Raw genomic sequence first — 40,600 nt, 5'->3', positions numbered from 1 at the left:
CGTGCACATCTGAGGTGGGTTCGACTCTGCGCGGACGCCCCGGGACCTCGCGGTCCCGGGGCGTCGTCGCGTCCGGGGCTGCCTGGCCGGCGCGCCGCGTGCGCTCGTCAGCCGCCCTGGTGCTGATGGCGGCCCTGGTCACCGGCTGCACGAGCATCTCGGCCGACGGCCCAGGCCTGGACGCGGATGACGCGCGCGCCTGCCGGGGACTCGTCGACGACCTCCCCCAGACGCTGGTGGACCAGGAGCGCCGCGACGTGGAGCAGGAGGAGCGGGGCGCAGCCTGGGGCGACCCGGCGATCGTCCTGGTCTGCGGCGTGGACACCCCGGACTCCTTCGACGAGTTCGCCAGCTGCGTGGAGACCGACGGGATCGGCTGGTTCATCCCCGACGACGAGGTTGACGACCAGTCCTCGGCGGTGACCATGACCACCGTCGGGCACCGACCCAGGGTCTCGGTGACGCTGCCGGCGACGTACCGGCCGGCCGGCCCTGCCGCCGCGATGGCCCAGCTCGCCACCGTGATCCGCGACCACACCGAAGAGGTCGACCCCTGCGCCTGATCCCTGCGGGACGTCCCTGCGCGTGAGGTCTGGCGCTGACCTGGCTGTCAGCGCAGGCCGGTACCGCGCTGCAGCGCCAGGGCGATCAGGCGGTCGACCAGCTCGGCGTAGCCCAGCCCGGTGGCGGCCCACATCTGCGGGTACATCGAGGTCGGGGTGAACCCCGGCATCGTGTTGAGCTCGTTGACCACGAGCGAGTGGTCGGGCATCACGAAGAAGTCCACGCGGGCCAGGCCCTCGGCGGAGACGGCCTCGAAGGCCTGGGCCGCCAGCTTCCGGAGCCGTGCGGTGACGTCGGCAGGCAGGTCCGCCGGTACGTCGACCTCGGTGTGCTGGCCGGGCAGGTACTTGGCGGCGAAGTCGTAGAACTCGTGCTCGCCGCCGACGTGGATCTCCGCCGGGACCGAGGTCTCCACGCTGCCGTCCAGGGACTCCAGGACACCGCACTCGACCTCGCGGGCACCGATGGCCGCCGACTCCACCAGCACCTTGGGGTCGTGCGCCTGGGCGGCGACGATGGCCGCGTCCAGGCCCGCCAGGTCGGAGACCTTGCTGATGCCGATGCTCGACCCGCCCCGGGCCGGCTTGCAGAACACCGGGAAGCCCAGCGCGGCAACCTCGTCGCGGCACGCCTGCGCGTCGTTCTCCCAGCGTCGGCGGGTGATCACCACCCCCGGCAGGACCGGCAGGCCCGCGGCCTGGAGCACGACCTTCATGTAGGCCTTGTCCATGCTGACCGCCGAGGCCAGCACCCCGGCCCCGACGTAGCGCACGCCGGCCATCTCGAACATCCCCTGGATGGTGCCGTCCTCGCCCCAGGGTCCGTGCAGCAGCGGGAAGACGACGTCGACCTCGCCCAGGCTGCGCGGTTGCGCCGGCGCCTCGGTGACCACCAGGTCGGCGTGCGCCTCCTCGCGCAGCAGCGCCAGCGCGGCCCGGTTGCCGTCCACGCTCGGCAGCTCACCGGCAGCCGTCAGCCGCAGCCGTGCGGTCTCGTCGGACTCCAGCACCCAGCGCCCGTCCCTGGCGATCCCGACCGGGACCACCTCGTACTTCTCCGGGTCGATGACGTCCATCACCGCGCCCGCGGTGATGCAGGAGATGGCGTGCTCGGAGGAGCGCCCGCCGAACACGACGGCGACTCGAGGCTTGCGTGACTGATCACGTGGCGGCTGGCTTGGCGTGGGCTCACTCATCGGGCCAGACCCTAGCGGCCTAGGCTCGTGGCATGTCATCCGACGTCCCTGCCGAGACCCCCGTCACGCCCCCCGTCCCCTCCACCCACCCGGCTGCGGCGCGAGGCTCCGCGCTCCGCCCCAGCACCCTCGCGGTGACCGTGGGCCGCCCCGCGCACGAGCCGGACGCGCCGCTCAACACCCCCATCACCATGGCCGCGACGTACGTCGCGGGCGGGGACGTGGAGTACGGGCGGTACGGCAACCCGACCTGGACCGCGCTGGAGGACGCCTTGGGCGCGCTCGAAGGCGGACGGTGCCTGACCTTCGCCTCGGGCCTGGCTGCGGTGGCCTGCGTGCTGGACCTGGTCGGCACCGGCGCCAAGGTGGTCGCACCCCGGCACGCCTACAACGGCACCGTGATGCAGCTGGCCGACCTCGAGGCCCGGGGACGACTGACCTGCGAGCTGGTCGACATCACCGACACCGCCGCGGTGGCGGCCGCCTGCGACGGGGCGGCCCTGGTGTGGCTGGAGTCGCCGACCAACCCGGCCCTGGAGATCGCCGACATCGCGACGATCACCCGAGCCGCCCACGAGGCCGGGGCGTACGTGGTCGTGGACAACACCTTCGCCACGCCCCTGCTGCAGACGCCGCTCGAGGACCAGGTCGACCTGGTGGTGCACTCGGCCACCAAGTACCTCGCGGGCCACAGCGACGTGCTGATGGGCGCCGTGGTGACACGCGATGACGAGCTGTACGCCGTGCTGAAGGGTCGCCGCGACCTCGTCGGTGCCGTGCCGGGCCCGTTCGAGGCCTGGCTGACGCTGCGCGGTCTCCGCACCCTGCACCTCCGGGTCGAGCGCGCGCAGGCCAACGCCCAGGAGCTGGTGTCCAGGCTGCGCGAGCACCCGGCGATCTCAGAGGTCCGCTACCCCGGCTTCGGCGGCATCGTCTCGGTGGTGCTCGCCCAGGGTCCCCTGGCCGCTGACCTGCTGACCCGCAAGACGAGCCTGTGGGTGCACGCCACGTCTCTGGGCGGGGTGGAGTCGAGCTTCGAGCGCCGTCGCCGGTGGAAGTCGGAGCCGGCGACGATCCCCGACGCCCTGGTGCGGATGTCGGTCGGCATCGAGGACGTCGAGGACCTGTGGGACGACCTGCGGGGGGCGCTGGACGACCTGGTCGTCTAGCTGGGTGGGTCCCATCTCGGCGAGGTCCTGCGACGACAGCCGACAGGGGCCGCGGGCTCGCGCTCAGGCGGGTGCCAGTGCCTGACCCTCGAGGCGGTGGAGGTCGGACAGCCGGCGACGCAGCACCATGTGCACGGTGACCAGCGCGGAGGTCAGCGCCGCGTAGACGCACCACAGCGACGCGAACGCCTCGACGTAGACGATGGCGACGACCGTGAGCCCGACGAGGTTGAGCAGCCCGAAGGCGACGATCGAGGGATAGCCCGACAGCACCGACGGGCCGATCACCGCCACGATGTAAAGCACGGCCCACATCGGCCCGTACGTCAGGTCGACGTCGTAGACAAGTGCGTGCGGCTTCTCCCTGACCACGAGCGGGCCGTCGAGCACCGCCCAGAGCAGGTACGCCGCGACCACCGCGCCGAGCACGACGAACGGCGCCACCCGCTGGCGCCTTCCGTGAGGCTCGAGCAGCAGCACGGCGAGCGGCACCAGTACTGGGAGGACCGGGAAGGCGAAGAGGACGTAGATCAGCGCGGCGGCGTGCTGGACACCGGCCGAGACGTAGTCGGACGCGCCGTGCCAGACGAGGGCCTCGGTCAGCTGGTGGAGGGCGAAGAGCAACGGCAGCGAGGCGAACGGCAGCTCCCGGGCCGTGCGCACCTCGCGCAGGCAGACCACAGCGACGGGCAGCAGGGCCACGCCGGCGGTCAGATCGGCGCTCATCGAGAAGCACATATTGGAAAGGTAGAGCCAACTAGCGGCCCGATGTCACGCCCGCAGGTGCCAGATGCGCCACTCAGCATTCCGTCGCCGGGCGATGACCACGGAAGACGGCTAGTCGGTCTCGGCCTTGGTGTCGCGCATGATGAAGGCGTTCATCATGTCCATGGCCGTGATCCGGCCGGCGACCACGTCCTCGACGTGTGAGGCGATCGGTGCGTCCACCCCGTGCTGCTGGGCCAGGGCACGCAGCGAGGAGCAGGACTTCGCGCCCTCGGCCACCTGACGGGTCGACGCCAGGATCTCCGCCACCGTCATGCCCTGCCCGAGCTTCTCACCGAAGGAGCGGTTGCGTGACAGGGGCGAGGAGCAGGTGGCGACCAGGTCACCCAGCCCCGCCAGGCCCATCAGGGTCAGCGGGTTGGCGCCCAGGGCGGAGGCCAGGCGCGCGGTCTCGGCCAGGCCGCGGGTGATCAGGGAGGCCGTGGTGTTGTCACCGAAGCCCAGTCCCACCGCCATGCCGACGACCAGGCCCACCACGTTCTTGTAGGCCCCTCCCAGCTCGCAGCCGAGCACGTCGACGGAGGTGTAGGGCCGGAACGCCGGGGAGTGGCACAGGTGCTGCAGACGCTTGGCGACCTCGGCGTCCGCGCACGCCACGACGGAGGCAGCGGGCTCGCGCATCGCGATCTCCTTGGCCAGGTTGGGGCCGCTGACCACGGCGATGCGCTCGGGGCCCGCGCCGGTGACCTCGGCGATGACCTCGCTCATCCTCTTCAGGGTCCCCAGCTCGACGCCTTTCATCAGGCTGACCATCACCGCGTCGGGCGGGATCAGCGGCGCCCAGCTGGTGAGGTTCTCCCGGAAGGTCTGCGACGGCGTGGCGAACACGACGACCTCGGCTCCCTCCAGTGCCTCGGCGGCGTCGCTGGTGGCCGTCACCGACTCCGGGAGCTCGATGCCGGGCAGGTAGTCGAGATTCTCGTGCTTGGTGCGGATCGCGGATGCCAGCTCCTCACGCCGCGCCCAGAGGACCACCTCGTTCCCGGCGTCGGCCAGCACGATGGAGAAGGCGGTGCCCCACGACCCGGCACTGAGGACTGCGACCTTGCTCATCAGTTGTTGTCCCTCTTCCTTCGACTGCGCTTCTGGTCTGGCTTCGCGTTGGGGTTTCCGACGGCCCTGACCCCGGCCTTCCGGGGGTCGAACCTCTCAGCGGGAGCCCGCTCGCCCCGCAACTCTTCCAGCAGCGCGACGATCGCGGCCATGATCCTGTCAGTCATCTCAGCGACCACGGCTGGGGTCGGCTCCTGGCCCACCAGGTCGGACAGGTCCACAGGCTCGCCCACGGACATGGTCACCCGCGTGCGGTGCCACAGGCGCAGCCGCTTCGAGTACTGCGGGAGCAGCTGCTGGGCCCCCCATTGGGCAGCGGGGACGACCGGGGCGCCGGTGGCCAGGGCGATACGGGCGGCACCGGACTTGCCACGCATGGGCCACAGGTCCGGGTCCCGGGTCAGCGTGCCCTCGGGATACACCACCAGGCACTCCCCCGCTTCCACCGCCTGCACCGCTGCGTCGTAGGCACCGACGGCGTCGGGCGTCAGCCGCTCGACGGGGATCTGCCCGGCAGAGTTGAGGACCCAGGACACGAACCGGTTGACCTGGAAGAGGTTGGACTTGGCCAGGTAGCGCGGCAGCCGACCGTGTGCCATCACGAACTCCGCGGTGACCACGGGGTCAGCATGGGAGACGTGGTTGACGGCGAGGACGCAGCCGCCGGTGCTGGGAATCCGCTCGCCACCGCGCCAGGTCTGCCTGGTGAGGAGGAGCAGTCCGGGGCGCAGGATCGCGTTGCCCACGAGGAAGCCCCATCCCCAGTTCCGCCGCGACGTACCACCACGCACGCTTCGCTCCACCTCCTACCCACGGTGCCGGAGGGCAGGCGACCAACGAGCCCGAGGATGGGACGAGGTTACTCGCTTCGGGCCCGGGGGCGATGGGAGGATCGACTCGATGTCTTCCTCTCGCTTCGTCGTCCTGGTGCCAGTGAAACCACCCCGGGTCGGCAAGTCCCGCCTCACGGGCCTTCCCGACGGGCTCCGGCGCGATCTCGCCGAAGCCTTCGCCCGGGACACGGTCGAGGCAGCCCTGGCTGCCCCGTCGGTCTCCGCTGTGCTGGTGGTCACCGACGACTCCGCGCTCGCGGCCAGCCTGGGCGCGAGTGGTTGCCACGTGATCCCGGACGGGGTCTCCGGCGACCTCAACGCCAGTCTCGTCCAGGCCGAGGCGGAGGCGGCTCGACGCTGGCCCGACCTGCGCCCCGCGGTGCTCTGCGCCGACCTGCCCGCGCTGGATCCGGAGAACCTCTCGGCTGTGCTGGGGTCGGCGCCGCCGGGCCCGGCCTTCGTGGCTGATCGCAGCGGCACCGGCACCACCCTCTACACCGCCCCGCACGAGGCGTTCACGCCGCACTTCGGTCCCGACTCACGTCGTCTGCACGTGGCAGCGGGCGCGATCGAGCTGGCCGGAGCAGGGCAGGGACTGCGCCAGGACGTCGACGAGACCGCGGACCTGGGCAGGGTGATGCTGCTGGGTGTGGGCGCCCACACCCGACGCGTGATGGGCCACGGGGCAGGCACAGACGCAGACAGACCCGCCCGGTGAACCGGGCGGGTCTGCTCTCGAGGCCGAGACTGCCGGGCTAGGCCTTCTTCGCGGCGGTCTTCTTGGCAGGCGCCTTCTTGGCCGGAGCCGTGGTCTTGCTGGTCGTCGACGTGCTGGCCGCCACCTTGGCGGGCGTGCTCGGGGTGGCGGTCTTCTTGGCGGCCGTGCTCTTGGTCGCCGTCTTCTTGGCGGCCGTGCTCTTGGTCGCCGTCTTCTTCGCGGCCGTGCTCTTGGTCGCCGTCTTCTTCGCGGGCGTGCTCTTGGTCGCCGTCTTCTTCGCGGGCGTGCTCTTGGTCGCCGTCTTCTTCGCGGCCGTGCCCTTGGCCGCCGTCTTCTTCGCGGCCGCGCTCTTGGTCGCCGTCTTCTTGGTAGGCGTGCTCGTGGCCGTGGCCGACTTCGACGCCGCCTTCTTGGCGGGGGCGGCCTTCTTGGCCGGTGCGGCCTGCTTGGCGGTGGCCTTGGCCGGGGCAGCCCTCTTGGCAGCGGATCCCGCGACCGAGGTCGCAGCGGCGGCAGCGGCCCGGGCGGGAGCCAGGGCCACGGCGGGAGCGAGCTTGGGCAGCTTCTTGGCGCCGGAGACGATGTTCTTCAGGTCCTGCCCCGGCTTGAAGGCAGGCACCGCCTTCTTCTTGGCCTTCATCCGTTCGCCCGTCTGGGGGTTGCGGACCCACCGGGCGTCTCGGATGCGCTTCTCAAAGGAACCGAACCCGGTGATCGCGACCTTCTCACCCTTGGCCACCTCCCGGGTGATCGTGTCCAGGACGGACTCGAGAGCGTGGGACGCGGCCTTGCGATTGCCCTCGTAGCGTGCGGCGAGGGCATCGATGAGCTGTGACTTGTTCACTAGCTTCCCTTCCAATGAACTGGCGGCCGAGCCCGTGCTCGACTATCTGCGGCTCACGCTAAGTAGTTGTGGCCCCTGCCACAATCACCGCGCCGTGTTGGGAGGAAGTTTTTCCTTACTGGGTTGCGGGTTTCCAGCTCGGCCGGCTCGACTCGAACGCGGTGATGGCGTCCTCGAAGCCCAACGTGATGCCGATGTCGTCGAGTCCCTCGAGCAACCGCCAGCGGGTGTAGTCGTCGATGTCGAAGGTCGCGACCACGGCCTCGTCCCCCTCGCCGGCACGCACCGTGCGGGACTCCAGGTCGACGGTGACCTCGGCTCCGGGAGTTGCCTCGAGGATCTGCCACAGCCGCTCCACGACAGGCTCGTCCACCTGGGCGGCCAGCAGTCCGGCCTTGCCCGAGTTGCCTCGGAAGATGTCGGCGAAGCGCGGCGAGATCACAGCCTTGAAGCCGTAGTTCTGCAGCGCCCACACGGCGTGCTCGCGCGAGGAGCCGGTCCCGAAGTCCGGTCCCGCCACCAGTACCGAGCCGGCGGCGTACGCCGGCTGGTTGAGGATGAAGTCGGGGTCGTTGCGCCAGGCCGCGAAGAGGCCGTCCTCGAACCCGTCGCGAGTGACCCGCTTGAGGTAGACGGCCGGGATGATCTGGTCGGTATCGACGTTGGTGCGCCGCAGCGGTACGCCGACGCCGGTGTGGGTGCTGAACTTCTCCACGTCAGTACTCCTTGCTCGAGGTCGACGGCTCCAGGTCGGCCGGCGAGGAGAGGGTGCCGCGCACGGCGGTGGCCGCCGCGACCGGGACCGAGACCAGGTGGGTGCGTCCCCCCTTGCCCTGCCGTCCCTCGAAGTTGCGGTTGGACGTCGAGGCGCTGCGCTCCTGCGGAGCCAGCTGGTCGGGGTTCATGCCCAGGCACATCGAGCACCCGGCGCCTCGCCACTCCGCGCCGGCGTCGAGGAAGATCTTGTCCAGCCCCTCCGCCTCGGCCTGCAGACGCACCCGCACCGAGCCGGGGACGACCAGCAGCCGGGTGTCGGGGTCCACCCGGTGGCCCTCGAGGATGGAGGCGGCGAGCCGCAGGTCCTCGATCCGTCCGTTGGTGCAGGAGCCGACGAAGACGGTGTCGACCTTGATCTCGCGCATCGGGGTGCCGGCCTCGAGACCCATGTACTCCAGGGCCCTGCGGGTGGTGAGCTGGTCGCCGGCGTCGGCGAAGTCCTCGGGCCGCGGCACCGTGGCACCCAGCGGCACGCCCTGGCCGGGGTTGGTCCCCCAGGTGACGAACGGGGTCATGGTCGAGGCGTCGAGCACGATCTCCTTGTCGAAGACCGCGTCGGTGTCGCTCACCAGCGTCCGCCAGTTCTCGACCGCGGCGTCCCAGTCGGCCCCCTTGGGCGCCTCGGGCTTGCCCTCGATGTAGTCGAAGGTGGTCTGGTCGGGAGCGATCAGGCCTGCCTTGGCGCCCCACTCGATCGACATGTTGCACACCGTCATGCGGCCCTCCATGGAGAGCTCCTCGATGGCGGTGCCGCGGTACTCGACGATGTAGCCCTGTCCGCCGCCGGTCCCGGTGTGGGCGATCAGCGTGAGCACCATGTCCTTGGCCGTGACGCCCTCGGGCAGGTGGCCGTTGATGGTGACGGCCATGTTCTTGGGCTTGGCCTGTGTCAACGTCTGGGTGGCCAGCACGTGCTCGACCTCGGAGGTGCCGATGCCGAAGGCGATCGAGCCGAAGGCTCCGTGGGTCGAGGTGTGGCTGTCGCCGCAGACGATGGTCATCCCGGGCTGGGTCAGGCCCAGCTGCGGTCCGACGACGTGGACGATGCCCTGCTCGATGTCGCCCAGCGGGTGCAGGCGAACGCCGAACTCGGCGGCGTTCTTGCGCAGGGTCTCGACCTGCGTGCGGCTCACCGGGTCGACGATCGGCTGGTCCCAGTTCAGGGTGGGGACGTTGTGGTCCTCGGTCGCCAAGGTGAGGTCCGGACGCCGGACCTGACGACCGGCGAGACGCAGCCCGTCGAAGGCCTGCGGGCTGGTCACCTCATGGATGAGGTGGAGATCGATGTAGAGAAGGTCGGGTTCACCCTCCGCGCTCCGGACGACGTGTGCGTCCCACACCTTCTCGGCCAGGGTTTTGCCCACGACCTGCTCCTCTCGGTTCTGGCGGCCCGGTCTGGACCATCGCGAACACTACCTCTTGCATCCCATCCAATGAGACGGCAGTATTGCCATATGGACAACTCTAGTGGAGTCGGCGTTCTCGACAAGGCCGCCCTGGTGCTCGCCGCCCTCGAGGCGGGCCCGGCCACCCTGGCGGGACTGGTCGCCGGCACAGGCCTGGCTCGACCCACCGCCCATCGGCTCGCCGTCGCGCTGGAGCACCACCGCCTGGTGGCCCGCGACATGCAGGGACGCTTCGTGCTGGGTCCCCGGCTCGCCGAGCTGTCGGCAGCGGCGGGCGAGGACCGGCTGCTGGCCGCCGCCGGGCCCGTGCTGGCCCGGCTGCGCGACATCACCGGCGAGTCCGCCCAGCTGTGGCGCCGCCAGGGCGAGCACCGGGTCTGCGTCGCGGCGGCGGAGCGTCCCAGCGGACTGCGCGACACCATCCCGGTCGGCTCCCAGCTGACCATGCGTGCCGGTTCCGCGGCCCAGGTGCTGCTCGCCTGGGAAGACCCCGAGCGCATGCACCGGGGCCTGCAGAACGCGGCGTACTCCGCCACCGCGCTGTCCGGCATCCGCCGACGGGGCTGGGCCCAGAGCGTCGGCGAGCGCGAGCAGGGAGTGGCCTCCGTATCGGCGCCCGTGCGCTCCCCTGGGGGCAAGATCATCGCCGCGGTCTCGGTCTCGGGCCCGCTGGAGCGACTCTCCCGGCAGCCGGGTCGCATGCATGCTCCCGCAGTGCTCGCCGCGGCCGAGCGGCTCTCGGAGTCGCTGCGCCGAGCGGCCGCGGAATGACCTGAGCCGTCGCCACGGTCGTGAGACTGCTGGCTGCCGGGTACGGCGTGGCGCTGCTGCGCCGCCGGTCCTCTGCCGCCCCCCAGGTCTGACCGGCGGCCCTCAGAAGAGCCCGTCGGTCTCCAGCCCGAGCAGCAGCTGCTTGCGCTCCAGGCCGCCCGCATAGCCGGTCAGGGTCCCGTTGGCACCGATCACCCGGTGGCACGGAATGACGATCGGAATCGGGTTGCGGCCGTTGGCCAGGCCCACGGCGCGGGAGGCGGCGTTGGTGTGTCCCAGCCGTACCGCGATCTGGCCGTAGGTGCAGGTCTCCCCGTAGCCGATCAGCTGCAGCTCCTTCCAGACGCGCTGCTGGAAGTCGCTGCCGCGCGGCGCCAGCGGCAGGTCGAAGGCGGTGAGGTCACGGGCGAAGTACGCCCGGAGCTGTCGTACCGTCTCGGCCAGCACCGGGTGGCCGTCGTCGCGCTCCCCCAGGGCGCGCTCCCCCAGGGCGCGCTCCCCCGGAGGCCGGAACGGCGAGAACTCGATGGCGACGATCGCGTCGTGCTGCTCGGCGATGCGCAGCTCTCCGGTTGGTGAGTCCATCAGGGTCCACATCTCAGGTCTCCTCGTGCGGTCGCGGTGCCGGGCTCAGGGAGTGCCACAGGTACATCTGCGCGTAGGAGCGCCACGGTCGCCAGCGCTCCGCGATCACCCGGGCCTGCCCGGGGTCCTGACCGAGGCGCCGCAGTGCGTCCCGGGTCCCGGTGTCGGTGGGCAGGAAGAGGTCGGGATGCCCCAGCGCCCTCATCCCCACGTAGTCGCTGGTCCACGGGCCGATGCCCGGTACCGCCAGCAGGGCGGCGCGCGCGGCGTCCCGGTCCACGCCACGCTCGAGCCGCAGGTCGCCGGCCTCCAGGGCGGCACCGAGCGCGGCCAGGGCCCGGCCGCGCGCCCGTGGCATCGGCAGCTGCGCCGGGTCCAGCCTCGACAATGCGGCAGGGTCAGGGAAGAGATGGGTCAGGCCCTCGACACCGGTTTCCACCTCCTGGCCGTACTCGCGCACCAGACGGGCGGTGGTCGTGCGCGCCCCGGCGACGCTGACCTGCTGCCCCAGCACGGCCCGGGCCGCCAGCTCGCTGCCGTCCACGTGGCCTGGAACCCTCAGCCCGAGCTGCTGTTCCACGAGCGGACCGAGCACCGGGTCGGGGGCGAAGGCCTCGGCTACGGCCGTCGGGTCGCAGTCCGCGTCGAGGATCCTGCGCGTCCGCTCGACCGCCGCAGTCGTGTCCCGCAGGTCGAGGAGCGCGAAGGTGGCGGGCACGAACGCGGTGCCCGAGGAGGTCTGGTCGGTCAGGACGAGGCTGACCACGCCATGGCCGTGCGGGAGCCGCAAGGTGCGTGAGTACGTCGTTCCGCAGACCATCTCGACCCCCGGCACGGCTCGTCTGGCGAGGAACTCCAGGAGTGCGCTGCCGGCGAACGGCGTCCGGACCGCCAGCCGCATGGTGATCCCCCCCGTGGCGTCGCGGCCCGTCCCGCGGCGACCCCGCAGCTCGCTCGGAGAGGCGGCGTACACCTCACGCACGGTCTCGTTGAACTGACGGACGCTGGCGAACCCGGCCGCGAAGGCGACGTCGGAGAAGCCCATCTGAGTGCTCTCGATGAGGATGCGGGCGGTCTGGGCCCGCCGAGCGCGGGCCAGGGCCAGCGGGCCGGCACCCAGCCGGTGCACGAGCAACCGGTTGAGCTGCCGAGAGCTGTAGCCCAGGAAGTCGGCCAGGCCTTCGACGCCGGTGCGATCCACCACGCCGTCGGCGATCAGGCGCATCGCCCGTCCGGCAACGTCGGCAGCGACGTCCCACTCCGGGCTACCGGGGGTGGCATCGGGGATACATCGCTTGCACGCGCGGTATCCCGCGGCCTGCGCAGACGCGGCAGTCGGGTGGAAGCTCACGTTCGCCGACGCTGGGGTGCGCGCAGGGCAGGAGGGGCGGCAATAGATCCCGGTGGTCGCCACGGCGGTGTAGAAGACCCCGTCGAAGCGGCGGTCCCGACTGCGCACGGCGCGGTAGCAGACTTCGTGGTCGAGCCCTTGCCCTGTCGGCGCGAGGTGCGTGGAGGTCGCCATGTCCCCATCCTGCCTCGGCAGAGGGTCCTGCACGAGCGGGATTCGGACATGCCAGTTGACGCCGGCAGAGTCAGAGCCGCAACTCGTAGAGCGCGTAGTCGCCGTCGTCGCCCGAGTGGCGGAACCCGGCAGCCTCGTAGAGCCGGCGGGCGGGATTGGAGGCGTGCACCCCGAGCGATGCCGTCCGGTGGCCGGCAGCCCCGGCATCCACCAGGTAGCGCTGCAGCAGCACGTTGCCGACGCCGCGGCGCCGGGCGTGGGCGAGCACCTGGATGGTGACCAGGAGCGCGGCGCCGTCGTGGGGCATCCACATGGCGAACCCGGCGGTCCCCTCAGCATCCTCCGCGACGATCGCACGGTCGAGGCAGCCGACCCAGAGCTCGAGGTTCTTGTCCAGGGCCCGCGTCCACCCGGCCTCCGCGGCAGGCTCGACGTCGCGGATGTAGTCCCGTTCGGCACGGAAGACCATGGGCAGGTCGGCGGCAAGACCGGGCCGGATGCTCACGCTGGCGCTCACGGCGTCGACGCTATCAACCTGGCTGGTTGCCTGGGCTCGCCCTCGGCCGTGCCTGCCTCGTGGGGGAATGCCGAAAGGGGCCCTGCCCAGCGTCTCCGCTGGCCAGAGCCCCTTCCGAATGCTGTACCCCCGACCGGATTCGAACCGGCGCTACCGCCGTGAGAGGGCGGCGTGCTAGGCCGCTACACAACGGGGGCTTGCACGTTTGTCACCAGCAATTTCTTGCCGGTGACAGTGAGAAACTTTAGTCGAACTGCTGGTTCTCACACAAATCCCGGTCAGACCGGGATTTCGCTGGGATACAAGGACTCGAACCTTGACTAACTGAACCAGAATCAGTCGTGCTGCCAATTACACCATATCCCATGGTTTAGGCGCCTTTCGGAACCGAGGCGAAACGATACACGCGGCCGGGCGGAGCCGCCAAAACGCCCCCCTCCACCGTGGTCCTCAGCCCCATCCGACGGGCCACCCACAGGGCCAGCGCGAGGTAGACCAGCGACTGGGTCAGGGTGCTCGGCAGGCTCCACCAGGACCCTCCGGTGGGGGTCAGCGCGGTGCCGATGTCGCTGAAGGCCAGCGCCAGCCCGAACGCCACGAAGTTGTTCAGCACGTGCATGGCGATCGCCGCCTCCAGCCCGCCCGTGGCGATCACCAGGATCCCGGCCACGACCCCGAAGGCGAACCTGTCGAAGAAGACCGGCGGGTCCTGGCCGCCGTGTGCCAGGGCGAACAGCAGGGCGGGCAGCAGCACCGCCAGCGCCCGGGAGGCGAACAGCCCGCCGAAGGCCTGGGTCAGGTAGCCCCGGAACAGGTACTCCTCGCCGGCGGCCTGCAACGGGGTGAGGAAGAGCACCACGAGCAGGAAGTCCCGCGTGGTGGTGGTGAAGTCGTTCACGGTCTCGCTGACCTCGCTCGAGGCGTCGGGCGTGGGCAGCGCCGCGGCGACGACCAGGGTGGCCACCAGGGCCAGGAACGCCAGGCCCAAGCAGGCGAGGAAGTACCGCATGCGCAGTCCCGGGCCGACCGAGGAGAGCCAGCGGGGACGGAGCCCGTGCAGCGTCCGGCTCACCAGCCACACCAGCGGGATGGCGCTGGCCAGCGTCAGGTTGAGGAACGCCAAGGTGGCCGGGGTGGCGTGATCGGTGTCGGTGAGGGCCTCCATCGACTCCGCCACCGGCTCACCGGCCAGCGCATAGCCCACCGCGAAGGCGATCGACCAGAACAGCGGTGCCAGCACGAAGGTGCCCAGGGCGACGACCAGGACCCCCAGGATCGGCCGCCACACCGCCCTGGGGCCGCCCCGGTGGAGCTGGTGGTACCCGAGCTCACCGGGCCCCTGTGGCGCCTGCGTGGACCCCGTTGCGCTCGTGGTGCTCATCAACGTCCGGCTCAGGCCAGGGCGTCGTTCAGCCGGGCCATGGAGCGGTCCCGGCCCAGCAGCTCCATCGACTCGAACAGCGGGGGCGAGATCTTGCGACCGGAGATCGCGATCCGCACCGGACCGAATGCCAGTCGTGGCTTGAGGCCTCGCTCCTCCACCAGCGCGGTGCGCAGCGCCTGCTCGATCTCCTCGGTCGACCAGGTGCCCACCTCGCCCAGCGCGGCGACGGCAGCCCGGACCACCTCGCGCCCCGCCTCGTCGATCACGTCCGTGCGGACCAGGTCGGCCTCGTCCACGAACAGGAACCCGAGCATGTCGACGGCCTCGGTCAGCTTGTTCATCCGCTCGGAGACCAGCGGCATCGCCAGCTCCAGCATCCGCGCGTCCAGGTCGGTGACCGGGTCGGAGACCACCCCGGCGGCCTTCAGGAACGGCAGCACCCGGTGGGTGAGGTCCTCGATGGTGAGCAGGCGCATGTGGGAGGCGTTGATGGCATCGGCCTTCTTCAGGTCGAAGCGGGCCGGGTTGGGGTTGACGTCGCCCAGCTCGAACTTCTCGACCATCTCCTCCAGGGTGAAGATGTCGCGGTCTGCCGCGATCGACCACCCGAGCAGGGCGAGGTAGTTGAGCAGGCCCTCGGGCAGGAACCCCTTGTCCCGGTAGGCCAGCAGGTCCGCCTCCGGGTCGCGCTTGGAGAGCTTCTTGTTGCCCTCCCCCATGACGTAGGGGAGGTGGCCGAAGGCCGGCGTCTGCTTGGCGACGCCGATCTCCTTCAACGCCTCGAACAGGGCGATCTGGCGGGGGGTGCTGGAGAGCAGGTCCTCGCCACGCAGCACGTGGGTGATCTCCATCAGCGCGTCGTCCACGGGGGCCACCAACGTGTACAGCGGGTCGCCGTTGGCACGCGCCAGCGCGTAGTCGGGGACGAACTCGGTCTGGAACGAGATGGTGCCGCGCACCAGGTCGTCGAAGGCGATCTCCCCGTCGGGCATCCGGAAGCGGACCACGCTGGGACGCCCGGCGAAGGCGGCGAGCTGCTCGGGGCTCAGGTCGCGGCAGAAGCCGTCGTACCCCATCACCTTGGAGCCGCTGGCCTTGCGGCGCGCCTCGACCTCGGAGTTCTCGCAGTAGCAGTCGTAGGTGTAGCCGGTCTCGGCCAGCCGGGCCAGGACGTCGCGGTAGATGTGGCCGCGCTCGCTCTGCAGGTAGGGGCCGTAGGGGCCGCCGACCTCGGGACCCTCGTCCCAGTCCAGCCCGAGCCAGCGCATCACCTCCAGCAGGGAGCGGTAGGACTCCTCGGTGTTCCGCTCCTTGTCGGTGTCCTCGATCCGGAACACGAAGGTGCCCCCGTGGTGCCGGGCGAAGGCCCAGTTGAACAGCGCGGTGCGCGCCAGCCCCACGTGCGGGGATCCGGTCGGGGAAGGGGCCATCCGGACCCGTACCCGCGAGCCCGTGCCGGTGCTGCCGTCGTCCGTCGTTCCTGCCGAGACCGTCATCGCTGAGCCACCTTGTTCGTGAGAGTGCCGATGCCGGCGACCGAGACCTCGACCTCGTCACCGACCTGCATGGGACCGACCCCGGCCGGGGTGCCGGTGAGGATGACGTCCCCGGGGAGGAGCGTCATGACGCTGGACACGTAGGCGACCAGCGTCGGGATGTCGAAGACCAGGTCGGCGGTCGTGCCGTCCTGGACGAGGTCGCCGTTGAGGTAGGTCTGGATCTTGACCCCGTCGGCGAAGGTCGCAGGGTCCAGGTCGGTCTCGATCCAGGGACCCAGCGGGCAGAAGGAGTCGAAGCTCTTGGCCCGGGTGAACTGCACGTCGGACTTCTGCAGGTCGCGGGCCGTGACGTCGTTGCCGATGGTGTAGCCGTGGATCACGTCCGTGGCCTTCTCCACCGGGACGTCGCGGCAGATGCGGCCGATGACCACCGCCAGCTCGCCCTCGTAGTCCACGCGCTGCGACTGCGCGGGATAGAAGATCGGGTCACCGGGACCGACGACCGTGGTGTTGGGCTTGAGGAACAGCAGCGGCTCGCTGGGCAGCTCGTTGCCCATCTCGGCCGCGTGGTCGGCGTAGTTGCGACCGATCCCCACCACCTTGCTGCGCGGCAGCACCGGCGCGAGCAGCCGCACGTCGGAGAGCTTGTGCTCCTCCGCGAGCAGCTTGATCCCGACGTAGAGCGGATCTCCCGCCAACGCCACGATCGTGGTGTCCTCAGCGGGCTGGCCGAACTCGTCGACCTCCCCGGTCACGATGCCGTACTGCGGCTCTTCCCCGGTGGTGAATCTGGCGATACGCACCACCCGAGCCTATCCGCCTAGGCTTGGATCCGTGCCCACGGCCACGAGCGACCCCGTTCTCGACGAGCCGACCTGGCGTGCCCGCGCGCAGGCGCACGCCGCCCGGGTCGAGACCTTCGTCGCCCCCCACCTGGCCCGCCGGGACTCCGGGGTCAAGCACCCGGTGCACGACTTCCTCTTCACCTACTACGCCCAGCGGCCCGCCCAGCTGCGGCGCTGGCACCCGGGGTTCGGCGTGGCGCTGCGCGGTGCGGACGAGCACGCGAGCCTGAAGGGCTACCGGCGCGAGGACGACCTCGTCGCGGTCAGCCGGGAGCACGTGGAGGGCCAGCGGGTGCTGCTCGAGACCCTGGCCAGGCTGCTGCGCGCCACCGCGCAGCGGGCCCCGCAGTTCGGCTGCTTCGGGCTGCACGAGTGGGCGATGGTCTACCGGCTCGCCGAGGACGGGACCCGGCACTCCGACTGGCCGCTGCGGCTGGGTCCCGAGGGCACCGACGCGGTCGTCGAGACCCACCGGATCAGCTGCTCGCACTTCGACGCGTTCCGCTTCTTCACCCCGCCGGCGCGCCCCCTGAACCTGCTCCAGCCCGCGCCGCACGACCGCGCCGACCTGGAGCAACCAGGCTGTCTGCACGCCACCATGGACCTCTACAAGCACGCCTTCCGGCTCACCCCGATGATCTGCTCGGACCTGGTGGCCGACTGCTTCGAGCTGGCCCGGGACGTGCGGATCATGGACATGCGCGCAGCGCCGTACGACCTCTCCGGGCTGGAGGTGGACGGCCGGCCGTTCACTCCGGTGCGGATCGAGACGCCCGAGGGCAAGCAGGAGTACGTCGCGGCTCAGCGGTCCTTCAGCGAGCGCGCGGCGCCGCTCCGCGCCCGGCTGCTCGCGGAGTGCGAGCGCCTGCTCGCCGTGGCGTCCGTGCCGGCATGAGTAGTGCGGACTCCCCCGCTGACCACGGGGTCGGGCACTCGGTGCTGCAGGTGCCGGTGCCGGCGCTGGATCCGTGGGTGCGGCGGCGCACGGCGTTCTACGACACTGACTACCTCTCCGACGACCCGGCGTTCACGCACGCGCACATCACCGCGCTGGGACCGTTCCTGCCCCGTCACGACGCCCGGACGGCCGCCCGGGTCGGTGAGGTGGTGGCCCGGTTCGAGCCCTTCGACTTCACCCTGCGCCGACTGGCGACCTTCCCCAACGGCATCGTGCACCTGGTCCCCGAGCCCGCGGAGCCGTTCTCCCGCCTCACCTCGGCGCTCTTCGAGGAGTTCGACCAGTGCCCGCCGTACGGCGGCGCGTTCGGCATCCCGCAGCCGCACCTGACCCTGGACGCGCTGTCCGCAGACGTCACCGAGAACTCCACGCGGAAGTCCCTGGGCGCCGCCCTCCCGGCCCGCTGCCGGGCCGAGCGGCTGGACCTCGCCTGGTACCAGGCGGGCGACTGTCGATTGCTGGACTCCTGGACGCTGGGCTCGGCGCTGGGCCGGACGCTGAGCCAGACGCTGGGCCGGGACCCCGACGCCTCGGCCCCGGCCGCTCAGAACTCGTAGCCGAAGTCCCGGACGGAGGCGGCGAACAGGTCGGCGACCCGCTGCCGGGACTCATCGTCGTAGAGGTCGCGGTAGTCGCGGCGGGGCCGCGCCGATCCCTTGGCCCGGGGCAGCGCCGGCTCCCCGGGCAGCCCCAGGTCCGACCACACCTGGGTCAGCTCCTCGGTGAGCCGCTCGTAGCGCAGCACCCGGTCGACGGCGACTGCGCCGCGGATCCGGTAGATCCGCTGGTTGGCGGCGAGCTTCTCCACCGACTCCTCCCAGACGAACTCCGCGAACGGCGGGGCGGTCCGCGCTCCGGGCCGCTCGCGGAACTTCCAGAAGTAGAGCGAGACCACGGTGTCCCAGGGGTTCCGCTCCACCGCGAACGTGAAGTAGTCGTTCCACACCTGCGCACCAACGACGTTGCGGACCATCTGGGCGCGCATGTGGTTGTAGGCGCGACGCGGCAGCGGCGGTGCGTCGAAGTTCTGCGGCGGTCGTCCACCGGCGGCGGCCCGCAGCTGCTCGTCCTCGGGGCTGATCGCGGTGATCACGTCGTCGGGCCCGCAGATCTTGGACAGCGCGATCTCGACGCTGGTGCCCGCGGTCTTCCGGGTCTTGAGGAAGATGAAGCGGTGCTGGTGCGACACGATCACGGCGGTCACTCTAGCCGCGGCTATCCTGCCCAGGTGCGACGCCGGCCCCCCATCCTCCTGCTGCCCGCCACCGTCCTCGCCCCACGGCCGACTGCCGCGCCGGTGAGGCAACGATGACCGTCGAGGTGCACGAGGACGTCACCTTCCACGGCGACGACTGGTACGGCGACGACCTGGGCGCCACCCGGTTCGTGCGCTGCACCTTCAGCCAGGTGGACCTCAGCGAGGTGCGCACCTCGGGTGCGGTCTTCGAGCACTGCGTCTTCGACGGCTGCCGCTTCAACTCCTCCGTGCACACCGCCTCCGCGTTCGTGGCGTGCGAGCTGCGGCGCTGCAGCCTGTTCGACGTGACTTTCGAGGGGTGCAAGGTGGTCGGCACGACGTTCGCCGAGTGCACCACCCGACCCATGCGGATCCTGGGCGGCCAGTGGCGCGGCTCCTCCTTGCGCGGGGCCAACCTGACCAAGCTGGACCTCTCGGGGCTGGACCTGCGCGAGGCGGATCTCTCCCTGGCCGACCTCAGCGGGACACTGCTGCGCGGCACGCAGCTGGACGGCGCCAACCTGCGTGACGCCAAGCTGGTGGGAGCGGACCTGGTCGGCGCGTCGCTGGACCGGGTCGACCTGGCCGCGGCGCAGCTGCGCGGCACCAGGCTCGACCTCACCGGGGCGGTGCTGCTCGCGGAGCTGCACGGCGCCGTGGTGCACCCGGGCTGACGCGCACCCGGATCCCGTCCAGGAGCAGCGCCAGCGAGTCGGTGAAGTCCGAGCTCTCGCTCGGCGCCAGGTCGATGGCGCCGACGCTGCTGGCCTGGAGCTGGGTCTGCTCCTCGGCCGTGTGGCCGAAGACCAGGTGGAGCAGGGCCCGAGCAGCCGTGGGCACCATCTGGTCCGGCAGCCCGCTGTCGGCCAGCGCCCCGACCATCGCGTCGTACGCCGCACGCGCGCCGAGGCCGAAGGCGTGCACCGTGGCGACCAGCTCCGCGCCGTCACGCCAGGCCAGCATGGCATCGCGCAGCTGCACGCAGACCGCCTGCACCTGGTCGTCCCAGGGCCCCTCGACCGGTGGCCGCAACCCGCGCGCGAGCAGCTCGTCGGCCACGGCGCCCAGCAGCGACTGCTTGTTGGCGAAGTGGTGGTAGAGCGCGCTCGGCTGGACCCCCAGCTCCGAGCCCAGTCGACGCATGGTGAGGTCGGCCAGTCCGTACTGGTCCAGGACCTCGATGGCCCGCTCCACGATGTCGCCGCGGTGGTAGCGCATCTGACCTCCGGTCCGGTGGGGGTGCTCGCCGAGAGCGAGTGTGACGTGGCATACAGCGGTTGACGCACTGTGGGACTCAGCCTAACCTGAACGCCGTTCACCTGACCACCGTTCAGTTCCGCCTGGACGCCCGGCAAGAGAGTCCTCCCATGACCTCCGGCAACCGCCGCTCCAGCACCGACATCGCGCTGATCGCCGGATTCGCGGCGCTCATCTGCGTGTGCGCCATCCTGCCGTCGATCAAGCTGGCGGGACCGGTGCCGATCACCCTCCAGACCTTCGGCGTGCTGCTGGCCGGCGCCGTCCTGGGCGCGCGCCGCGGCTTCCTGGCGGTGTTGCTCTACCTCGCCGTCGGGGCCGCGGGACTGCCGGTGTTCTCCGGTGGCCGAGCGGGCCTGGCCGTCTTCCAGGGCCCGACCGTGGGCTACCTGGTCGGTTTCCCCCTGGCCGCCCTCTGCTGCGGGTTCCTGGTGCAGCGCCTGCCGCGCAAGCAGGTCGCCACCTCCACCCCCCTGCTCTTCGCCGCCGGCCTGGTCAGCAGCGCCCTGTTCATCCACACCCTGGGCATGGCCGGCCTGGTCTGGCGCGCACCGATGAGCTGGTCGGCGGCGTGGGACACCGACAAGATCTTCTGGATCGGCGACGTGCTCAAGAACATCGCGATGGCCCTGGTGGCCACCGCCGTGCACCGCGCGTTCCCCGACCTGCTCGGCACCCGCCGTACCGGCGCCGAGAAGCCACGGGAGACCATCACCGCGTGAGCCGCATCGAGCTGGACCGCGTCGTCGTCACCGCCCCCACCACCGACGGCGACCTGGTCATCGTGCAGGAGACGTCCCTGGTCCTCACCGAGCAGCGCATCGCCCTGATCGGCCCCAACGGGTCGGGCAAGTCGACGCTGGCGCGGCTGCTCAACGGCCTGGTCACCGCCTCGACGGGGCACGTGCGGGTGGGAGACCTCGACGCTGCCACGCAGGGCCGCGAGGTGCGACGCCGCGTGGGCTTCGTGTTCACCGACCCCTCGGCGCAGCTGGTGATGCCCACGGTGCTGGAGGACGTCGCACTGTCGCTGCGCCGTGCCCACAAGGACAAGGACGAGCGCCGCCGCGCCGCGCTGGCCGTGCTGGACTCCTTAGGGATCGCCGAGCTGGCCGACCGCAGCGTGCACGCCCTCTCCGGCGGTCAGCGCCAGCTGCTGGCGATCGCCGGCGTGCTGGCCTGCGACCCCGAGGTCGTCGTCGCCGACGAGCCGACCACCCTGCTGGACCTGGCCAACAGCCGGCTCATCGGGGACCTGCTGCTGGCGCTCCCCCAGCAGCTGGTGCTGCTCACCCACGACCTCGACCTGGCCGCGCGCTGCGACCGGGCCCTGGTGATGTCGCAGGGCCGGGTGGTCTTCGACGGGAGCGCGAGCGACGCGGTGGCGCACTACCGGGCGACAGCATGAGTCAGGGCACCAGCGCCCTGCTGCTGGGCAGCTACCGGCCCGGCCACACCTGGCTGCACCGGCTGCCCGCCGGCGCCAAGCTGGTGGGACTGATGCTGGCCAGCGTCGTGGTGGTGACGCTGCGCGGTCCCGGCACCGCCCTGGGCGCGCTCGCGGTCTCGGTCGCGATCGTCGCCTCCTCCGGCATGGGACTGCGGCTCACGCTCCGCGCCCTGCGCGGCATCGTGCTCGTCGCGCTGCTGCTGGCCGCCTTCGCGGCCTGGCAGCGCAACTGGGCGCTGGCCGTGGAGCAGGTCGCCGACCTCGTCGCGCTGGTCCTGCTCGCCACGGTGCTGACGGCCACCACCGCCGTGGACGCCATCCTGGACGCCATCACCCGCGGCCTGCGCCCCCTGAGCCGCGTCGGGGTGAACCCCGAGCGGGTGGCGCTGGCCTTCAGCCTGGTGCTCCGTGCCATTCCCACCACGATGGAGATCGCCCAGGAGACCAGGGCCGCGGCCCGGGCCCGGGGCCTGGAGCGCGACCCCCGAGCACTGCTGACCCCGATGGTGATCCGCTCCGTCGCCCACGCCCGGCACACCGGGGAGGCACTGCACGCGCGCGGCATCGGCGACGACTGATCCGGACGCCTCACCAGCCCGGAGGCCGACGGTGCGCCCACGGGACGGCGGCCTCGACCTGGGCGGAGACCGCCAGCAGGAGCGCCTCCTCGGCCGGCCGGGCCGCCAGCATCACCCCCACCGGAAGTCCCGTCGACGTCCAGTGCAGGGGCAGCGAGATCGCGGGCATCCCAGTCACGTTCCAGGCCGAGGTCCACGGGGTGAAGGCCTTCTGTGCCGCAAAGTCGGCGGCCGGATCCGCGTCGTCGCGCAGCGCCCCGACCGGCAGCGGGGGTGAGGCCAGAGTCGGGGTGAGCACCAGGTCGTACGGCGCGAGCGCGGTCAGGGCCTGGGCCGCAAGCCGCCGCAGCTGCCCGATGGCCAGCCCGAACTCCGGCCCCGTGACCGCCTGGCCCCGACCGCTGAGCCAGCGGGTCAGCGGGCGCAGCTGCTGCTCCCGGCCGGGAGGCGCGCTGGAGAGGGCGGTGAGCACCGCCCAGCAGGTCTCGAAGACGTCGACCGCGGCGCGGTCCAGCGGCACCGGCACGTCCTCGACCACGTGGCCCAGCGACTCCAGCAGCGCCGAGGCGTCCTCCCAGGCCTGCAGGCACTCGATGTCGACCTCGGTCTCGGCGATGATCGGGGCCGAGAACCGCGCCACGCGCAGGCGTCCCGGAGCGGCGTCGCAGGCCGCCAGGAAGGTGGCGCTCGGCTCGGGAGCCCAGCTGGGATCGCCCACCCGGCGCCCGGCCAGCACGTCGAGCAAGGCGGCCGCGTCCCGCACGGTGCGGGCCAGTGATCCCGCCGTGGCCAGGCCCACCGGGTCGCCGTACATCGGGGCGCCACTGATCCGGCCGCGCGAGGGCTTCAGCCCCACGAGCCCACAGCACGACGCGGGGACCCGGATCGAGCCGCCACCGTCGGACCCCTGGGCCACCGGCACCAGCCCGGCGGCCACCGCGGCCGCCGCGCCACCTGAGGAGCCGCCGGCCATGCGGGTGCGGTCCCACGGGGTCACCGCCGCCGGCAGGCCCTCGGGCTCGGTGTAGCAGGGGGAACCGAACTCCGGCGTGCTGGTCTTGCCCAGCCAGACCATGCCGGCGGCCTCGATGGAGCTGGTGACGTCGTCGGAGGTCTCGGGCACGTGGTCGTGGTAGGCCGCGGACCCGAAGGTCGTGCGCACGCCGGCGGTGGGGTTGAGGTCCTTGATCGCCGTGGGCACCCCGTGCAGCGGAGACCCACCACCGTCCGGGAGCGCCCGGGCGCGGGCGATGGCCAGCTCTGGCACCCGGGTGACGAACGCGCCGACGGTGTCGGCCCGGGCCAGGTAGTGCTCCACGAGCTCGAGGGGCGACACCTCCCCGCGTCGTACCGCAGCGCCCTGCTCGAGGGCGGTCAGGTCGTGCAGCTCGGCCATGCCGGCGACCCTATGCGCGCGAACGCCGGACCAGGACCAGGGCCGCCGCAGCCAGGAGCAGCGCCCCCAGGCCGCCGAGGGTCCACCAGACCACCGGGGCAGGGTCGTCGCTCTCCCCGGCGGCCTGGTTCGAGGTCTGGTCGGGTGTCTGGGACGTTCCCCCGTCCTCGGCAGCCGCGGCTCCCTCACCACCAGGCCCCGCCACGTCTTCGGCGTACTCGGGCTGTCCCTCGACTTCCCCCACCAGCTCGGCGGAGATGGTGACGGGTGCGGCGAACTGAGCGTCCTCCGCGCTGACCGCGCGGGCCATGCCGAGGGCGAAGTACTGGTAGCCGTCCTGGATGACCGTGCGGACGCCGGGCTGAGGTGACTCCACGTTGCGCACCCGGATCGGTGGCACCACGGCGGTCAGCAGGCGTGGCTCGCCACCGTTGTAGAACTCCGAGCTCCTGACGCCCTTGTCGGGCTCGTTGACCTGGGTCAGCCGCTGCCCGAGTCCGGAGTAGGAGTGGAGCGTGGCGTGCGGGCCCTGGAGGCCCACCACCGAGGCTGCCTGCGCGTCGGTGCCCAGGCTGGCGCTGAGCCGGACCGCCTGGCCGTAGCCCGCACGCACCTTGTAGACCAGCACCTCCGAGGGACGGAGCGAGTCCGAGTACGTCGTGCCGGGCAGCAGCTCGGGCGCGTCGTCGAAGCTGACTCCGCCCACCACCGGCTCACGCGGACCTGCCGCGGGGATGTCCACGACGTCGACCCACTCGCCCTCCTCCTCCACCGGACCCGGCAGGGCGTCGGCGTTCTGCACCGCAGGCTGGGTGCTCACCTGCAAGCGGAACTCACCGACCCCCGCCTTGCTGGAGACGGCGGCGAGCAGCTGCGGAGCCTCCGTGCACTCCTCGCTGGTGAGCATGGTCTCGGCGAACGGGTTGAAGGTGACAGCGGTGGAGGTCAGCGGCGTCATCCCGAGGATCTGCAGGGACTGGGCGTAGGAATGGGCGCACCGCTGGCCGTCGGGGGTCAGCAGGGAGACGCTGACCACGGTGTTCCAGTTCTCGTCCCCTCCCGGGGGGCGCACCAAGGCCGAGACCGAGACCCCGCCCCCCTCGGGCCGGTCGACCAGGTAGTAGCGCAGACCCTCCTCGGGCAGGGAGGTGTCGACGTAGGTCCCCGGCTCGATCGGCAGGGCGTCCTGGGGGGTGGTGCCGCCCTCGACGCGCTCCCCCGTCAGCCGGAAGCCACGCAGGTCGCGGACGCTGACCTTGATCAGGCTGTTGGCCAGCTCGTCGGCGGACCCGGCGTCGTAGTAGTCCCCGTTGCCCGCGCGGGCGATGCACTGCAGCGCCTCGCGGGCCTTGCCCGACACATCCAGGCCGACGACGTTGATGGCCAGGTCGATCCCCTGCTGGGCGAGCCGCTCCGCCACCTTGCACGGATCGGGCTGACAGGTCGGCTCCCCGTCGGAGAGGAGCACGATCGTGCGACGCTCGCCCTCAGCCCCGGGGCCCAGGTCCTTGGCCGCCTCGCCCAGAGCGTGACCGATGGGGGTCTCGCCGTATGGCTGGTAGTCGGCGACGGCCGCGGTCAGCGCCCCACGGTCCAACGGACCCACCGGCACGACGTTCTGGCTGTCGGTGCACGCGCCGGGCTTGCTGCGGTCGAAGACCTCGGCGCCGAAGACCCTGATCCCGACCTCGGCGTCCTCCGGAAGCTGCGCCACGACCTGGCCGAGGGCGTCCTTGGCGGCCTGGATCTTCGTGGTGCCGCCCGCCTGCTCCTTCATCGATCCCGAGGAGTCGAGCACCAGCACCATCTTGCCCGGGTCGTCCTCGACCGCCTGCGGCTCATCGGAGACGGCGGTGCTGGACGGTGTCGGAGCGACGGGTGCCGCACCGGCGGTCCCCGGAAGGGTGAGCAGGGTGCCGCCCAGACCGATCAGGAGCAGACCGACGAGCAGCAGAGCGCGTCCCGGGACGACGGTGAGGGTGGATCGCATGCCCCCACCCTTCCCCCGTGCGGCGCGGTTGAATCCCCGACCTCAGTCGGGCGCCCGGTTGAGGAACCAGCGATGGCCGAAGGGGTCGTGGAACACCGCGACTCGCCCCGCGGGGCCAGCGTCCTCGGGACCACGGTCGAGCGTGGCTCCCGCCTCGACGACCTGAGCGCACAGGCCGTCCACATCGTCGACCGCCAAGTGCAGGGAGACCGGGGCACCGCGACGCGGATCCGGGGGCGCGACGCCGGCTGCCTCGAACTCCTCGGCCAACATCCACCGGGCCTGGCCACGGGCCAGCTCGACGTGGCCCACCCGGCCCTCGAAGAGGATCGGCTCGGCTGTGACGGTGGCGCCCAGCGCCGCGACGTACCAGTCGATCGCGGCGCGTCCGTCCTGGACGCAGAGGTACGGCGTGAGCTCGTTCATCCTGTCGAGTCAAGCACGCACCGCGCGGGTGCGACAGGGGCGGCGGCCCTGGTGGCCCTGTCAGTCGCGGTGCTGCCGCCGCAGGCCGAAGGTGAGGCCGTCCACGAGAGCACCCCAGGAGGCCTCGATGACGTTGTGACCAACGCCGACCGTCACCCACGAGGACTCGCCGTCGGTGGTCTCGATCAGCACCCGGGTGATGGCATCGGTCCCGTGACCGGCGTCGAGGATGCGGACCTTGTAGTCGATCAGCTCGAACTTGGCGACCTCCGGGTAGGCCTGCGAGATGGCCGAGCGCAGCGCCTCGTCCAGGGCGTTGACCGGTCCGTTGCCCTCCCCGGTGACCACGAACCGCACCCCGGAGGAGACCAGCTTGACCGTTGCCTCCGAGACCGCCTCCTCGCCGTCGGGGAGCGTCTCGGTGATGACCCGCCACGACTCCACCTCGAAGTAGGAGGGGCGGCGACCCTCCACCTCCTCGACCAGCAACAGCTCGAAGGATGCGTCGGCGGCCTCGAAGGTGTAGCCGGACTGCTCCATCGCCTTGACCCGCTCGGTCACCCGGGTGACGAGCTCGCGGTCACCGGAGAGGTCGAACCCGAGCTCGCGGCCCTTGAGCTCGATCGAGGCCCGCCCGGCCATGTCGGAGACGAGGAGGCGCATGCCGTTGCCCACGCCCGCGGGGTCCATGTGCTGGTAGAGGTCCGGGTCGACCTTGATCGCGCTCGCGTGCAGCCCGGCCTTGTGCGTGAACGCCGAGGTGCCCACGTAGGGCTGGCGGCTGGCGGGCGGGAAGTTGGTCACCTCCGCAACGGCGTGCGCGATCCGGGTCGCCTCGCGCAGCAGACCCTCGGGCAGCACGGGCCGGTCCAGCTTGAGCTGGAGGTTGGCGACCACCGAGATCAGGTCGGCGTTGCCGGTCCGCTCGCCGTAGCCGTTGATGGTGCCCTGCACGTGGCTGGCGCCGGCCTCGACGGCGGCCAGGGTGTTGGCCACCGCGCAGCCGGTGTCGTTGTGGCAGTGGATCCCGACGCGGCCCCCCGTGGTCTCGATGACGTCGTGGACCACGTCGGAGACCCACCCGGGCAGCATCCCGCCGTTGGTGTCGCACAAGGCGGCCACCTCGGCACCGGCCTCGTAGGCGGCGCGCAGCACCTCCAGGGCGTAGGACCGGTTGGCGCGGTAGCCGTCGAAGAAGTGCTCGGCGTCCAGGAAGACCGTCTGTCCCTCGGCGCGCAGGTGGGACACGGTGTCGCGGACCATCGCGAGGTTCTCCTCCAGCGTGGTCCGCAGGGCCAGCTCCACGTGCCGGTCGTGCGACTTGGCCACCAGGGTGACCACGGAGGCGCCCGAGTCGCGCAGCGCCGCGACCATCGGGTCGTCGGCGGCCCGGACGCCGGCGCGGCGGGTCGAGCCGAAGGCGGTGAGCCTCGCGTGGCGCAGGTCCAGCTCGGCCGCGGCCCGTCGGAAGAACTCGGTGTCCTTGGGGTTGGCGCCCGGCCATCCCCCCTCGATGTATCCCACGCCGAGCCCGTCGAGCTGTCGCGCGATGGTCAGCTTGTCAGCCACGGAGAGGTTGAGCCCCTCCTGCTGAGCGCCGTCGCGCAGCGTGGTGTCGTACACGTGGAACGAGCCCTGCAGGTCCATCACGACTTCTCTCGTCTGATCTGTGCAACAAAAAAACCTCCCGTGGCACGGAAGGTTGCGCGTCGAATCTGCCCGACGCGCTAGCGAATGATCCCCTGCATCTGCATGCGGCCCATGGTGCCACGAGCCGCTGCCGGCACCGGCACGATCTCGCGATCCGGCCCCGGTGGGCGAGCCCGGATCACAGCAGGTCGGAGAGGCTGATCTCCTGCCACGGTGCACCCGACCACGGCGCCCAGCTCACCTCGTGCTGCCCGGCCAGCGCCCAGAAGCCGGAGGCGGTCGCCAGCACCACGGCCGCCGCCACCAGCCAGACCACGGGGGTGGCCGCCAGCGGGGCCACGACGCGGCGCACCGGCCGCCGTACCCGACCGCCGCCGGGCCCCAGCCACAGTCCCAGGGCGAAGGCGCCGCCGATCACGCCCAGCGAGGTGCCGGTGGACAGTGCCACCGCGAAGCAGAGCAGCGCGGCGGCGGCCCCGACCCCTGCGGCCCAGAGTCCCAGCAGCAGCGTCCCCGGGATGGAGGCGGCCAGGTGCCAGGGGGCGGCGAGGGTGAGCTGCACGCCGTCGTACCAGCGTCGGCCCCGGAGTCGGCGACGCTCGCCGGCCGCGGAGGCCGCCAGCGAGCCGCTGCGCAGCAGCCACACCACCAGCATCGTCACCGCGAGCGTCACGTACGGCGCCGCGGCGCTGGCGCCGGCTGCTGCGGCGCCGAGCCCAGCGAGCAGGGTCAGCCGGCGGGCACGCTCGCCCAGGCCGGTGTGCTCGGCCACCTCGGGCGTCTGGTCCCAGGGCAGCAGGTCCTCGACCGGCTCATCGCCCTCGCGACGATCAGCCGCGTACGCCCGGTCGTCGTACGCCCGGTCGTCGTAGAGGCCGGCTCGCGAGAGGTCGACGAGGGTCGGGGTCTCGAAGCGGGCGGTCGGCTCTCCGGTCGCGGGCGTCGGCTCGGGTGCCGCCTCGGGCCAGGCCGCTGCGACCAGCGGCGCGGTGAAAAGGTCGTCGACGGGGTCCCAGGGCCCGGCCGGGCGCCGACCCTCCAGCCAGTCGAGCACCTCGCCGAGGACCGGGCGCCGTTCGGGTTCAGGGTCAAGGGCTGCCTGCACCACCTCGCGCAGCCGCGCGGGAAGACCGGAGAGGTCGTGCTCGCCGCGCCGCACCCGGTCCATGATGGCCATCGCCGGACCGCGGCCGAAGGGAGCGCGTCCGGTGCCGGCGAAGGCGATCGTGGCCGCCAGGGAGTGGATGTCGGAGGCTGCGGAGGCGTCCTCGCCGTGCAGGATCTCCGGCGCCAGGTATCCCGGAGTGCCGATCAGCCACCCGGTCTGGGTCAGGCGCGGGTCGTCGGCCACCCGGGCGAGACCGAAGTCGATGAGCACCGGGGCCCGGCCCTCCATGAGCACGTTGGAGGGCTTGACGTCCCGGTGCAGCACCCCCGCGCCGTGGACGTCGCCCAGTGCCTCGACCAGGCAGCGCGCGAACCAGTCGAGGTCGATGCCGGTGATCGGCCCCTCCTGCTGCACCGCGTCGTGCAGAGAGAGCCCGGGCACGTACCGGGTGGCGACGTAGGGGATCTCGCCCCACGGGTCGGCGTCCACGATCTCCGCCACCCGCGGGCTGCGGATCCGCGACAGCGAGGCGACCTCGCGTGCGAGCCGTTCGCGTGCCTCGTGGGCACCCACCACGTGAGGTCGCATCACCTTCAGCGCGACCCGCCGGCCACCGGGGCGCTGGGCCAGGTGGACCACCCCCATGCCGCCCTCCCCGAGCCGGGCGAGCAGCCGGTAGCCGCCGACCCGCACCTCGGACGGCGGGGTCGGATGACTGGGCGACGTGGTCACCCGTCGAGGTTAACCCGCTCGTCGCGGCCGGGTGGCCGCGACGCTCAGAGGACCCGGTGCATCCAGCCGAAGGTGTCGTCGGCGCGTCCGTACTGGATGTCGACCAGGGCCTGCCTGATCCGCATCGTCAGCTCGGTGCTCGGCGGTGCCGCGACGTCCCCGCCGGCGGACTTCAGGGCGCCCACCGGGGTGACCACCGCGGCGGTGCCACAGGCGAAGATCTCCGCGATCTCGCCGGAGGCGATCCCCTCGCGCCACTCCTCGATGGCGACCTTGCGCTCCTCCACCCGGTGCCCGAGCTTGCCGGCGAGCTCGATGATCGAGTCGCGGGTGATGCCCTCCAGGATCGTGCCGCTCAGCTCCGGGGTGACGATGTGCCCGTCGGCGTGGACGAAGTAGAGGTTCATCCCGCCGAGCTCCTCGACGTACCTGCCCTCCTGCGCGTCCAGGAACACCACCTGGTCACAGCCCTTGGCCGTGGCCTCCTGCTGGGCGACGAGCGAGCTCGCGTAGTTGCCACCGGTCTTGGCCGCACCCATCCCCCCGCGCCCGGCGCGGGTGTAGTCCTCGGCGAGCCACAGGGTGACGGGCTTGACCCCGCCCTTGAAGTAGGACCCGGCGGGACTGGCGATCACCATGAACGTGACGTGGCGCGCGGGCCGCACCCCGAGGAACTTCTCGGTGGCGATCATGAACGGACGCACGTAGAGGCTCTTCTCCCCCGTGGCGTCCGGCACCCAGCGCTGGTCGATCTCGATGAGGGCGTCCACGGCGGCGACGAAGTCCTCCACCGGCAGCTCGGGCAGGGCCAGCCGGACGCTGGAGCGCGCCATCCGCAGGGCGTTCTCCTCAGGGCGGAAGGTCCAGACGGACCCGTCGGCGTGCCGGTAGGCCTTCATCCCCTCGAAGGTCTCCTGGGCGTAGTGCAGGACCGCGGTCGCCGGGTCCATCGAGATGGGGCCGTACGCCGTGGTCCGGGCACCGTGCCAGCCGTCCTCCGGCGTCCACTCGACGGTGAACATGTGGTCGGTGAAGTGCTCGCCGAAACCGGGGTCACCGAGGATCGCGGCGAGCCGCGAGTCCTCCACGGGTGTGGTCGAGGGCGTGGTGCTGATCTTCATGCTTCGCACGCTACACGCGCTCGGCGATGGCGTCGCCGACGGCTGCGGTGGTCCGGGTGGCACCCTGGGAACGGCCGGCGATGTCGGCCACCACGGCCTTCTCCACCCGGGCCGCGGCGTCGCCGTGCCCGAGGTGGTCCAGCATCAGCGCCACCGACAGGATGGCGGCCGTGGGGTCTGCCTTCTGCTGCCCCGCGATGTCGGGGGCGGAGCCATGCACCGGCTCGAACATCGACGGCGAGGTGCGGTCGGGGTTGACGTTGCCCGAGGCGGCCAGGCCGATGCCACCGGTGATGGCGGCCGCCAGGTCGGTGATGATGTCGCCGAACAGGTTGTCGGTGACGATCACGTCGAACTGCGACGGGTCGGTCGTCATGTGGATCATCGCCGCGTCGATGTGCATGTAGTTGCGGGTGACCTCGGGGAACTCCTGGCCCACCTGCTCGAAGAGCCGCCACCAGGTCGATCCGGCGTGCACCAGCACGTTGGTCTTGTGCAGCAGCGTCAGGGTGCGCCGGGGCCGCTTCTGCGCCCGCGCGAAGGCGTCGCGGAGCACCCGCTCGACGCCGTAGGCGGTGTTGACGCTGACCTCGGTCGCGACCTCCGCGGGGGTGCCGACCCGGAGCGCGCCCCCGTTGCCGGTGTAGGGACCCTCGGTGCCCTCGCGCACCACGACGAAGTCGACCTCGCCGGGGGCGGCGAGCGGGGAGGGGACGCCGGGGAAGATCCGGGAGGGACGGAGGTTGACGTAGTGGTCCAGCTCGAAGCGCAGCCGCAGCAGCAGCCCGCGCTCCAGGATCCCCGGGGGAAGGTTGGGGTCGTTGGGCTTGCCGCCGACAGCGCCCAGCAGGATCGCGTCGTGGCCCCGGATCTCCTCGAGCACCGAGTCGGGGAGCACCTCGCCGGTCGCGAGGTAGCGCTCGGCGCCCAGGTCGTAGCGGGTGGTCACGAAGGTCTGGGGGGCCACGGCCTCGAGCACCTTGAGCGCCTCGGTCGTGACCTCAGGGCCGATGCCGTCGCCAGGGATGACGGCGAGGTTGGTCGGCGTGGGGAGGGAGGGGTTCATGGGAGCGAGATTAGTTGTCATCGGGACGCTGACCGCCATTGTCTCGGAGGTCAAGCGCCCGTTGCAGCACCTGGTGGTGCTGCTGGCTCTCCGGGTCGTGACGGGCCGGGCCCCACTCTGCGGGGTAGAGGTTGTGCATGTGGCGCTCCTGCGCGGTGTGTGGTGCTGGCGGATGCTGCTCGGGGACGAGTCCCGTGCTCCGCGGCGGCTCCGGAGGCCGAGCCCACGGATCACGTGGGCGGCCTGACCATGACCCAGGCCGGCCCGGGCCCTGGTACGTCCGGGTCTGGCTGGCTGGTCTGGCGGGAGCGGATCGCGCTGTCGTGCCAGGAGGCGGACCGCCGCGGTGCAGTGAAGGACTGCTGGTCGAGGGCCGCGCAACGCCGAACTCCGCGGCGAGGTGGCCCTCTTCAGGCCTCGCCGCGGCAGCCGATGAGTACGAACACGCTCCGCATGATGGCCAGGACGGTACGCCGCCCCGGCGGGCCGGGCCAGCACCTCGTCCCAGATGTCCACATTTCGGGACTGCTTTCCCAAGATGAGAGACTCGAATCATGAGCGCCCCTCCCTACCTCCCCGAGATCGTCGCCCGAGCGTTCGACGTCTCCCGCAAGGCGGGCTACGTGTCGTTCTGCCGCAACGAGACCGGGCGCCTGCTGGCCGCCCTGGCCGCGACCCGGGAGGGCACGATGGCCGAGTTCGGCACCGGCTGCGGGGTGGGCACCGCCTGGCTCCGCTCCGGTGTCCGCACGGACGCCCGCATCCTGACCGCCGAGCTCAACCCCAAGCTCGCCTCTGCCGCCGCCGAGATCTTCACCGACGACCCGTCGGTGGAGGTGTTCGCGGCCGACTGGTCGACCCTGAGCGGCAAGGGTCCGTTCTCGCTGCTCTTCCTGGACTCCGGCGAGCCGGACAGCGTGCGGGTCGACGTGGTCGCCGACCTCGTCGAGCCGGGCGGCATCGTGGTCCTCGACGACTTCACCCCGTGCGAGTCCTGGCCGCCGATCTACCTCGGCCGGGTCGACACCCTGCGCGAGCAGTGGCTGACCGACGAGCGCTTCACCGCCGTCGAGGTGATGATCGCGCCCGACGCGTCCGCCCTGATCGCCACCCGCCGCTGAGAGCCGGGCTCACGGGTCCAGCCGCACGGTGAGCCACGGGAGCGCCAGCTGGGCCAACGGTCCGATGGCGAGCGCGTAGAGCACCGTGCCCAGGCCCAGCACCCCGCCGAGCACCAGGCCGAGGAGCACCACGCTCACCTCGATGCCGGTGCGCACCAGCCGCAAGGACCATCCGGTACGCCGGGCCAGACCGGTCATCAGTCCGTCCCGGGCGCCTCGGCCCAGCTGGGAGCCGATGTAGGCCGCGGTCGCCAGGGCGTTCAGGACGACCCCGGCGAGCAACAGTGCGACGCGAGCCCAGAGCTGGTCGGGCGCGGACAGCACCGCCAGGGTGGCGTCGGCTGCGAGCCCCACCGCCACGGCGTTGGCGAGCGTGCCCAGGCCCGGCACCTCGGCGAGCGGGATCCACAGCAGCAGCACCGCGAAGCTCGTCAGCACCACCATCTGGCCCAGCGTGACGGGCACGTGCCGGACCAGGCCCGAGTGCAGGACGTCCCAGGGCGCCAGACCCAGTCCGGCGCGGACCATCATGGCCAGGGACGCCCCGTAGAGGAACAGGCCCAGGGCCAGCTGTGTCAGGCGCCGGGTCATTCTGCCGGCCCGCAGCTGGTCCAGCGGCCCCAGGTCGTTGCGCAGCTCGGGTCGCCCCGGGATCTCCTCGATGGTCACCGGACCAGCGTCACCCGGATTGGCCTTCTGAAAAAGAGCCAATCGTGAAACGCTGGCCCCATGTCCTCCATCGGGTCCCGCCGGATCGCCGCGCTCGTCGGCGCGTTCGACCGCTCGCCGGCCTACCTGGGCCTGGCCGAGCAGCTGACGCTGCTGATCGGCGACGGACGCATCCCGTTGGCGACCCGGCTGCCCTCGGAGCGCGAGCTGGTGGCCGAGCTGGGCCTGTCCCGCACCACGGTCACGCGCGCGTACGCCGTGCTGCGCGAGGCCGGGTACGCCGAGTCGAGACGGGGGGCCGGCACCTACACCCGGGTCCCCGGTGGCCGCGAGCGCGCCCATGACCGGGCACTGGTGCCCCGACCGGGCGGCGAGACCGACGGCATCGACCTGGACTGCGCCGCCCCGACCGCACCGCCCGGTCTCGCGGCCGCCTACGCGCGGGCCATGCAGGACCTGCCCGCCTACCTCGGCGGCCACGGCTACTTCCCCTCCGGGCTCCCGGTCCTGCAGCGTGCCGTCGCCGCGACGTACGACGCACGCGGCCTGCCGACCGACCCGGAGCAGATCATCGTCACGCCGGGGGCGCTGTCGGCGGCGGCCATCGTCGCGCAGTCCTTCACCGGTCCCCGGGACCGGGTGCTCGTGGAGTCGCCGGTCTACCCCAACTCCACCCAGGCAATCAGGAACGCGGGGGCGCGGCTGCACAGCGCCCCGGTCGACCCCGACGGTTGGGACCTGGACACGATCGGCGCCGAGCTGCGACGGGTCCGGCCCACGCTGGCCTACCTGGTGCCGGACTTCCAGAACCCCACCGGGCTTCTGATGTCAACGCCGCAGCGCGCCACCTACGCCGCCCACCTGGCGGCCGCAGGCACCATCGCCGTGGTCGACGAGGCGCACCAGGCACTGGCCCTGGAGGGGCAGGAGATGCCGTCCCCCTTCGCCGCACTGGCCCCGGGCAGCATCACTCTGGGCAGCGCCAGCAAGACCTTCTGGGGAGGACTGCGGCTCGGCTGGATCCGGGCACCGCACGAGCACCTGGACAGGCTGGTGCAGGGCCGCACCTCGCTGGACCTGGGCTCGCCGGTCCTCGAGCAGCTGGTGCTGACCCACCTCCTCGCGGCGCCGGAGGAGATGCTGGCCTGGCACCGGGCGCGGCTGCGGCGCCAGCGGGACCACCTCGTCTCCGCGCTGCGCACGGCGCTGCCCCAGTGGCGGTTCCGGGTCCCCACGGGCGGCCTCGCCCTGTGGTGCCAGCTGCCGCGTCCGGGGGCGACCGCCCTGGCCGCGGAGGCAGAGACCCTGGGACTCACCGTCTCTCCCGGGCCCGTCTTCGCGGCCGAGGGTGGCCTCGACTCCTACCTCCGCGTCCCGTGGACGGCCGAGCCCGCGGTCCTGGATCGTGCGGTGGGCAGGCTTGCCCTTGCCTGGGAGCAGGTGCAGCGGTACGACGGCCGCCCGCGCGCCCGCGTCAGCGGCGCGCCGGAGGTCCGGCGGATCCGGGTCGCCTGAGCCGGCGTGCCGGTCCCGGTCGAGCCCGGTCGAGCCCGGTCCCGGTCAGCCCAGGTCGACGGCGCGGACGGCCGCGGCGTCGATGGCCGTCTCGATGTCGCTCAGGGTCTCGGCCGGGATGACCGAGTCCACCGAGAGCGCCACCAGGGCGCTGCCGCCCTTGTCCTGCCGGGCGACCTGCATGCCGGCGATGTTGACGCCTGCGTCGCCCAGGATCTGGCCCACGGTGCCGACCATGCCCGGTCGGTCCTCGTAGGTGAAGAAGGCCAGGTGGTCGGTGGGCTCCAGGTCCACGGCGAAGCCGTTGACCTCCACGATCCGCTCCCGCTGGTTGATCCCCACCAGGGTGCCCCCGACCGAGACCTGGGAGCCGTCGGCCAGGGTGCCGCGGATGGTGATCAGGTTGCGGTGGTCGGGACTCTCGGGGTCGGCGACCAGCCGCACCGCGGTGCCGCGCTCGGCTGCCAGGAGCGGCGCGTTCACGTAGGAGACCTGGTGCTCCACGATGTCGGAGAAGACACCCTTGAGCGCGGCCAGCTCCAGGACCTTGACGTCGAACTCGGTGATCTCGCCCCGGACCTCGACGTCGATCTGCTGGGCGACCTCGCCGGCCAAGGCGGTGAACACACGGCCGAGCTTCTCGGTGAGCGGGATGCCTGGACGCACGTCCTCCGCGATCACGCCGCCCTGGACGTTGACCGCGTCCGGCACCAGCTCGCCCGCGAGGGCCAGCCGGACCGACTTCGCCACCGCGATCCCGGCCTTCTCCTGCGCCTCGTCCGTGGAGGCCCCCAGGTGCGGGGTCGCCACCACGTTCTCCAGCTCGAAGAGCGGGGAGTCGGTGCACGGCTCGTGGGCGAAGACGTCGAGGCCCGCGGCCGCGATGACACCGGTCTTGAGCGCGTCGTAGAGGGCCGCCTCGTCGACGATGCCGCCACGGGCGGCGTTGACCAGCACCAGGGAGGGCTTGGCCTTGGCCAGCTCGGGGGCCCCGATGAGCCCCATCGTCTCCGGGGTCCGGGGCAGGTGCACCGACATGAAGTCCGACTCGGCCAGCAGGGTGTCGAGGTCGACCAGGCGCACGCCCATCTGCGCGGCACGGCCGGCCTGGACGTAGGGGTCGTAGGCCACCACCTTCATCCCGAAGGCGCTCAGCCGCTGCGCCACCAGCACCCCGATCCGGCCGAGGCCGACGATGCCGACGGTCTTCTCGTAGAGCTCGACGCCGGTGTACCTGGACCGCTTCCACTCGCCGTTGCGCAGCGCTGCGTGCGCCGGGCTCACGTGGCGGGCCGCCGCCAGCATCAGCGCCACGGCCAGCTCGGCGGCGCTCACGATGTTGGAGGTGGGCGCGTTCACCACCATCACGCCGTTCTGGGTGGCGGCCCTGACGTCCACGTTGTCCAGCCCCACACCCGCGCGGGCCACCACCTTCAGGCCCTTCGCGGCCGCCAGCGCCTCCTCGTCGACCTTGGTGGCCGAGCGGACCAGCAGCGCGTCGACGTCGCCGAGCGCGGCCAGCAGCTCGTCACGGTCGGCGCCGTTGCAGTGCCGGATCTCGAAGTCCGGACCGAGCGCCTCGACGGTCGCGGGGCTGAGCTCTTCGGCGATGAGTACGACGGGGCGTGCGTTGGTCACAGCAGCGGTCCTCGGGGGATCGGGGAGGTGATCGGATCTGAGCCCGCGCACGGATCGATGGTGACGCGGGTCGCACGACGCTGTGCCTCAGCCAGACTAGCCCAAGTCGTGCGGGCTCCGGACAGCGTCCGGCGCCTCGCCGCCCCGACTCAGCGCTCCTGGCGCACCACGGTCCCGCGCCGCGCGAGAAGGGTCACCCCGAAGCCCAGCGCCAGCGCGACGAGCACGCCGAGGTTGGCGAACGCCCACTCCCCCTCCTTGCCACCGAGCCCGAGCGGGCCGAGCAGGTAGCCCTGCCAGTTGTTCCACGACGCGTCGTCGGCGAACGAGTTGATGACCAGGCCCCAGCCGATGACCGAGGCGCCGACCATGGTGGCGATCGAGACCCGGTCGAAGGCGCCGTACCTCCCGGTGGGGTCGAAGAGGGCCTCCTCGTCGTAGTCCTGGCGACGCAGCGCCAGGTCGGCGATGAAGATGCCGGCCCAGGCCGCGAGCGGCACGCCGAGCGTGATCAGGAAGCTCTGGAACGGGTTCAGGAAGCTCTCCGCCACGAAGACCACGTAGATGGTGCCCGCGGTGAGCAGCAGCCCGTCGATGAGAGCCGCTCGGGGCCGGGAGACCCGCACCCCCAGGGAGAGCAGCGTCAGCCCCGAGGAGTAGATGCCGAGCACGGCACCGCTGACCAGCGCCAGGATCGCGGCGAGGAGGAACGGGACCAGGAACCACGTCGGCAGCAGGGTGGCCAGGGTGCCGATCGGGTCGGCGGCGACGCCGTCCAGGACCTCGGTGGAGGACCCGGCCAGGGCCAGCCCGAAGCCGACCAGCAGGACCGGGGCGAGCGCACCGCCGACGGTGTTCCACGCCACGATCGCCGGACCCGACGCGCTGCGCCGCTGGTAGCGCGACCAGTCGGCGGCGATGTTGATCCAGCCCAGCCCGAAACCGGTCATCACCATCACCAGGGCTCCCACCACCTGCTGGGTGGACCCGCCCGGAACCGCACTGACGGCGTCCCAGTCGACCTCGTCCACGGTCAGGGCGATGTAGACCACCGACACGGCGCCGGTGATCCACGTGAGCCAGGACTGCATCCGCATGATGACGTGGTAGCCGGCGACGCTGGCGGAGACGATGAGGGCTGCGACCACGACGGCGGCGACGACCTTGGTCGCCGTGCCCCCGCCCCAGCCCAGGCGGGTGAAGACGGTGGAGGTGGCCAGCACCGCCATGATCGCCAGGAACGTCTCCCAGCCGATCGAGACCAGCCACGAGATCACGCCCGGGAGCTTCTGCCCGGTGACCCCGAAGGCGGCACGGGAGAGCACCATGGTCGGCGCCGATCCTCGCTTGCCGCCGATCGCCACGAGTCCGCACAGCACGAAGGAGGCGATGATGCCGATCACGGCGACCAGCAGGCCCTGGGCGAAGGAGATCCCGAAGTAGAGGATGAACGCCGCGTAGCTGAGTCCGAAGACGCTGACGTTGGCGGCGAACCAGGGCCAGAACAGGTCGGCCGGCCGCGCGGTCCGACTGGCCTCGTCGATGATCTCGATCCCGGTCGTCTCCACCCCGAGGCGGCGCGTCTCGTCCAGCGTCTGCTCGCTCATGGGGCAATGGTGATGCACGCCGCATCCCCGGACCCCGCCAGGGTCCATGTCGGTGCTGCCAGGGTCCGACGACCCGGACCGGATCAGACGGGGCAGCCGTCCGGCCCGCAGACGTCCCCGTCGCCGGTCGAGACCATCTCGAGGCTGGGGTGCCCGTCGCGCCACGCCCGCTGGAGCACCTGGGTGAAGGCCTCGGCGGGCTGGGCTCCGGAGACGCCGTAGGCGGCGTCGACCACGAAGAACGGCACCCCGGTGGCGCCGTACGCCCGGGCCTGGGCGACATCGGCGGCGACCTCGGCGGCGTACCGCTGGGAGGCCAGCACCTCCGCCACGGCGGTGGCGTCCAGGCCCGCGTGGTCCGCGACCTCGGCCAGCACGGTGTGGTCCGCGACGTTCCGGCCCTGCGTGAAGTACGCCGCGAGCAGCGCCTCCTTGAGTCCGCCCTGCAGCTGCGGGCCGCCTTCGTGCAGCGCCAGGTGCAGCAACCGGTGGGCGTCGACAGTGTTGACGTGCAGGGTCTGGTCCAGGCGGTAGACCAGCCCCTCCTCGGCCGCGGCGGCCGACACCTGCTGCTGCATGCCCGCCACCCCCTCGGGGCTCTGGCCGTACTTGCGGGCGAGCATCTGCGTCGAGGTCTCGGTGGCCACCGCGGGGGCACTCGGTTCCAGCTGGTAGGAGCGCCAGACCACCTCCACCTGGTCCGCGTGCTCGAAGGTGCTCAGGGCCGACTCCAGGCGCCGCTTGCCGATGTAGCACCACGGGCAGACGACGTCACTCCAGATCTCGATGCGCATGGCCGTGCCAACCCCGGCCGGGCCGTCTGTGTTCCCGGGGTCGGGTCAGGGCTGTCCCCGATGCCGGCCGGCACCGGGTCGCGGGAGCGTGGACACCATGATCACCATCGACTCCCTCACCAAGCGCTACGGCGACCACACCGCCGTCGACGACGTCACCTTCACCGCGGCTCCGGGCCGGGTGACCGGCTTCCTGGGCCCAAACGGCGCGGGCAAGTCCACGACCATGCGGGTCATGGTCGGCCTCACTCCCCCGACCTCGGGCACTGCGCAGGTCAACGGACGGCGGTTCGCCGACCTGCCGGACCCGGGACGGGAGGTCGGCGTGCTGCTCGACGCCTCCGCCCAGCACGCCGGACGCACGGGACGCGAGATCCTCGCCATCGCCCAGCGCACGATGGGGCTGCCCCGCTCCCGGGTCGAGGAGATGCTCGAGCTGGTCAGCCTCACCGAGACCGAGGCGGGACGGCGGGTGCGCAACTACTCCCTCGGCATGCGCCAGCGCCTCGGCATCGCCACCGCGCTGATCGGGGACCCCGCCGTGCTGATCCTGGACGAGCCGGCCAACGGCCTCGACCCTGCCGGCATCCGGTGGATGCGGGACCTGCTGCGCGGCTACGCCGACCGCGGCGGCACGGTGCTGCTCTCCTCCCACCTGTTGCACGAGATCGAGGTCATCGCCGACGACCTGCTGGTCATCGGCAACGGTCGGCTCGTGGCCCAGGGCACCAAGGCGGAGCTCCTCGCGGCAGCCGGCACCGTGGTCCGGGCTGCGGAGATCGACCGGCTGGGCGCGGCCCTGGCGGTCGACGGGATCGCCACCACCGCGTCCGGCGACGGTGCGCTCCGCACCGACGCGGACGCCTCCGCCGTCGGCCGGGTCGCCCTGGCCGCCGGTGTCGCCCTGACCGAGCTGAGGTCGGCCGACGGGGCCGGCCTGGAGGAGATGTTCCTCGAGCTCACGGCCGGGTCCCAGCGGGACGCCACGATCGAAGGAGCCGCAGCATGAGCGCTGTCCTGGAAGCCACCACCCGCACCTCCCACGCCGCGCCTGTCCCGGCCGGCCCGCCCTCCCGGATCCCGATGCGCCGTCTGTTGTGGGTGGAGCTGACCAAGGTCTTCGACACCCGCTCGGGCTTCTGGCTGATCGCGAGCATCGGGATCACGGCGCTGCTCGCCACCGCTGCGGTGATGGCCTTCGCACCCGAGTCGGACCAGACGTACGAGTCGTTCGCCGCGGCCATCGGGGCGCCGATGTCGGTGATCCTGCCGATGGTGGCGATCCTGGCGGTGACCTCGGAGTGGAGCCAGCGCACGGGGCTCACCACGTTCACCCTGGTGCCGCACCGCGGCCGGGTCCTGCTCGCCAAGGCCGCGGTGGCCGTGGCGATCGGCGTGGCTTCCATGGCCCTCGCCCTGGCCGTGGGGGCGCTGGGGAACCTCGTGGGGGCCGCGGTAGCGGGAGGCCCGACCGTGTGGGACATCCCGGCGGCCAACCTCGCCACCATCGTGCTGGCCAACGTGTTCTGCCTGCTGACGGGCTTCGTCCTGGGCGTGGTCCTCCGCAGCTCGGCTGCGGCGATCGTGGGGTACTTCGTGTTCTCGTTCGTGCTCCCCAACGTGCTGTTCCTGCTGGGCACCGTGCAGGACTGGTTCGCCGACCTCCAGCCGTGGGTGGACTTCTACTTCTCCTACACGACCCTGTTCGAAGGGGTCCCCACCGGCGAGCAGTGGGCGCAGATCGCCACCTCGGGGTCCTTGTGGCTGGTGCTCCCGCTCGCCGTCGGCATCCGGGGCGTGCTCCGGTCCGAGGTGA

At 71.8% G+C, this 40,600-nt stretch carries 40 protein-coding genes and 2 tRNA genes; 14 read left to right on the top strand and 28 right to left on the bottom strand.

Annotated features, from left to right (window positions below; translation table 11 throughout):
• The first annotated feature begins 98 nt into the window (after nucleotides 1-98).
• Complete coding sequence (locus C5H89_RS11770; RefSeq protein WP_104107214.1) at nucleotides 99-563, top strand: DUF3515 domain-containing protein; 465 nt, start codon at nucleotides 99-101, stop codon at nucleotides 561-563.
• A gap of 47 nt (nucleotides 564-610) precedes the next feature.
• On the opposite strand, the gene C5H89_RS11765 is transcribed toward C5H89_RS11770, so the two are convergent.
• The gene (locus C5H89_RS11765; RefSeq protein WP_104107213.1) at nucleotides 611-1,759 is read right to left on the bottom strand and encodes a D-alanine--D-alanine ligase family protein; all 1,149 of its coding nucleotides are present in this window, start codon (nucleotides 1,757-1,759) and stop codon (nucleotides 611-613) included.
• 32 nt (nucleotides 1,760-1,791) lie between these two features.
• Between C5H89_RS11765 and C5H89_RS11760 the strand changes: the two genes are divergently transcribed.
• Entirely contained in the window at nucleotides 1,792-2,928 is a 1,137-nt protein-coding gene (locus tag C5H89_RS11760) for a PLP-dependent transferase (protein WP_104107212.1), read from the top strand.
• A gap of 63 nt (nucleotides 2,929-2,991) precedes the next feature.
• Here the strand turns inward: C5H89_RS11760 and C5H89_RS11755 are convergent, their stop codons facing one another.
• The 3 genes from C5H89_RS11755 to C5H89_RS11745 form a co-directional block, all read right to left on the bottom strand.
• Entirely contained in the window at nucleotides 2,992-3,654 is a 663-nt protein-coding gene (locus C5H89_RS11755; protein WP_205304997.1) for a DUF6629 family protein, read from the bottom strand.
• Between the two features lie 111 nt (nucleotides 3,655-3,765).
• Nucleotides 3,766-4,767, bottom strand: coding sequence for an NAD(P)H-dependent glycerol-3-phosphate dehydrogenase (locus C5H89_RS11750; RefSeq protein ID WP_104107210.1), 1,002 nt, complete (start codon nucleotides 4,765-4,767; stop codon nucleotides 3,766-3,768).
• Nucleotides 4,767-5,513: a lysophospholipid acyltransferase family protein gene (locus C5H89_RS11745; protein ID WP_240181822.1), complete on the bottom strand. Its 747-nt coding sequence runs from the start codon at nucleotides 5,511-5,513 to the stop codon at nucleotides 4,767-4,769. Before C5H89_RS11745 ends, C5H89_RS11750 begins: the two co-directional genes overlap by 1 nt.
• 154 nt (nucleotides 5,514-5,667) lie before the next feature.
• Here C5H89_RS11745 and cofC point away from each other — a divergent pair, with 154 nt between their 5' ends.
• Nucleotides 5,668-6,318, top strand: a complete 651-nt coding sequence (cofC, locus tag C5H89_RS11740; RefSeq protein ID WP_104107208.1) for a 2-phospho-L-lactate guanylyltransferase — start codon at nucleotides 5,668-5,670, stop codon at nucleotides 6,316-6,318.
• A gap of 37 nt (nucleotides 6,319-6,355) precedes the next feature.
• Here the strand turns inward: cofC and C5H89_RS11735 are convergent, their stop codons facing one another.
• The 3 genes from C5H89_RS11735 to leuC form a co-directional block, all read right to left on the bottom strand.
• A complete protein-coding gene (locus C5H89_RS11735; protein ID WP_104107207.1) occupies nucleotides 6,356-7,162 on the bottom strand; it encodes an HU family DNA-binding protein in 807 nt (268 codons plus the stop codon).
• A gap of 115 nt (nucleotides 7,163-7,277) precedes the next feature.
• Entirely contained in the window at nucleotides 7,278-7,877 is a 600-nt protein-coding gene (leuD, locus tag C5H89_RS11730; RefSeq protein ID WP_104107206.1) for a 3-isopropylmalate dehydratase small subunit, read from the bottom strand.
• A gap of 1 nt (nucleotide 7,878) precedes the next feature.
• On the bottom strand, nucleotides 7,879-9,303 hold the full coding sequence (gene leuC, locus C5H89_RS11725) for a 3-isopropylmalate dehydratase large subunit (protein WP_104107205.1): 1,425 nt from the start codon (nucleotides 9,301-9,303) through the stop codon (nucleotides 7,879-7,881).
• A 90-nt stretch (nucleotides 9,304-9,393) separates the two neighbouring features.
• Between leuC and C5H89_RS11720 the strand changes: the two genes are divergently transcribed.
• Complete coding sequence (locus C5H89_RS11720; RefSeq protein ID WP_101524018.1) at nucleotides 9,394-10,116, top strand: IclR family transcriptional regulator; 723 nt, start codon at nucleotides 9,394-9,396, stop codon at nucleotides 10,114-10,116.
• Nucleotides 10,117-10,218: 102 nt separating this feature from the next.
• On the opposite strand, the gene C5H89_RS11715 is transcribed toward C5H89_RS11720, so the two are convergent.
• From C5H89_RS11715 to C5H89_RS11680, 8 genes are all read right to left on the bottom strand, one after another.
• Nucleotides 10,219-10,713 (bottom strand): methylated-DNA--[protein]-cysteine S-methyltransferase, encoded by a 495-nt coding sequence (locus C5H89_RS11715; RefSeq protein WP_104107204.1) that lies wholly within the window; start codon nucleotides 10,711-10,713, stop codon nucleotides 10,219-10,221.
• A 1-nt stretch (nucleotide 10,714) separates the two neighbouring features.
• Nucleotides 10,715-12,226 carry an AlkA N-terminal domain-containing protein gene (locus tag C5H89_RS11710; protein WP_104107203.1) on the bottom strand — a complete coding sequence of 504 codons (1,512 nt, stop codon included), beginning with the start codon at nucleotides 12,224-12,226 and terminating at the stop codon, nucleotides 10,715-10,717.
• A gap of 70 nt (nucleotides 12,227-12,296) precedes the next feature.
• The gene (locus C5H89_RS11705) at nucleotides 12,297-12,743 is read right to left on the bottom strand and encodes a GNAT family N-acetyltransferase (RefSeq protein WP_104107202.1); all 447 of its coding nucleotides are present in this window, start codon (nucleotides 12,741-12,743) and stop codon (nucleotides 12,297-12,299) included.
• A 124-nt stretch (nucleotides 12,744-12,867) separates the two neighbouring features.
• A tRNA-Glu gene (locus C5H89_RS11700) sits at nucleotides 12,868-12,940 on the bottom strand.
• 97 nt (nucleotides 12,941-13,037) lie between these two features.
• Nucleotides 13,038-13,109 (bottom strand) — tRNA-Gln (locus C5H89_RS11695).
• A gap of 4 nt (nucleotides 13,110-13,113) precedes the next feature.
• The gene (locus C5H89_RS11690) at nucleotides 13,114-14,124 is read right to left on the bottom strand and encodes a CPBP family intramembrane glutamic endopeptidase (RefSeq protein WP_104107201.1); all 1,011 of its coding nucleotides are present in this window, start codon (nucleotides 14,122-14,124) and stop codon (nucleotides 13,114-13,116) included.
• Between the two features lie 11 nt (nucleotides 14,125-14,135).
• Nucleotides 14,136-15,623 carry a glutamate--tRNA ligase gene (gene gltX, locus C5H89_RS11685; protein ID WP_104107200.1) on the bottom strand — a complete coding sequence of 496 codons (1,488 nt, stop codon included), beginning with the start codon at nucleotides 15,621-15,623 and terminating at the stop codon, nucleotides 14,136-14,138.
• Nucleotides 15,620-16,429, bottom strand: a complete 810-nt coding sequence (locus C5H89_RS11680) for a fumarylacetoacetate hydrolase family protein (protein ID WP_104107510.1) — start codon at nucleotides 16,427-16,429, stop codon at nucleotides 15,620-15,622. The genes gltX and C5H89_RS11680 overlap by 4 nt, the downstream gene beginning before the upstream one ends.
• Nucleotides 16,430-16,460: 31 nt before the next feature.
• On the opposite strand from C5H89_RS11680, the gene C5H89_RS11675 reads away from it, so the two are divergent.
• Nucleotides 16,461-17,366 (top strand): 3-methyladenine DNA glycosylase, encoded by a 906-nt coding sequence (locus tag C5H89_RS11675; RefSeq protein ID WP_104107199.1) that lies wholly within the window; start codon nucleotides 16,461-16,463, stop codon nucleotides 17,364-17,366.
• Nucleotides 17,363-17,986 carry a 2'-5' RNA ligase family protein gene (locus tag C5H89_RS11670; protein ID WP_104107198.1) on the top strand — a complete coding sequence of 208 codons (624 nt, stop codon included), beginning with the start codon at nucleotides 17,363-17,365 and terminating at the stop codon, nucleotides 17,984-17,986. The genes C5H89_RS11675 and C5H89_RS11670 overlap by 4 nt, the downstream gene beginning before the upstream one ends.
• Here the strand turns inward: C5H89_RS11670 and C5H89_RS11665 are convergent.
• The gene (locus C5H89_RS11665; protein ID WP_162799350.1) at nucleotides 17,974-18,624 is read right to left on the bottom strand and encodes a sulfotransferase family 2 domain-containing protein; all 651 of its coding nucleotides are present in this window, start codon (nucleotides 18,622-18,624) and stop codon (nucleotides 17,974-17,976) included. The genes C5H89_RS11670 and C5H89_RS11665 overlap by 13 nt on opposite strands.
• Before the next feature lie 113 nt (nucleotides 18,625-18,737).
• Here C5H89_RS11665 and C5H89_RS11660 point away from each other — a divergent pair, with 113 nt between their 5' ends.
• Complete coding sequence (locus tag C5H89_RS11660) at nucleotides 18,738-19,340, top strand: pentapeptide repeat-containing protein (RefSeq protein WP_104107196.1); 603 nt, start codon at nucleotides 18,738-18,740, stop codon at nucleotides 19,338-19,340.
• Here the strand turns inward: C5H89_RS11660 and C5H89_RS11655 are convergent.
• Nucleotides 19,285-19,884, bottom strand: coding sequence for a TetR family transcriptional regulator (locus C5H89_RS11655; protein ID WP_104107195.1), 600 nt, complete (start codon nucleotides 19,882-19,884; stop codon nucleotides 19,285-19,287). The two genes, C5H89_RS11660 and C5H89_RS11655, sit on opposite strands and share 56 nt — an antisense overlap.
• A 149-nt stretch (nucleotides 19,885-20,033) precedes the next feature.
• Between C5H89_RS11655 and C5H89_RS11650 the strand changes: the two genes are divergently transcribed.
• From C5H89_RS11650 to C5H89_RS11640, 3 genes are read left to right on the top strand one after another with little or no spacing between them, the layout of a single operon-like run.
• On the top strand, nucleotides 20,034-20,645 hold the full coding sequence (locus tag C5H89_RS11650) for a biotin transporter BioY (RefSeq protein ID WP_104107194.1): 612 nt from the start codon (nucleotides 20,034-20,036) through the stop codon (nucleotides 20,643-20,645).
• A complete protein-coding gene (locus C5H89_RS11645; RefSeq protein ID WP_104107193.1) occupies nucleotides 20,642-21,331 on the top strand; it encodes an ABC transporter ATP-binding protein in 690 nt (229 codons plus the stop codon). The genes C5H89_RS11650 and C5H89_RS11645 overlap by 4 nt, the downstream gene beginning before the upstream one ends.
• The gene (locus C5H89_RS11640; protein ID WP_104107192.1) at nucleotides 21,328-21,951 is read left to right on the top strand and encodes an energy-coupling factor transporter transmembrane protein EcfT; all 624 of its coding nucleotides are present in this window, start codon (nucleotides 21,328-21,330) and stop codon (nucleotides 21,949-21,951) included. The genes C5H89_RS11645 and C5H89_RS11640 overlap by 4 nt, the downstream gene beginning before the upstream one ends.
• 10 nt (nucleotides 21,952-21,961) lie before the next feature.
• On the opposite strand, the gene C5H89_RS11635 is transcribed toward C5H89_RS11640, so the two are convergent.
• The 7 genes from C5H89_RS11635 to C5H89_RS11605 all read right to left on the bottom strand — a co-directional run bounded on the left by C5H89_RS11635 (nucleotide 21,962) and on the right by C5H89_RS11605 (nucleotide 31,440).
• Nucleotides 21,962-23,347 (bottom strand): amidase, encoded by a 1,386-nt coding sequence (locus C5H89_RS11635; RefSeq protein ID WP_104107191.1) that lies wholly within the window; start codon nucleotides 23,345-23,347, stop codon nucleotides 21,962-21,964.
• 10 nt (nucleotides 23,348-23,357) lie between these two features.
• The gene (locus C5H89_RS11630) at nucleotides 23,358-25,337 is read right to left on the bottom strand and encodes a VWA domain-containing protein (RefSeq protein ID WP_104107190.1); all 1,980 of its coding nucleotides are present in this window, start codon (nucleotides 25,335-25,337) and stop codon (nucleotides 23,358-23,360) included.
• 42 nt (nucleotides 25,338-25,379) lie between these two features.
• The gene (locus C5H89_RS11625; RefSeq protein ID WP_104107189.1) at nucleotides 25,380-25,763 is read right to left on the bottom strand and encodes a VOC family protein; all 384 of its coding nucleotides are present in this window, start codon (nucleotides 25,761-25,763) and stop codon (nucleotides 25,380-25,382) included.
• 60 nt (nucleotides 25,764-25,823) lie between these two features.
• On the bottom strand, nucleotides 25,824-27,410 hold the full coding sequence (cimA, locus tag C5H89_RS11620) for a citramalate synthase (protein ID WP_104107188.1): 1,587 nt from the start codon (nucleotides 27,408-27,410) through the stop codon (nucleotides 25,824-25,826).
• 181 nt (nucleotides 27,411-27,591) lie between these two features.
• Nucleotides 27,592-29,253 carry a serine/threonine-protein kinase gene (locus tag C5H89_RS11615; protein ID WP_162799349.1) on the bottom strand — a complete coding sequence of 554 codons (1,662 nt, stop codon included), beginning with the start codon at nucleotides 29,251-29,253 and terminating at the stop codon, nucleotides 27,592-27,594.
• A 44-nt stretch (nucleotides 29,254-29,297) separates the two neighbouring features.
• Nucleotides 29,298-30,374, bottom strand: a complete 1,077-nt coding sequence (locus C5H89_RS11610) for a branched-chain amino acid aminotransferase (RefSeq protein WP_104107186.1) — start codon at nucleotides 30,372-30,374, stop codon at nucleotides 29,298-29,300.
• Nucleotides 30,375-30,384: 10 nt separating this feature from the next.
• Entirely contained in the window at nucleotides 30,385-31,440 is a 1,056-nt protein-coding gene (locus C5H89_RS11605) for a 3-isopropylmalate dehydrogenase (RefSeq protein WP_104107185.1), read from the bottom strand.
• Between the two features lie 554 nt (nucleotides 31,441-31,994).
• Between C5H89_RS11605 and C5H89_RS11595 the strand changes: the two genes are divergently transcribed.
• Nucleotides 31,995-32,561, top strand: coding sequence for a class I SAM-dependent methyltransferase (locus C5H89_RS11595; RefSeq protein WP_101523997.1), 567 nt, complete (start codon nucleotides 31,995-31,997; stop codon nucleotides 32,559-32,561).
• A 9-nt stretch (nucleotides 32,562-32,570) separates the two neighbouring features.
• Here C5H89_RS11595 and C5H89_RS11590 read toward each other — a convergent pair whose 3' ends face one another.
• A complete protein-coding gene (locus tag C5H89_RS11590; protein ID WP_104107183.1) occupies nucleotides 32,571-33,230 on the bottom strand; it encodes a hypothetical protein in 660 nt (219 codons plus the stop codon).
• Between the two features lie 60 nt (nucleotides 33,231-33,290).
• Here C5H89_RS11590 and C5H89_RS11585 point away from each other — a divergent pair, with 60 nt between their 5' ends.
• Nucleotides 33,291-34,745, top strand: a complete 1,455-nt coding sequence (locus tag C5H89_RS11585; RefSeq protein ID WP_104107182.1) for a PLP-dependent aminotransferase family protein — start codon at nucleotides 33,291-33,293, stop codon at nucleotides 34,743-34,745.
• A gap of 45 nt (nucleotides 34,746-34,790) precedes the next feature.
• Here C5H89_RS11585 and serA read toward each other — a convergent pair whose 3' ends face one another.
• The 3 genes from serA to C5H89_RS11570 all read right to left on the bottom strand — a co-directional run bounded on the left by serA (nucleotide 34,791) and on the right by C5H89_RS11570 (nucleotide 38,784).
• Nucleotides 34,791-36,383, bottom strand: coding sequence for a phosphoglycerate dehydrogenase (gene serA / locus C5H89_RS11580; RefSeq protein ID WP_104107181.1), 1,593 nt, complete (start codon nucleotides 36,381-36,383; stop codon nucleotides 34,791-34,793).
• A gap of 149 nt (nucleotides 36,384-36,532) precedes the next feature.
• A complete protein-coding gene (locus C5H89_RS11575) occupies nucleotides 36,533-37,990 on the bottom strand; it encodes a cytosine permease (RefSeq protein WP_104107180.1) in 1,458 nt (485 codons plus the stop codon).
• Nucleotides 37,991-38,073: 83 nt separating this feature from the next.
• Entirely contained in the window at nucleotides 38,074-38,784 is a 711-nt protein-coding gene (locus C5H89_RS11570; protein WP_104107179.1) for a DsbA family oxidoreductase, read from the bottom strand.
• A gap of 97 nt (nucleotides 38,785-38,881) precedes the next feature.
• Between C5H89_RS11570 and C5H89_RS11565 the strand changes: the two genes are divergently transcribed.
• Together C5H89_RS11565 and C5H89_RS11560 are read left to right on the top strand one after the other, a co-directional pair.
• Complete coding sequence (locus C5H89_RS11565) at nucleotides 38,882-39,793, top strand: ATP-binding cassette domain-containing protein (protein WP_205304996.1); 912 nt, start codon at nucleotides 38,882-38,884, stop codon at nucleotides 39,791-39,793.
• Nucleotides 39,790-40,600 (top strand): ABC transporter permease subunit (locus C5H89_RS11560; protein WP_104107177.1); only part of this gene is annotated, 811 nt, incomplete at its 3' end. The genes C5H89_RS11565 and C5H89_RS11560, both read left to right, overlap by 4 nt.

The sequence above is a fragment of the Nocardioides sp. 616 genome (assembly GCF_002930065.1).
Classification (GTDB): domain Bacteria; phylum Actinomycetota; class Actinomycetes; order Propionibacteriales; family Nocardioidaceae; genus Nocardioides; species Nocardioides houyundeii.
This window is presented reverse-complemented; position numbering and strand designations above follow the sequence as displayed.

What these genes read in the sequence shown, in the direction of transcription:
- C5H89_RS11765 (WP_104107213.1), bottom strand. Translation starts at nt 1,759, where the DNA reads ATGAGTGAGCCCACGCCAAGCCAGCCGCCACGTGATCAGTCACGCAAG.
- C5H89_RS11760 (WP_104107212.1), top strand. Translation starts at nt 1,792, where the DNA reads ATGTCATCCGACGTCCCTGCCGAGACCCCCGTCACGCCCCCCGTCCCC.
- C5H89_RS11755 (WP_205304997.1), bottom strand. Translation starts at nt 3,654, where the DNA reads ATGAGCGCCGATCTGACCGCCGGCGTGGCCCTGCTGCCCGTCGCTGTG.
- C5H89_RS11750 (WP_104107210.1), bottom strand. Translation starts at nt 4,767, where the DNA reads ATGAGCAAGGTCGCAGTCCTCAGTGCCGGGTCGTGGGGCACCGCCTTC.
- cofC (WP_104107208.1), top strand. Translation starts at nt 5,668, where the DNA reads ATGTCTTCCTCTCGCTTCGTCGTCCTGGTGCCAGTGAAACCACCCCGG.
- C5H89_RS11720 (WP_101524018.1), top strand. Translation starts at nt 9,394, where the DNA reads ATGGACAACTCTAGTGGAGTCGGCGTTCTCGACAAGGCCGCCCTGGTG.
- C5H89_RS11715 (WP_104107204.1), bottom strand. Translation starts at nt 10,713, where the DNA reads ATGTGGACCCTGATGGACTCACCAACCGGAGAGCTGCGCATCGCCGAG.
- C5H89_RS11710 (WP_104107203.1), bottom strand. Translation starts at nt 12,226, where the DNA reads ATGGCGACCTCCACGCACCTCGCGCCGACAGGGCAAGGGCTCGACCAC.
- C5H89_RS11690 (WP_104107201.1), bottom strand. Translation starts at nt 14,124, where the DNA reads ATGAGCACCACGAGCGCAACGGGGTCCACGCAGGCGCCACAGGGGCCC.
- gltX (WP_104107200.1), bottom strand. Translation starts at nt 15,623, where the DNA reads ATGACGGTCTCGGCAGGAACGACGGACGACGGCAGCACCGGCACGGGC.
- C5H89_RS11670 (WP_104107198.1), top strand. Translation starts at nt 17,363, where the DNA reads ATGAGTAGTGCGGACTCCCCCGCTGACCACGGGGTCGGGCACTCGGTG.
- C5H89_RS11660 (WP_104107196.1), top strand. Translation starts at nt 18,738, where the DNA reads ATGACCGTCGAGGTGCACGAGGACGTCACCTTCCACGGCGACGACTGG.
- C5H89_RS11655 (WP_104107195.1), bottom strand. Translation starts at nt 19,884, where the DNA reads ATGCGCTACCACCGCGGCGACATCGTGGAGCGGGCCATCGAGGTCCTG.
- C5H89_RS11650 (WP_104107194.1), top strand. Translation starts at nt 20,034, where the DNA reads ATGACCTCCGGCAACCGCCGCTCCAGCACCGACATCGCGCTGATCGCC.
- C5H89_RS11640 (WP_104107192.1), top strand. Translation starts at nt 21,328, where the DNA reads ATGAGTCAGGGCACCAGCGCCCTGCTGCTGGGCAGCTACCGGCCCGGC.
- C5H89_RS11635 (WP_104107191.1), bottom strand. Translation starts at nt 23,347, where the DNA reads ATGGCCGAGCTGCACGACCTGACCGCCCTCGAGCAGGGCGCTGCGGTA.
- C5H89_RS11630 (WP_104107190.1), bottom strand. Translation starts at nt 25,337, where the DNA reads ATGCGATCCACCCTCACCGTCGTCCCGGGACGCGCTCTGCTGCTCGTC.
- C5H89_RS11625 (WP_104107189.1), bottom strand. Translation starts at nt 25,763, where the DNA reads ATGAACGAGCTCACGCCGTACCTCTGCGTCCAGGACGGACGCGCCGCG.
- cimA (WP_104107188.1), bottom strand. Translation starts at nt 27,410, where the DNA reads ATGGACCTGCAGGGCTCGTTCCACGTGTACGACACCACGCTGCGCGAC.
- C5H89_RS11610 (WP_104107186.1), bottom strand. Translation starts at nt 30,374, where the DNA reads ATGAAGATCAGCACCACGCCCTCGACCACACCCGTGGAGGACTCGCGG.
- C5H89_RS11605 (WP_104107185.1), bottom strand. Translation starts at nt 31,440, where the DNA reads ATGAACCCCTCCCTCCCCACGCCGACCAACCTCGCCGTCATCCCTGGC.
- C5H89_RS11595 (WP_101523997.1), top strand. Translation starts at nt 31,995, where the DNA reads ATGAGCGCCCCTCCCTACCTCCCCGAGATCGTCGCCCGAGCGTTCGAC.
- C5H89_RS11585 (WP_104107182.1), top strand. Translation starts at nt 33,291, where the DNA reads ATGTCCTCCATCGGGTCCCGCCGGATCGCCGCGCTCGTCGGCGCGTTC.
- C5H89_RS11575 (WP_104107180.1), bottom strand. Translation starts at nt 37,990, where the DNA reads ATGAGCGAGCAGACGCTGGACGAGACGCGCCGCCTCGGGGTGGAGACG.
- C5H89_RS11570 (WP_104107179.1), bottom strand. Translation starts at nt 38,784, where the DNA reads ATGCGCATCGAGATCTGGAGTGACGTCGTCTGCCCGTGGTGCTACATC.
- C5H89_RS11565 (WP_205304996.1), top strand. Translation starts at nt 38,882, where the DNA reads ATGATCACCATCGACTCCCTCACCAAGCGCTACGGCGACCACACCGCC.